This is a genomic window from Hydrotalea sp. (assembly GCA_030054115.1).
Lineage (GTDB): Bacteria > Pseudomonadota > Alphaproteobacteria > JASGCL01 > JASGCL01 > JASGCL01.
This window is the reverse complement of the sequence record JASGCL010000004.1, coordinates 1-57,671: the sequence shown is the minus strand read 5'-3', so window position 1 is coordinate 57,671 and position 57,671 is coordinate 1. Positions and strand designations below refer to the sequence as shown.

Annotated in this window: 55 protein-coding genes and 2 tRNA genes (1 of these 57 running past the window's edge); 34 read left to right on the top strand and 23 right to left on the bottom strand. The window is 49.0% G+C overall.

The genetic code is table 11. The features are described 5' to 3' along the window. The 7 genes from ppdK to QM529_01780 form a co-directional block, all read left to right on the top strand. A protein-coding gene (gene ppdK / locus QM529_01810; protein MDI9313399.1) for a pyruvate, phosphate dikinase crosses the window boundary here: on the top strand, positions 1-1,465 show its 3' portion. Its footprint begins 1,250 nt before the window's first position; only the last 1,465 of its 2,715 coding nucleotides appear in the window; its start codon lies beyond the left edge, outside the window; the stop codon is at positions 1,463-1,465. Positions 1,466-1,488: 23 nt separating this feature from the next. Next, positions 1,489-2,565, top strand: a complete 1,077-nt coding sequence (gene rfbB / locus QM529_01805; GenBank protein ID MDI9313398.1) for a dTDP-glucose 4,6-dehydratase — start codon at positions 1,489-1,491, stop codon at positions 2,563-2,565. Between the two features lie 26 nt (positions 2,566-2,591). Continuing rightward, the gene (gene rfbA, locus QM529_01800; protein MDI9313397.1) at positions 2,592-3,479 is read left to right on the top strand and encodes a glucose-1-phosphate thymidylyltransferase RfbA; all 888 of its coding nucleotides are present in this window, start codon (positions 2,592-2,594) and stop codon (positions 3,477-3,479) included. 6 nt (positions 3,480-3,485) lie between these two features. Further along, the gene (locus QM529_01795; GenBank protein ID MDI9313396.1) at positions 3,486-4,466 is read left to right on the top strand and encodes a glycosyltransferase family 2 protein; all 981 of its coding nucleotides are present in this window, start codon (positions 3,486-3,488) and stop codon (positions 4,464-4,466) included. Positions 4,467-4,469: 3 nt separating this feature from the next. Next, positions 4,470-4,898 (top strand): FdtA/QdtA family cupin domain-containing protein, encoded by a 429-nt coding sequence (locus tag QM529_01790; GenBank protein ID MDI9313395.1) that lies wholly within the window; start codon positions 4,470-4,472, stop codon positions 4,896-4,898. 2 nt (positions 4,899-4,900) lie between these two features. Next, a complete protein-coding gene (locus QM529_01785) occupies positions 4,901-6,007 on the top strand; it encodes a DegT/DnrJ/EryC1/StrS family aminotransferase (GenBank protein MDI9313394.1) in 1,107 nt (368 codons plus the stop codon). A gap of 62 nt (positions 6,008-6,069) precedes the next feature. Further along, the gene (locus QM529_01780) at positions 6,070-6,606 is read left to right on the top strand and encodes a phospholipase D-like domain-containing protein (GenBank protein ID MDI9313393.1); all 537 of its coding nucleotides are present in this window, start codon (positions 6,070-6,072) and stop codon (positions 6,604-6,606) included. A 49-nt stretch (positions 6,607-6,655) separates the two neighbouring features. Here the strand turns inward: QM529_01780 and QM529_01775 are convergent, their stop codons facing one another. The 12 genes from QM529_01775 to QM529_01720 form a co-directional block, all read right to left on the bottom strand. Next, positions 6,656-7,510, bottom strand: coding sequence for an ankyrin repeat domain-containing protein (locus QM529_01775; GenBank protein MDI9313392.1), 855 nt, complete (start codon positions 7,508-7,510; stop codon positions 6,656-6,658). 57 nt (positions 7,511-7,567) lie between these two features. Then, positions 7,568-8,425 carry an ankyrin repeat domain-containing protein gene (locus tag QM529_01770; protein ID MDI9313391.1) on the bottom strand — a complete coding sequence of 286 codons (858 nt, stop codon included), beginning with the start codon at positions 8,423-8,425 and terminating at the stop codon, positions 7,568-7,570. A 60-nt stretch (positions 8,426-8,485) separates the two neighbouring features. Beyond that, positions 8,486-9,307 carry an MBL fold metallo-hydrolase gene (locus QM529_01765; GenBank protein MDI9313390.1) on the bottom strand — a complete coding sequence of 274 codons (822 nt, stop codon included), beginning with the start codon at positions 9,305-9,307 and terminating at the stop codon, positions 8,486-8,488. 419 nt (positions 9,308-9,726) lie between these two features. Beyond that, positions 9,727-9,801 (bottom strand) — tRNA-Met (locus tag QM529_01760). 80 nt (positions 9,802-9,881) lie between these two features. Beyond that, positions 9,882-10,571, bottom strand: coding sequence for a hypothetical protein (locus tag QM529_01755; protein MDI9313389.1), 690 nt, complete (start codon positions 10,569-10,571; stop codon positions 9,882-9,884). A 38-nt stretch (positions 10,572-10,609) separates the two neighbouring features. Then, the gene (locus QM529_01750) at positions 10,610-11,242 is read right to left on the bottom strand and encodes a hypothetical protein (protein MDI9313388.1); all 633 of its coding nucleotides are present in this window, start codon (positions 11,240-11,242) and stop codon (positions 10,610-10,612) included. Between the two features lie 45 nt (positions 11,243-11,287). Beyond that, positions 11,288-12,526 (bottom strand): tyrosine--tRNA ligase, encoded by a 1,239-nt coding sequence (tyrS, locus tag QM529_01745; GenBank protein ID MDI9313387.1) that lies wholly within the window; start codon positions 12,524-12,526, stop codon positions 11,288-11,290. A 22-nt stretch (positions 12,527-12,548) separates the two neighbouring features. Beyond that, complete coding sequence (locus QM529_01740) at positions 12,549-14,063, bottom strand: lytic murein transglycosylase (protein MDI9313386.1); 1,515 nt, start codon at positions 14,061-14,063, stop codon at positions 12,549-12,551. 23 nt (positions 14,064-14,086) lie between these two features. Beyond that, positions 14,087-15,025 (bottom strand): methyltransferase domain-containing protein, encoded by a 939-nt coding sequence (locus QM529_01735; GenBank protein ID MDI9313385.1) that lies wholly within the window; start codon positions 15,023-15,025, stop codon positions 14,087-14,089. Positions 15,026-15,029: 4 nt separating this feature from the next. Then, positions 15,030-16,142: a dihydroorotase gene (pyrC, locus tag QM529_01730; protein ID MDI9313384.1), complete on the bottom strand. Its 1,113-nt coding sequence runs from the start codon at positions 16,140-16,142 to the stop codon at positions 15,030-15,032. 149 nt (positions 16,143-16,291) lie between these two features. Beyond that, positions 16,292-17,701 carry a hypothetical protein gene (locus QM529_01725; GenBank protein MDI9313383.1) on the bottom strand — a complete coding sequence of 470 codons (1,410 nt, stop codon included), beginning with the start codon at positions 17,699-17,701 and terminating at the stop codon, positions 16,292-16,294. Between the two features lie 90 nt (positions 17,702-17,791). After that, a tRNA-Leu gene (locus QM529_01720) sits at positions 17,792-17,878 on the bottom strand. A gap of 177 nt (positions 17,879-18,055) precedes the next feature. Between QM529_01720 and QM529_01715 the strand changes: the two genes are divergently transcribed. From QM529_01715 to QM529_01695, 5 genes are all read left to right on the top strand, one after another. Next, a complete protein-coding gene (locus QM529_01715) occupies positions 18,056-18,787 on the top strand; it encodes an HD domain-containing protein (GenBank protein ID MDI9313382.1) in 732 nt (243 codons plus the stop codon). A 17-nt stretch (positions 18,788-18,804) separates the two neighbouring features. Continuing rightward, on the top strand, positions 18,805-19,674 hold the full coding sequence (locus tag QM529_01710; protein MDI9313381.1) for a hypothetical protein: 870 nt from the start codon (positions 18,805-18,807) through the stop codon (positions 19,672-19,674). Between the two features lie 124 nt (positions 19,675-19,798). Next, entirely contained in the window at positions 19,799-20,929 is a 1,131-nt protein-coding gene (gene ald / locus QM529_01705) for an alanine dehydrogenase (protein MDI9313380.1), read from the top strand. Between the two features lie 164 nt (positions 20,930-21,093). Further along, on the top strand, positions 21,094-21,768 hold the full coding sequence (gene nfsB, locus QM529_01700) for an oxygen-insensitive NAD(P)H nitroreductase (protein ID MDI9313379.1): 675 nt from the start codon (positions 21,094-21,096) through the stop codon (positions 21,766-21,768). Positions 21,769-21,795: 27 nt separating this feature from the next. Beyond that, positions 21,796-22,767 carry an alpha/beta hydrolase gene (locus QM529_01695; GenBank protein ID MDI9313378.1) on the top strand — a complete coding sequence of 324 codons (972 nt, stop codon included), beginning with the start codon at positions 21,796-21,798 and terminating at the stop codon, positions 22,765-22,767. A gap of 207 nt (positions 22,768-22,974) precedes the next feature. Here the strand turns inward: QM529_01695 and QM529_01690 are convergent, their stop codons facing one another. Continuing rightward, entirely contained in the window at positions 22,975-24,051 is a 1,077-nt protein-coding gene (locus QM529_01690) for an extracellular solute-binding protein (protein ID MDI9313377.1), read from the bottom strand. 220 nt (positions 24,052-24,271) lie between these two features. Between QM529_01690 and QM529_01685 the strand changes: the two genes are divergently transcribed. After that, the gene (locus tag QM529_01685) at positions 24,272-26,185 is read left to right on the top strand and encodes a primary-amine oxidase (GenBank protein ID MDI9313376.1); all 1,914 of its coding nucleotides are present in this window, start codon (positions 24,272-24,274) and stop codon (positions 26,183-26,185) included. A gap of 8 nt (positions 26,186-26,193) precedes the next feature. Here QM529_01685 and QM529_01680 read toward each other — a convergent pair whose 3' ends face one another. The 5 genes from QM529_01680 to hslV form a co-directional block, all read right to left on the bottom strand. After that, a complete protein-coding gene (locus tag QM529_01680) occupies positions 26,194-26,727 on the bottom strand; it encodes a cupredoxin domain-containing protein (protein ID MDI9313375.1) in 534 nt (177 codons plus the stop codon). A 2-nt stretch (positions 26,728-26,729) separates the two neighbouring features. Beyond that, entirely contained in the window at positions 26,730-27,872 is a 1,143-nt protein-coding gene (locus QM529_01675; protein MDI9313374.1) for an extracellular solute-binding protein, read from the bottom strand. 360 nt (positions 27,873-28,232) lie between these two features. Further along, a complete protein-coding gene (locus tag QM529_01670) occupies positions 28,233-29,390 on the bottom strand; it encodes a PLP-dependent transferase (protein MDI9313373.1) in 1,158 nt (385 codons plus the stop codon). Positions 29,391-29,421: 31 nt separating this feature from the next. Continuing rightward, complete coding sequence (hslU, locus tag QM529_01665; protein MDI9313372.1) at positions 29,422-30,783, bottom strand: ATP-dependent protease ATPase subunit HslU; 1,362 nt, start codon at positions 30,781-30,783, stop codon at positions 29,422-29,424. Continuing rightward, positions 30,783-31,310, bottom strand: coding sequence for an ATP-dependent protease subunit HslV (gene hslV, locus QM529_01660; GenBank protein MDI9313371.1), 528 nt, complete (start codon positions 31,308-31,310; stop codon positions 30,783-30,785). The genes hslU and hslV overlap by 1 nt, the downstream gene beginning before the upstream one ends. A gap of 216 nt (positions 31,311-31,526) precedes the next feature. Between hslV and hisB the strand changes: the two genes are divergently transcribed. The 14 genes from hisB to QM529_01590 all read left to right on the top strand — a co-directional run bounded on the left by hisB (position 31,527) and on the right by QM529_01590 (position 45,800). Continuing rightward, on the top strand, positions 31,527-32,114 hold the full coding sequence (hisB, locus tag QM529_01655; GenBank protein MDI9313370.1) for an imidazoleglycerol-phosphate dehydratase HisB: 588 nt from the start codon (positions 31,527-31,529) through the stop codon (positions 32,112-32,114). Positions 32,115-32,146: 32 nt separating this feature from the next. Continuing rightward, positions 32,147-32,812, top strand: coding sequence for an imidazole glycerol phosphate synthase subunit HisH (gene hisH, locus QM529_01650; GenBank protein ID MDI9313369.1), 666 nt, complete (start codon positions 32,147-32,149; stop codon positions 32,810-32,812). Further along, entirely contained in the window at positions 32,809-33,666 is an 858-nt protein-coding gene (locus QM529_01645) for a HisA/HisF-related TIM barrel protein (protein ID MDI9313368.1), read from the top strand. The genes hisH and QM529_01645 overlap by 4 nt, the downstream gene beginning before the upstream one ends. Next, positions 33,666-34,445 carry an imidazole glycerol phosphate synthase subunit HisF gene (gene hisF / locus QM529_01640; protein MDI9313367.1) on the top strand — a complete coding sequence of 260 codons (780 nt, stop codon included), beginning with the start codon at positions 33,666-33,668 and terminating at the stop codon, positions 34,443-34,445. Before QM529_01645 ends, hisF begins: the two co-directional genes overlap by 1 nt. Before the next feature lie 68 nt (positions 34,446-34,513). Next, positions 34,514-34,870 carry a phosphoribosyl-ATP diphosphatase gene (gene hisE, locus QM529_01635; protein MDI9313366.1) on the top strand — a complete coding sequence of 119 codons (357 nt, stop codon included), beginning with the start codon at positions 34,514-34,516 and terminating at the stop codon, positions 34,868-34,870. Positions 34,871-34,893: 23 nt separating this feature from the next. After that, positions 34,894-36,396, top strand: a complete 1,503-nt coding sequence (locus QM529_01630) for a hypothetical protein (GenBank protein MDI9313365.1) — start codon at positions 34,894-34,896, stop codon at positions 36,394-36,396. Beyond that, on the top strand, positions 36,336-38,018 hold the full coding sequence (locus QM529_01625) for a hypothetical protein (GenBank protein MDI9313364.1): 1,683 nt from the start codon (positions 36,336-36,338) through the stop codon (positions 38,016-38,018). The genes QM529_01630 and QM529_01625 overlap by 61 nt, the downstream gene beginning before the upstream one ends. Positions 38,019-38,458: 440 nt before the next feature. After that, the gene (locus QM529_01620) at positions 38,459-39,952 is read left to right on the top strand and encodes a tetratricopeptide repeat protein (protein MDI9313363.1); all 1,494 of its coding nucleotides are present in this window, start codon (positions 38,459-38,461) and stop codon (positions 39,950-39,952) included. A 34-nt stretch (positions 39,953-39,986) separates the two neighbouring features. Further along, positions 39,987-41,528 (top strand): glycosyltransferase family 9 protein, encoded by a 1,542-nt coding sequence (locus QM529_01615; GenBank protein ID MDI9313362.1) that lies wholly within the window; start codon positions 39,987-39,989, stop codon positions 41,526-41,528. A gap of 22 nt (positions 41,529-41,550) precedes the next feature. After that, a complete protein-coding gene (locus QM529_01610; protein ID MDI9313361.1) occupies positions 41,551-43,053 on the top strand; it encodes a hypothetical protein in 1,503 nt (500 codons plus the stop codon). Positions 43,054-43,098: 45 nt separating this feature from the next. After that, positions 43,099-43,680, top strand: coding sequence for a 50S ribosomal protein L13 (gene rplM / locus QM529_01605; protein ID MDI9313360.1), 582 nt, complete (start codon positions 43,099-43,101; stop codon positions 43,678-43,680). A gap of 130 nt (positions 43,681-43,810) precedes the next feature. After that, complete coding sequence (gene rpsI, locus QM529_01600) at positions 43,811-44,209, top strand: 30S ribosomal protein S9 (protein ID MDI9313359.1); 399 nt, start codon at positions 43,811-43,813, stop codon at positions 44,207-44,209. Positions 44,210-44,358: 149 nt separating this feature from the next. Then, positions 44,359-44,982, top strand: coding sequence for a LysE/ArgO family amino acid transporter (locus QM529_01595; protein MDI9313358.1), 624 nt, complete (start codon positions 44,359-44,361; stop codon positions 44,980-44,982). Positions 44,983-45,113: 131 nt separating this feature from the next. Beyond that, a complete protein-coding gene (locus QM529_01590) occupies positions 45,114-45,800 on the top strand; it encodes a hypothetical protein (protein ID MDI9313357.1) in 687 nt (228 codons plus the stop codon). Between the two features lie 103 nt (positions 45,801-45,903). Here QM529_01590 and QM529_01585 read toward each other — a convergent pair whose 3' ends face one another. Further along, positions 45,904-46,833, bottom strand: coding sequence for a precorrin-6A/cobalt-precorrin-6A reductase (locus QM529_01585; protein MDI9313356.1), 930 nt, complete (start codon positions 46,831-46,833; stop codon positions 45,904-45,906). After that, a complete protein-coding gene (gene cbiD / locus QM529_01580) occupies positions 46,830-48,098 on the bottom strand; it encodes a cobalt-precorrin-5B (C(1))-methyltransferase CbiD (protein MDI9313355.1) in 1,269 nt (422 codons plus the stop codon). The genes QM529_01585 and cbiD overlap by 4 nt, the downstream gene beginning before the upstream one ends. 30 nt (positions 48,099-48,128) lie before the next feature. On the opposite strand from cbiD, the gene cobA reads away from it, so the two are divergent. The 3 genes from cobA to QM529_01565 all read left to right on the top strand — a co-directional run bounded on the left by cobA (position 48,129) and on the right by QM529_01565 (position 51,426). Next, complete coding sequence (cobA, locus tag QM529_01575; protein ID MDI9313354.1) at positions 48,129-49,001, top strand: uroporphyrinogen-III C-methyltransferase; 873 nt, start codon at positions 48,129-48,131, stop codon at positions 48,999-49,001. Between the two features lie 11 nt (positions 49,002-49,012). Beyond that, on the top strand, positions 49,013-50,455 hold the full coding sequence (locus QM529_01570; GenBank protein MDI9313353.1) for a cobyrinate a,c-diamide synthase: 1,443 nt from the start codon (positions 49,013-49,015) through the stop codon (positions 50,453-50,455). Positions 50,456-50,541: 86 nt separating this feature from the next. Beyond that, positions 50,542-51,426, top strand: a complete 885-nt coding sequence (locus tag QM529_01565) for an amino acid ABC transporter ATP-binding protein (protein MDI9313352.1) — start codon at positions 50,542-50,544, stop codon at positions 51,424-51,426. Between the two features lie 128 nt (positions 51,427-51,554). On the opposite strand, the gene hisI is transcribed toward QM529_01565, so the two are convergent. Together hisI and QM529_01555 are read right to left on the bottom strand one after the other, a co-directional pair. Further along, the gene (hisI, locus tag QM529_01560; GenBank protein ID MDI9313351.1) at positions 51,555-51,893 is read right to left on the bottom strand and encodes a phosphoribosyl-AMP cyclohydrolase; all 339 of its coding nucleotides are present in this window, start codon (positions 51,891-51,893) and stop codon (positions 51,555-51,557) included. Beyond that, complete coding sequence (locus tag QM529_01555; GenBank protein MDI9313350.1) at positions 51,886-52,482, bottom strand: hypothetical protein; 597 nt, start codon at positions 52,480-52,482, stop codon at positions 51,886-51,888. Before QM529_01555 ends, hisI begins: the two co-directional genes overlap by 8 nt. A 305-nt stretch (positions 52,483-52,787) precedes the next feature. Between QM529_01555 and folE the strand changes: the two genes are divergently transcribed. From folE to QM529_01535, 4 genes are all read left to right on the top strand, one after another. Next, the gene (gene folE / locus QM529_01550) at positions 52,788-53,477 is read left to right on the top strand and encodes a GTP cyclohydrolase I FolE (GenBank protein ID MDI9313349.1); all 690 of its coding nucleotides are present in this window, start codon (positions 52,788-52,790) and stop codon (positions 53,475-53,477) included. After that, a complete protein-coding gene (locus QM529_01545; protein MDI9313348.1) occupies positions 53,474-54,517 on the top strand; it encodes a homocysteine S-methyltransferase family protein in 1,044 nt (347 codons plus the stop codon). Before folE ends, QM529_01545 begins: the two co-directional genes overlap by 4 nt. Positions 54,518-54,634: 117 nt before the next feature. Then, positions 54,635-54,880 carry a hypothetical protein gene (locus QM529_01540; protein ID MDI9313347.1) on the top strand — a complete coding sequence of 82 codons (246 nt, stop codon included), beginning with the start codon at positions 54,635-54,637 and terminating at the stop codon, positions 54,878-54,880. A gap of 1,063 nt (positions 54,881-55,943) precedes the next feature. Then, positions 55,944-57,005: a beta family protein gene (locus QM529_01535; GenBank protein ID MDI9313346.1), complete on the top strand. Its 1,062-nt coding sequence runs from the start codon at positions 55,944-55,946 to the stop codon at positions 57,003-57,005. On the opposite strand, the gene QM529_01530 is transcribed toward QM529_01535, so the two are convergent. Beyond that, positions 56,947-57,549, bottom strand: a complete 603-nt coding sequence (locus QM529_01530) for a sce7726 family protein (protein ID MDI9313345.1) — start codon at positions 57,547-57,549, stop codon at positions 56,947-56,949. The two genes, QM529_01535 and QM529_01530, sit on opposite strands and share 59 nt — an antisense overlap. Between the last annotated feature and the right edge of the window lie 122 nt (positions 57,550-57,671).

Genomic DNA, 57,671 nt, shown 5'->3' with positions numbered 1-57,671 from the left:
GGGCGCGGCGTCGGGGCAATTGGTTTTCACCGCCGATGACGCCTTGCAATGGGCGGACGAGGGCAAAACCGTTATGTTGGCGCGGGTCGAAACATCGCCCAAAGATGTGCATGGCATGAACGCCGCGGCCGGTATTATCACCGCGCGCGGCGGCATGACATCGCACGCCGCGGTGGTGGCACGCGGCATGGGTCGTGCCTGCGTGGTTGGCGCGTCTGAACTTTCGATAAATGTTGAGCAGGGCACGATGACGGCGCGCGGCGTAACATTGCGCAAGGGGGATTATGTCGCTATCGATGGGTCGACCGGTGAGGTTTTTGCCGGCAAATTAACCACCATCGAGCCAAGCATCAGCGGCGATTTCGGCACCGTCATGACCTGGGCCGATGAGGTGCGGCGATTGAACGTGCGCACCAACGCCGACACGCCGGAGGATTGCCGCACCGCGCGCAAATTTGGCGCGGAGGGGATTGGCCTGTGCCGCACCGAACATATGTTTTTTGAACCATCGCGCATTCGCGCGGTGCGCGAAATGATTTTGGCCGATTCGGAGGAAGACCGCCGCCGCGCCCTGGCCAAAATCGAACCGATGCAACGCCAAGATTTTATCGATATTTTTACCATCATGGCCGGCACGCCGGTAACGATAAGGTTGCTTGACCCGCCGCTTCATGAATTTTTACCGAAAGAGCCCGCCGATTGCCAAGAACTGGCCGATAGCTTGGGCCTGTCGGTCGAGCGGATTCAAAAACGCGTCGAGGAGTTGCACGAATCGAACCCGATGCTTGGCCATCGCGGTTGCCGATTATTGAACTCCTATCCCGAAATTTGCGAGATGCAGGCACGCGCCATATTTTCGGCGGCGGCGGCGGTGTTTGCCAACACCAAAAAATTGGTCGCCTGCGAGGTGATGATTCCCCTGGTGGGCTTAGAATTGGAATTGACAAAACTGGCCGATATTATCGACCGCGAGGCGGCGATTGTAATGCAACAACAGGGCATAAAATTAAGTTACAAAATCGGCACGATGATAGAATTGCCGCGCGCCGCATTGATTGCTGGCGAAATTGCCAAGCGTGCCGAATTTTTTAGCTTTGGCACCAACGATTTAACCCAGACGACATTCGGCCTGTCGCGCGATGATTCCAGTAATTTTTTGGACCATTACGAACAAAAGGGAATTTTGGAACATGACCCCTTCGCAACGCTCGACACCATCGGGGTTGGTGAATTGATGCAAATCGCCAAGGAACGCGGCCGCAAAACCCGCAAGGATTTAAAACTGGGGATTTGCGGCGAACATGGCGGCGACCCGGCGTCGATTATATTTTGCCACGCCATCGGGTTGGATTATGTTTCTTGTTCGCCCTATCGCGTGCCGATAGCGCGCCTGACGGCGGCGCGGGCGGTTATCGCCGAAAAAATGGCGAAGCGCGACGGCAAAAACGTGCGGTTGAAGAAATAATTATTTTTTGGTAGATTGCAAAAATGAGAATTTTGGTAACTGGCGGGGCCGGCTTTATCGGCAGTTGCTTCGTCCGCGATGTTTTGGCGGCGCAAAATATTTTACCTGTCGAGCGTTTGGTGAACCTTGATAAATTAACCTATGCCGGCAATTTGGATAATCTGTTACCGATTGCCAACGACCCGCGTTATGTTTTTCAACGCGGCGATATCGGCGATGAACAATTGGTGACAAAGATTTTGCAAACCGAACATATTGACGCCGTGGTGCATTTCGCCGCCGAAAGCCACGTTGACCGGTCGATTTTATCGCCCGATGATTTTATCACCACCAACATTGTCGGCACCGCGCAATTGTTAAAATCTTGCCATGGTTATTGGCAAAATTTGCCGGCGCAAGAAAAATCGCAATTTCGTTTTTTGCATATTTCGACCGATGAGGTTTTTGGCTCGCTCGAAAAAAATGACGCGCCGTTCGATGAAGCCAGCCCCTATCGCCCCAATAGCCCCTATGCCGCGTCAAAGGCTGGGGCGGATCATTTGGTGCGGGCCTACCACCATACCTATGGCTTGCCGACCATCATCGGCAATTGCACCAACAATTATGGGCACTATCAATTTCCAGAAAAATTTATCCCGCTGATGATTACGCGCGGCCTGAGCGGTGAGGCGATGCCGATTTATGGCAAGGGCGAAAATATTCGTGATTGGTTGTTTGTCGGCGACCATGCGCGGGCATTGATGATGATATTGGCGGCGGGCAAGGTGGGGGAGGTTTACGGCATCGGCGGCAATGGCGAATGCGATAATTTATCGCTTGCCAAGCTCATCGCCGACCTGCTGGATAAATTACAACCGAAAAAAAATAGCTACCACGCGCAATTGACCTATGTCAAAGACCGCCCGGGTCACGATTTTCGTTATGGCATGAATATCGCAAAGATAGGAAAAACCTTGGGTTTTAAGCCGATGCTTGATATAGAAAAAGGCTTGGCATTAACCGTCGCCTGGTATTTGCAAAACCAAGATTGGGTGAAGCGTGTGGTGAGTGGCGATTATCAGGATTGGCTGAAAAAAAATTACGGCGCGCGCCAACCATAAAAAATTGATAGCGGGTAAAATAAATCATGAGTGATAAAAAAAGAAAAGGTATTATTTTGGCGGGCGGGTCGGGCACGCGCCTTTACCCCATGACGCGCGCCATGTCGAAACAATTGTTGCCGATATATGATAAGCCGATGATTTATTATCCTTTAAGCGTTTTGATGCTGGCCGGCATTCGCGAGGTGATGATAATCTCCACCCCCGAGGACACGCCGCGCTTTGGCCAATTGTTATCAGACGGCCAACAATGGGGCATGGATTTTCATTATAAGGTGCAGGCGACGCCCAACGGCCTGGCCGAGGCCTTGATTTTGGCCGAGGATTTTTTGGCCGGCGCGCCATCGGCTTTAATCCTGGGCGACAATGTTTTTTATGGCAATGACATGTCGGATATTTTATTGCGCGCCAATGCAAAGCAAGATGGCGCGTCGGTTTTTGCCTATCACGTGACCAACCCGTCAGATTACGGCGTTGTCGAATTTGACAAAAACAACCGCGTGCTAAGCCTGGTTGAAAAACCGACCGCGCCGAAATCAAACTATGCGGTTACCGGATTATATTTTTACGACGCAACGGCATCGGCGCGCGCCAAAAAAATAAAACCATCGCCGCGCGGCGAATTGGAAATTACCGATTTGAACAATGATTATTTGCGCGATGAAAAATTGTCGGTTGAATTGTTGGGGCGCGGCCAGGCATGGCTTGACACCGGCACGCCCGATGCGCTTATCGCCGCGGCGCAATTTGTCGCCACCATCGAAAATCGTCAGGGGTTAAAAATTGCCTGCCCCGAGGAAATTGCGTGGCGGCAACAATGGATAAACGACCAGCAATTGGAAGCCCTGGCCAAGCCATTGGCAAAAAATGATTACGGGCAATATCTAAGACGTATTTTAACCACCGGACGTTAAGACGACATGACAAAAGCATCTTTACCATCATCCGCAAGAAATGCGCGTCGCAAGGCCGGCAAAAAAATTCTGTCGGTGATTGTGCCGGTTTATGAAAATGCGGGGAGCCTGACCGATTTGTTTGCCGCCTTAAAAGATGTTGAAAAAAAAATCGCCGCCGATGATGTGGGGTTAGAATTGTTGTTCGTCAATGATGGGTCGCAAGATAATTCGTTGGAAAAATTATTATCATTCAAAAAAACCCGCCCCGCCACCAAAATTATCGACCTGAGCCGTAATTTTGGCGAGATGGCCGCGACCAAGGAAGCGTCAAAATTTGTGACCGGCGATTGTTTTTTATCGCTGGCCGCCGATTTGCAAGACCCGCCGCAATTGATTGTCGAGATGGTCGAATGGTGGTTGCGCGGCGAGCGATATGTCATTGCGGTGCGGCGGTCACGCCAAGACCCGTTTATCAGCAAATTGCTGTCGGGGTTTTATTATTGGTTGTTGCGCATGCTGGTGGTAAAAAATTTTCCAAAGGGCGGATTCGACATGGCATTGATGGATAAGGTTTTTCTGCCATTTTTTCAGCAGGGCAGTAAAAGTTTTTTTGCCGCCATTTTATCGCACTGGCTTGGTTTCACGCCAAAGGTTATTTATTACGACCGCGTTGCCCGAAAATACGGCAAATCAAAATGGACGTTCGGCAAAAAACTCATCGCCTTTTTGGATATTTTTCTTGGCTATTCGGCCAAGCCGATTCGCCTGATGTCTTTGCTTGGGCTGTTGGTCGCCGCCGCCAGTTTTGGTTTTGGCATCTATGCCGTGGTTGACCGATTTTCCGGCGCGCAGGTGGTGCCGGGTTATGCGTCGTTGTTTGCGATGGTGGCATTTTTGCTCGGGCTGGTGATATTGATGCTGGGCATTATCGGCGAATATATTTGGCGAGTATTTGACGAAACCAACAAACGCCCGTCGGCGGTGATAAAAGATTTTTACGAATAGGCAATGATGATGTTGGAATTATGCAAATTGGTTAACCTGCCACGGGTAGACGATGAGCGCGGTTCATTGTCCTTTGTCGAGGAAAACAATCACGTGCCATTCGCCATCGCCCGAATTTTTTATCTTTACGATATTGCAAATGGCGCAACCCGTGGCGACCATGCGCATAAACGTGCAAAGCAATTTTTTATTGCCATTCATGGTTCGTTCGATATTATGCTGGATGATGGCCAAGCGACAAAAAAAATAACCTTGGATAAACCCGATGTTGGGTTATATGTGCCGGCGATGATATGGTCGCGGCTGGATGGTTTTTCGCAAGGCGCGGTTTGTTTGGTGCTGACCGACCAATTATATGACGCGGACGATTATATTCGCCACCACCCGGAATTTTTAACCGCGGTAAAAACATCGGCTAAGCAAGGCGCGTAACCATGGTCGATTTTTTAAATTTAAAACCCCAGCACCAGCAGGTTGAAAAACAATTGCAGGCCGCCCTGACCCGCGTGTTGCAATCGGGCATATTGGTGTTGGGCAAGGAATTGCAGGCGTTTGAAAAATCATTCGCCGATTATTGCGGCGTTAACCACGCCATCGGGGTTGGCAATGGGTTGGAGGCTTTGCATTTAATTTTGCGCGCCATGGGGATTGGCGACGGCGACGAGGTTATTGTGCCGAGCAACACCTACATCGCCAGTTGGCTGGCGGTTTCATACAGCGGCGCAACGCCGATACCGGTTGAACCCGACGCCGCGACCCACAATATCGACGCCAAAAAAATTGAACAGGCGATAACCAAAAAAACCCGCGCGATTATGGCAGTGCATTTATATGGCCAACCATGCGCGATGGATGAGATAAACACCATCGCCCAACAACATGGATTGAAAGTCATCGAGGATGGCGCGCAGGCGCAGGGTGCAATTTATCGCGGCCGCCGCGTTGGCGCGTTGGGCGACGCGGCGGGAATAAGCCTTTACCCGGGGAAAAACTTAGGCGCATTGGGCGATGGCGGCGTGGTCACCACCAATGACGAGGCTGTGGCGCGCCGTGTGAGGATGCTCCGCAATTATGGGTCGGAAATAAAATATGTCAATGAATTGCAGGGTTACAATTCGCGGTTGGATGAATTGCAGGCGGCGTTTTTGTTGGCGAAATTGCCACACCTGGACGAATGGAATGACCAACGCAAAAAAATTGCGGCGCGTTATTTGGCCGAATTGCAACATTGCGAAACAATTATTTTGCCACGGGTTATTGATGGTGCCGACGCGGTGTGGCATTTATTTGTCGTGCGGGTGAAAAATGGCCAGCGCGATAAATTGCAACAACATTTGACGCGGGCCAACATTGGCACGTTGATTCATTACCCTATCGCGCCACATTTGCAATCGGCTTACAAAAACTTGGGCTATAAAATTGGCGATTTCCCCATTGCCGAAATGTTGCAGGGCGAGGTTATCAGCCTGCCGATTTACCCATTCATGCCCGAGGGCGACATTGCGGCGGTGATTACGGCGGTGAAGGAATTTAATGGCTGAGAATAGAAAAAATAAAGCTTTTTTCTACTTGCAAGTATAAAGAATCTTATTACAATTAAGGGATGAAGAGTTGGGGAAAGTTGTTTTTCTTCGTGCTGTTGTGTTTTGCGCCGTATCATCGCGGCGCGGCCGATGTTGTGCCGTTTTTTTCGCCGTCGACCGATTGCGAAAATCGGTTGGTGGCGATGGTGGCGTCGGCGCGGGCCAGCGTCGACGTGGCGGCCTATGCCCTGAATAATGAAAAAATAACCAACGCGCTGTTGGCGGTTGACCGCAACAAAATTCATTTGCGTATTTTGGCCGATAAGTTACAGGCCAGCGGAAAAAATTCGCGCGTCAAACAATTGCACAATGCCGGGGTTGATATTCGCGTGCACAGCGTGCACCGCATTCAACATAACAAATATGTGGTGGTGGACGACAAAAAAATAATGACCGGGTCGTTTAATTTCACCGAAAGCGCCAGCAAACACAACGCCGAAAATTGCGTTTTCATAACCGACAACCAACCGGTGGCCGACGCCTATCAACGAAATTTTAACAAATTATGGACCGAAAACACCAAAGAAAAATCTGACGCGTGGTTTGAATCCCGCTAGTTTAGTATATTGGGCATGGCCATAGAACCAAACTTGTTGCCACTAGCAATTATTTCGCGCCGTGTTTTTCGAGAAGGGCTATCATTTCCCATTGTTTTTTGGTTTGAGCAATACTTAATGCCGTTACACCACCCTCGCCATATTGATTTATATTTGCGCCATTTTTTAATAATAATTCAGCTACTGATACTTGCCCATAAACACTCGCCACCATCAAGGCTGTTATGCCACCCTCACCATATTGATTAACATTTGCCCCCTTCTTTATTAATAACGCCGCGATGGCGGTTTGTCCTTGACCGCTCGCCACCGTCAATGCTGTCCTTCCATCTTTGCCCGCTTGATTAACATTCGCGCCATTTTTTATTAAAAGTTTTACTATATCTATTTTCCCATTCGATATCGCATATATTAGAGCGGTGTCGCCTTTTTTGTCCGCTTGATTAACATTGGCATCATATTTTATTAAAATTTTTGCTATAGCTGTCAATCCAGATTCACTCGCCAGCATCAAAGCTGTTAAGCCATCTTTAGTGGCTTGATTAACATCCGCACTATTTTTTAGTAATAATTCAGCCATATCAACTTGTCCTTCCATGCTCGCAATCATCAAAGCGGTTGCGCCAGCAGTTGCGCCATCTTTAGTGGCTTGATTAACATCCGCACTATTTTTTAGTAATAATTCAGCCATATCAACTTGTCCATTTCCACTCGCATATATTAAAGCTGTCCAACCATTCTTGTCGCCTTGATTAACCAACGATTTGTTGGCGGCAATCATCGATCGCACCTTGTTAATATCATTTGATTTTATCGCCTGAATCAAATCGTCTATTGGTGCGGCGGTGGCGTGCGTGGCCAGGCCAAGCAACATAAAAAATAATAGGGCAATTTTCTTCATCATTCTGCGACTATAGTCAAAATTGTAATAATTCGTCAATTCTAAAAAAAAACCAAAGTTTTACTTCGCGCCGTGTTTTTCAAGGAGGGCAATTATTTCCGGTTGCTTGGCCTGTTGCGCCATGGTTAATGCCGTGGCATTGCCCGCGCCATATTGGTTAACATTTGCGCCATTTTTTATTAACAATGCGGCGACGGCGGTTTGCCCCTTCATGCTGGCCAACATCAACGGCGTGTCGCCGGCTTTGTTGGCTTGGTTAACATTTGCGCCATTTTTTAATAATAATTTGGCGACATCGGCCCGCCCCGCCAATGCCGCCACCATCAACGGTGTGGTGCCGACAATCGCCGATTGGTTGACCCGCGCACCATGTTGTATCAAGCTTTGCACGATGGCGGTTTGCCCGGCCAGGCTGGCGAATATCAATGCGGTGTTGCCGTCTTTATCGGCCATGTCAACCCGCCCGCCATGTTTTATTAGGGATTGCACCGTGGCCAATTGGCTTAATCCGCTGGCACTGGCCAGTATCAGGGCGTTTGCGCCACGATGGTCGGGTTGGTTAACGCGTGCCCCCGACCCAATTAACAATTCCACCACGGCGGTTTGCCCATTGGTGGCGGCATACATCAACGGCGTGCGGCCATTGCGGTCGGGTTGGTTAACGTCGGCACCATTTTTTATTAATAATTTATCGACGTCGATTTGCCCCATGCCGCTGGCGACTATCAATGGCGTTACGCCATTTGGGTTGGCTTGGCTAACTATCGATTTGTCGGCGGTAATGAAGGATTGGATTTTATTGCCATCGCGCAATTTTATTGCCTGAATAAAATTATCTATCGGCGCGGCCATAACCCGTGGTGCGTATGTTGCCACCCCCAACAACATGAAAAATAACCGGACAATTTTTTTCACCATTTCTTCGCTATGCAATAATTATAGTAAAAATTGCAATAACGAGTCAATTATAAAAAAAAATTATAATGCCAAAACCTGCCCGTCGTAAAGCGGCATGACATGGGGAAAGCCGAGGGTGGCACATTGCGCGGTGATTTTTTCCTGGTCCATGAAAATGCTTAAATGGGTAAGGAAGGCACGTTCCGGCCGCACCCGCGCCACCCAAGACAGGGTGTTGGCGAGGTTGCTGTGACTGCCGTGTGGTTTTATTTGCAAGGCATCGACCACCCATGTTTTCACACCGGCCAGGGTGGCGAAGGCCGCATCGTCCAGCCCCGATACATCGGTCGAGTAGGCAAAATCGCCGATGCGAAAACCGGTGGAAATGCCCAACCCATGTTGTTGTTGAAAGGCAATGATTTCCGTTTTGCCGACCATGAATTTTTTGCCGTAACCGATAATATTGGGCGACAACAGCGGTGGGTAAAAAATCGATATATCGCCTGCTGGCTTATCGGCGGGCGAATTTTGCGCCATGGTTTTTTGGCGCGGAAAAACATAGTCGAATTTTTTATAAATCTTGGCAAAACATTCGTGGGTAAAAAATGCCGGAATCGCCTGGCCGCGTTGCAACATCAATGGGCGTAAATCGTCGACGCCATGGCAATGGTCGGCGTGGTCGTGGGTGAATAACACCGCCGATATGTCGGTGATATGTTCGCGCAACAATTGATGGCGCAGGTCGGGGCCGGTGTCGATTAATATTTTATCATCGCCGTTTTGAATATACAGCGAACAACGGGTGCGGTTGTTTTTTGGGTTATGGGGGTCGCAATCGCCCCAGCCAAAGGCAAGATTGGGCACCCCCGACGACGTGCCCGACCCCAAGACAATAATCTTCATGGTTTTTTTTATAGGCGAGTCGGGCAATAAAATCTATATCGCGGTTTATTAAGCATGGGGCAACATTATCGCCCCTTTGCTCAACGGCGGTAGCATCTTGCCCTCAAACAGCGAAGCGATAGGGCTAACAAATTGTCCTTAGTGGAAACGCATAAATCGTAGCGGATAAATGGGTGAGAGATAAAAACTATCCCGCCTTTTATTCTGCCATCCGCTTAACGCTTCAGATAAGCCCTATCCCGCCTTTTATTCTGCCATCCGCTTCAGATAAACACTATCTCACTTTTGCTCAACTGCGGTAGCCTCTGATTCCCCGCGTAGCGGAAGTCTTGGTAGCGGATGAGGGATTTGAACCCCCGACCCGCGATATGCGTCAAGCATATCGCAACATAAATTAATGATGCAAAATTCCACGTTGTTGGTAGCGGATGAGGGATTTGAACCCCCGACCTTAGGATTATGATTCCCGCGCTCTACCGCTGAGCTAATCCGCCAAAGAATTTTTTCTGTTGGTTGTTATTATGAAAGGCGGGGTTAAAAGTCAAGTTATAACATTTTTATAAATATCCTTGTTTTATGAGATAATAATCTTAATTTCATTAATGCAATCCTTAAACTTTTTATCAGCTTCTTGTAAATGCTCCTCATTCTTTAAAGCAATAAAAGCCCTTCTAACCGTATCTTGGCTCGTTGTATTTGCATCTATTTGTCTCTTGCTGTCGGGGTCGCCAACTTCAATAGGTCGGGTGCAAAAAATATCTTGAATGGCAGAAATATATTTATAAATATTTTTATTGTAGTTCTTTTTATTGTTTCTATCTGTTGTAAAATTAACTATATTTTTATAAACATTAAGTGCTGCGTCTTGCTGGTTCGTATAGTCTCTTCTTAATAAAGTAGCGCCATACTTTGGCATGTGTTCACTGTTTTCTTGTCCATAAGTTTCATAAGGGCTTTTATACCAATCAATAACATTTTGCAGATTCTGCAATTTATCAAAGCTTAAACCTCTCTCATCAAGCGATGTTTTTATAAAATATTTTTGATTTATTTTTTTATACCAACAAATACAAATACTAGCTACAAATAGCATAACTATAAAATAAATAACCCAAATAATATAATTTTGAGTAATTGCATGCTCAAAAATTGTAAAAGAGATTTTTGTTTCATACGGCTTTGCAAATGAGCCCACCATTGCTATCGAGCCCGTAATAGCACCAATTAATGATAAAAACAAAGCAATTGGATTAATCGGCGACATAAGCACTTACTTATCCTTGCGCAGAAAATGCGATACCCTTAATTTAAAATGCGCGGTTCGACTTTTTCTTTTTGTTCTTCCAGGCTTAACCAATCGCCACGGTCGGCCGCCGAATCCATCAAATGGCGCAACGCCGTGACCGTTTCCTGGTGAAGCGGCAGGGTGGCCTGCATCTCTGACGATGACACGGTGAATTGCACAAATTCGTTGTTGAAAACCGCCTCGACCTTATCCACCAACAATGGTTGGTCGCCAAATATCCTTACCAATTCTTCCTTGTTCGGGTAATGAACGTCAAAATTTTGCTTGGCCAGGGTGTTTTCTTTTTGAAACGCCCGTGCCTCGTCCTGCTTGGCCAATGGCACCCGGGGGTTGACCAACACCTGGCGTTCGATATTTTCAAACATGTCGGCCATTTTTTTGTAAAGCCGTTGCGTTATCCAAAAACAAAATTCGCGCGCTTGGTTGGTCGCAATTTTCAGCGTCAGGCGATCCTCCCGCGTGTCGTAACTAACATTTAACAAAGTTATAAATTCGCGACCGGAATCTTCGTCGCCGTCCTGGCCATCGCCCTTTTTTACACTGGCAACGCCCGATTCCTGGCCACCGCGATTGCTGGGACGGCCGTTTGGCGCAACAAAAATGTTAGAATTTTTTTTTTCGTCGGTCATTTATTCACAGGGGACGGGGGGGAAATGATTGTTACCCATTATAGCTTATTTTTGCCATTTTATCAAGCCATGGCGTTTTTTACCCACCGACAATTTTATATGTGGTTTGCCGGCAAAAAATTCCTGGTCGATGCTGGCAAATGGGTCGGCAACGGCCGCGTCGTTTAATTTTACCCCGCCCTGTTCGACCAAACGTCGTGCCTCCGAATTGCTATCGGCAAAGCCAAATTGTTTGATAATGTCCAGCAAGCCGGTTTTCGCGCCGATGGTGATGCTTGGCAAATTGTCATCGCTCCCCGCGCCTTGAAAAACATTGGCGGCGGTGGCGGCGGCCTGGGCCTGGGCGTCCGCGCCATGGCATAATTTGGTGACCTCATCGGCCAGGGTTTTTTTTGCCTCGTTCAATTCCGCGCCCTGCAATTTTTCCAACTTGGCAATATCGTCAAGCGGCAGGTCGGTAAAAAGTTTTAAGAAGCGGCCAACATCGGCGTCCTCGACATTGCGCCAAAATTGCCAAAAATCATAGGGCGATAATTTTTCCTTATTCAGCCACACCGCGCCGGCCGCGGTTTTGCCCATTTTTGCGCCCGACGCCGTGGTCAACAATGGCGCGGTCAGGCCGAACACCGCCGACCCATTGACCCGCCTGGTCAAATCTATCCCCATGACGATATTGCCCCATTGGTCGGAACCGCCCATTTGCAACAGGCAACCATGATTTTTATTCAACACCATGAAATCATAAGATTGCAGAACCATGTAATTAAATTCCAAAAACGACAGGTTCTGTTCGCGGCTTAACCGCAGACGCACCGATTCCATCTGCAACATTTTATTCACCGAAAAATGCTTGCCGATATCGCGCAACATATCAATGTAGGATAAATCGGTCAACCAATCGGCGTTGTTCAGCATCATGGCGCGGTCGGCGGTAAAATCGATATAGGCGGAAAAAATTTTTTTGATGCCGACGATGTTGTTGTTGATGGCCTCGGGGGTCAGGATTTGCCGCGCCTCGTCCTTGCCCGATGGGTCGCCGACCAGGCTGGTGCCGCCGCCCATCAACACCAACGGCCGCCCGCCCGATAATTGCAAATGGCGCAACATCATAATCGCTATCAACGACCCGACATGCAACGAATCGGCGGTGGCGTCAAAACCAATATAACCGACTTGGTTTTTATTTTTTTGCAACAAATCATCTAACCCCGCCAAGTCGGTTGCCTGGTGCAAAAAACCACGGCTGGTAAGGCGATGCAGGAATTCCGATTTAACCGATGACATATTTTGTTTTTAAAAAATGATATTAGGGTTGCAGGGCGGCGTCGTTGCGGAGCACAGTGAAAAAATCGCGGCTCGGGTAACCATCGGCCACCATGCCATGGCTGTCTTGGTATTGTTGAATCGCTTGGCGCGTGTCGGGCCCTATCACGCCATCGGGCATTTTGTTTTTATCCAACAACCCCAATTGTTGCAAGGCATATTGCATGGCGATGACATCATCGGTTTGCCAATCGGGGATATTGGGGTTGATGGTTAATTGCGCGCTGGCATTGCCGGCGATAGAATCGGCGAGCAAGCCAATCGACAGGGCGAAGAAATTGGAGTTGTTCCATTTCTTAATCACAAAAAAATTATCCTCGACCAAAAAAATCGGACCCTGCGCCGACATTGGCACTAATATTGTGCCCTGATAAAAAAAATGGTCGCTTATCAAATTGCCATTAAGGTCGCGCACACCAAGCGACCGCCAATAGTGGAACGAGCGTTTGTTTTTGTCATTGATGTCGCGGTAGAGAAAATTGCTTGGCACCGTGACCACCTGCCCCCAGGAATCTTTCTCATTCCAACCCAATTGCGAGACAAAATTGGCGGTCGAAAAAATAATATCGGCCGGGTTGTTCCACAGGTCGCGCACGCCATTGCCGTCGCCGTCGACCGCGTATTTCAAATAGGTCGAGGGCATGAATTGCACCTGGCCCAGTGCGCCGGCCCAGGAGCTTAAAAAACCAGCTTTAACAAAAAATGATTGGAAGTGGTTTTGGTCGATAATTTTTAACGCCGCGATTAATTCGCTGGTAAAAAATTCGCGGCGTCGCCCCTCGTAAGCCAATGTTGCTAAGCTTAAAATAGCCGGCGTTCTGCCCATGTTCTGGCCGAACGTGCTTTCCAAACTCCAAAAAGCCAAAATAACCTCGCGCGGCACGCCGTATTTTTTTTCCACGGCGTCGAATATATCGCCGTATTTGATGGCATATTGCTTGGCGGTGGCGATGCGCTCGGCCGTGACCGTGCGGCTGTAATAGGTGCGGAAGCTCAAAATAAATTCGCCCTGCGCCCTATCCTTGGCGATACTGCTGGCCAGGGGTTTTTTTAATATTAAAAGATAATTGTTAATCGTCGCCGGCTGGACGCCCTCGGTTTTGGCACGCACCGCCACGGTTTTTAAAAAATCGGCGAAGCCGGCGGCATCCTTAGCGGCATCATTGCCTGCGTCCTTGGTTGCGTCCTTGCTTGCATCATTGCCACTGCCTTGGCTGGGCGATGGCGCGGCATTATCGCCTGCGGCCGGTTTGGCGGGCGTGCTTGATGGGGCGGCGACGTTGCCAGTGGTGCTATCGTTTTTTGGCGCGGGTTGCGCGGTGGATTTCGAGGATTTTTTTTGCTGCTGTTTTGTTACCGCTTGGCTGGCCGCCGGGTTTTTATTATCGGCAAACAACCTGGCCGATGGCAACATCGCCACCGCCCCGACAACAACCATGGCCAATAGGCGGTTGCAACGCAAACCAGTTGACAATAAAATGGTGAATTTCTTTTTCATTTGACGATATGTTATCGGTGGCTTCATGCCCTTTTGATAATGGTGCAATCAATAACAGGATGCCACGAGGCAGGCAAGTAAGAAAAAAGAAACATCGCGCGGGTTACAAAAAGCAACTTAATAACCCCGACCACCAATCGGCCATGGCGCGCCACAAATTCTTGGTCATAAAAAACGCGCGACAGGCTTTTTATAATTTGCTGGCGGTCGAACGAAGCTTGCGCCAACGCGCCAGATTTGCGCTGTTGGTGGAGGATTTTTTTTATTTTGCGCGGGCTTATCCAATTTAAACGTTGCCAATAATCTTTTGCATCGCTGACCTCCTTCTTATGGATTAAGGCATTGGATAAAAATATTTTTTTATAAAAAACCTTTTCGGTTAATTTTTTTGACAACAAATTGGGGATATGAAAATCGGGCTCGTAGGGGAAGCTGTAATTGGTGGAAATAAAATGAAAACGGCCAAGCGGTTTTAACAGGCGAATGATATTAACCAGCGCGGGCACCAGCGGCACCTGAAACATCACATTAATTGCATAGGCAAAATCAAAATCTTTTTCTTTTTTATCTTTGTAATCTTCGATAAAACAATTTTTAATCGTCGGCGATATATTGTTTTTTTTCGCATGGGCCAAAATAATTTTTTGCAAGGTCGCGTTTTTACCATAGGCCGGGGCGAGTGGTTCGACCGCCACCACCTGGAAGCCCTCGGCCTGTAATTGGCAGGCCAGCAAAAAAACACCAGCACCAATTTCCAACAACCTTGCGCCGCGCCGCAATTGTTGCAGGTCATTATCCAACCACGCCCGTGCCGCCTCGGCCTCTTTCTTATGCACCAAGAATGCCGCCAGCAAATCGGGCGCGTCGTGGCGCACGGTGGTTTCAATCGCCGCCAAAAATTTTTCCATGCCCGCCGGCAATGGCGGAGCGGTAAGGTTTATGGTTGGTGCGCGGCGTCCCATGGTTTTACAGCATCATCGCCTTCCACGCCAAACCCTCGCCCGCCATGAACGGCACCATGACCTGCGGGCCGTTAAGGATTTTTACCTCTTTTGCCACTTGCCAATCTTCCTCGACCAGCGCAAGTTTGCCCTGGTTTTTCGGCAGGCCAAAAAATGCCGCGCCATTGTTGCTTAAAAAATTTTCGAGCGCGGATAATTTTTTTACCTGGTCGAATGCCATGGCGTAGGATTCGACCGCGACCGGCGCGGAAAAAACACCGGCGCAACCGCAGGGGCTTTCTTTTTCATTTTTGGGGTGCGGTGCGCTGTCGGTGCCGCCATAAACCCGCGCAAACCCCGATGTCGCCAAATCGAGCAAGGCCTCGCGGTCTTCCTCGCGCTTGGCCACCGGCAGGCAATAATGGTGCGGGTTCAGGCCGGCCTTATAATCGCCGTTAAGCTTGGTGCGAAACATGTCATTGCGATTAACCAACAGATGATGTGCGGTAATGGTCGCGCCCAGATTATTGCCGGCGTTTTTTAAAAACGCCACCGCGCGGCGCGTGGTGATATGTTCGAGCGAAATTTTCAATGCCGGAAATTTTTCCAACAACCATGATAAAATGGTGTCGATAAATATCGCCTCGCGGTCAAAAATATCGACCGCGCGATTGTTTTTGTCACGGCCGACATATTCACCATGGATAAGCAGGGGGATGTTCTCCCGCGCCATCATCTGCAATATCGGCGTCATGGTTTCGATATCGCCGATGCCTTGGTCGCTGTTGGTGGTTGCCCCTTTCGGGTAGTATTTTATGGCGAAGAATTTTTTGGCGTGGTAATCGGCGGCAATTTTTTCCGCATCCATGGCGTGGTGCAAATAAAGCGTCATCAACGGCGTGAAGTCACCGGCGTTATTTTTGGTCGATAAATTTTGTTCGATGGATTTTTTATAATCAACCGCCATGTCGCCGTTGGTAACCGGTGGCGTCAGGTTGGGCATGATGGTGGCGCGGGCAAATTGCGCTGATGAAAATGGCAAGACCGAGGCCAACACATCCCCCTGCGCCATGTTATTTTGCCGCAGGTGCAGGTGGAAATCATCCGGCCGGGTAATGGTAAGAATCGTTTTGGGCATTATGATTATGGTGGCAAAAATAGGTAAGGTTAGGGCGATATATTCAACGGCAAAGCACCGATGGCTACCGATGGTTTTGCTATTACCCTATGCCCGATTCGCAAACCCACTTCAATGGCGGTGATTGATTTTGCGAGGCTAGGCAACGGCTACGGGCGATTGATGGTTTTCAGCCAGGATTTTTTGCCAAATTTTTTGTCCGATTTTTTAATCGCAACGGGAGCAATATCAGAAAATAATTTATAAAATAAATAAAATAATATCGTTACCGCGCCAAAATACCATAGGATAAAAACGAAGTTGCTATGTATAAAACTATGGTTTTTGGCCAGCATCATCCACGACAAACCGGTGGCCATAAAAATAAACAACATGCTTGCCCGTTCCCACCGGTATTTATTTTTTTTATAAAAATAATAAACCGATTGCAAGATACTGGTTATCATCAATAACCGAAATAACACACCACCACTTAAATAAAATAATTTCGTTACTTGCTCCATTGGCGTGTCTGGCCACGAATGCCAACCCATGTATCTTTTAAAAACATCAATCAAATGAATCGGCGTATCTATGCCCGTGCTACCGCCATATGTCCTCCTTGCCACATGCTCTTGGTAAATGCCGATAAGGTTTTCTATCAACCCATTGCCGTTCCAATTTTGCGCGGCGTGAATAAAAAGCGCGACCAAAAACCCCGCCACCCCAAGACCGCAAATCGTGATGAAGCCAACCAACGATTCGGCGCGGCCGTAACGCGGTTTGACCTTGAACATATCGATAAAAAATATCGCGCCGGCGAATAAAATCACCGCCGAAATAAATTCGTAAAGCATCAATGACCGCAAGGTGAAAGATAAAAACAACAATGCCAACCACAGCCAGCCGCGCCACGGATGACGTTTTTCCAAATAATACAACAGGCCGAACACCGCCGGCAAATACATCGCCCAGGTTGTCCAATATAAATGTTTGGCAAACACCACCACCCAGGGCGAAAAAACCATCGACAGGTAAAAAATAATGGCGAATGGTTTATCAATCGCGCGCCAGAATAAAAAACTCAGAAGCACAATAATTACCGCCAACAGCAAGCTATTGATGGCGTAAAATATCTTGATATCGGTGATGCCAAGGTTATTAAAAAGATAGGAATAGATTTTCCCCTGGAGCACAAATTGCGAGGTGTAATTGCCGCTCATGACAATTCGTTGTCTTGCCTCGGCCGGCGACATGGTAACAATTTTTCCACCGCCGAACAAATCGTCGTAAACCGCGACTTTATCCCTATCCCTGTTTTTCCAAAATTTATCATAATCATAGGTTTTTTCATGACTATCGAAAGCAAAAAGATTTTGATTGCCGGTTATCGGTATATCAAACCTATCGGCGACAATTTTTCCCAAAATATGAATTTCAGAATCGAGGTTAAAATCTTTAAACCAATCTTTATTGGCCGAACGAAATGTATCGTGGGCAAAATTGGTAAAGGCAATGATAACGCCGATAAGCGCAATCGCCAGTGGCGATAACAGGTATTTTTTTATCAATTCTTTCACCAAAAATCCTTACCAAACTAATGCTGGGCTCACAACCAAAATCATATCGGCAATATCATTGGGCTAAAATGTCACCGCTTGCGTGTCATATGGTGCGGGCGGAGGGAATTGAACCCACACTCTCCAGAGAGAACTAGATTTTGAGTCTAGCGCGTCTACCAGTTCCGCCACGCCCGCGCAAAAATATATGACTGGTGTTTTTTGGGATAAGCCAAGCAGAACCAAAAATCAAGGGATAAAAATCAGGTTATAAAAACACGTGGCAACCGCCGAAAAAACACCGCCAAAACAGCCTCTTAAAAATGTCGGCAAAAGACCTTGCGCCCTTTCCAAGTTTTCTTTATAGTAAAAACAATGAAAAATAGAATTAAAAATCATTCCGCCACCGACCAATTATTGGCGGGCAAAACTGGCAACATGGTGGGCGATATGCCCAACCCCGCCGCCACGGTGAGTTTCCGCCAGATGAAGGACGGCACCCGCGCCGATTACGAAATGCTTCGCCAATTTGAACAACCGCACAATGCCATGACCGCCGACCGGTTGTTGCGCGAATTAAAATTGGCCGAGGAAGAAACATTTCACGGATACAAAATAACGCGGCTGGAACATGCATTACAATCGGCGACCCGCGCCCTGCAGGACGGCGGCGACGACGATTGGGTGGTCGCAACCCTATTGCATGATATTGGCGATGGCCTGGCACCGCAAAACCACGACCGCTTTGCCGCCGAAATTTTGCGACCATTCGTGCGCGACGAGGTAGCCTGGACGGTCGAACACCATGGCGCGTTCCAAATGGTTTATTACGCCCACCATTATGGTTGGAATCAATATGAACGGGAAAAATTTAAAGATAATCCTTATTATCAAACCTGCGTCGATTTTTGTGAACGCTGGGACCAATCGTCTTTCGACCCCGATTACAAATCACAAGCTTTGGATTTTTTTGCGCCGGCGGTGCGCCGCGTTTTCGCGCGCAAGGCCTACGATAAAAATATCATCCAACCCGGCGTGGTGCGTGGCCTGCCACAACCCGCCATCAATCAACCCGCCACACCACCTGCGAACAACTTGCGGGCTTAAGGCAACCTAAAAAAATCATGACCAATCATCTAACCAAAAAATCCCTTCTACTTGGCACTACCATCTGCTTGACCCTTGGTTTAACCCTGGGCTTGACCACTGGCGGCAATACCGCCCTGGCGCAAACCACCGCCACCAAGAAAAAACCAAAACCGGACAGAACGTTGGTTTACCGCCCGCCATCCGCCGCCAAGGCCAAAACGACACCCAATGTCAATGCGCAACCTGAAGCGCAGGTTGACACATACACGATGGTGCAGGACGGGCTTATCGCCACCACGCCACCCAAATATGTTAATGTCAACATGCTTCGCGACGCGGTGGCCGGAAAATTCTTGCTCAAGATTGAGGGCGGTTATCTTTACCAATTTGCCAACAGCTGGGTGACCAGTGCGGACACCATCAGCCGACCAGAAAACCCGCTGTGGCTTGGGGTTGGCGGCAGTATCGCCTATGAACATGCGTCGGGCTTCGGCCTCAGCGCGGATTACTTCGGTATTTACAGCCAATGGTCGGCTGGCGCGCTCGCCACCGACAAAAGCTATACCCAATTGTTGCATATTATCAGCCTCGCCCCGACCTATCGTTTTGGTTTTGGGGCTAGCAAATATGTTGGCATAAAATTGGGGTTGGGGGTTGGCTCGTCAATATCAAGCCTTACCGTCACCCACCCTGACGCCGCCACCGAAAACCTCAATGGCCAATATGGGTTGTTTCTAACACCGCTGGTCGCGCTGGAGCTAGACAACGGCATTCTTCACCTTGATATCAATGGTAAATTTATTTATTCGTTCCTTGATATAGGTTACGGCGGCACGCAAAATTATATTTCCAAGTTGGGAGAGGTCGCGGCCTATGGTGGTTTTGGCCTGGGTTTAAATTTTTAAATCATTTGCGATTTGATTTTTTATAATTTTTACCGCTTGCCACTTGACGCCATCGGTTGGGATTGCTAAAGTTGAAAAATAATAATTATTATATCAATTATTTGCCGCTATAAAATAATCAAGTATGCAAGGAGAAAACATCATGCTTATCGGTTGTCCCAAAGAAATTAAAAATAACGAATACCGCGTCGGCCTAACAGTTGGCAGTGCCGCCGAATATATCCACCAAGGACATCAGGTGGTGATGGAAACCGGTGCCGGCCTGGGCGTTGGTTACAGCGACGATGAATATAAGGCCGTTGGTTGCCAAATTGCCGCCACCGCCGATGAAGTTTTTCAGAAGGCCGATATGATTGTGAAGGTTAAAGAACCACAAGCGGTCGAAACCAAAAAATTACGCAAAGGACAAATTCTTTACACTTACCTGCATCTGGCGGCGGAGGAAACCCTTACCAAGGAACTCCTCGCCTCGGGTTGCATCGGCATTGCCTATGAAACGGTAACCGACCGCAATGGCCGCTTGCCATTGTTGGCACCAATGAGCGAGGTTGCCGGCCGTATGTCTATCCAGGTGGCGGCCCATTGTTTGGAAAAACGGCAAGGCGGCTCGGGCGTGTTGCTCGGCGGCGTGTCGGGCGTGTTGCCGGCCAAGGTCACCATTATCGGCGGCGGCGTGTCGGGCGCGGCGGCGGCGCGCATGGCGCTGGGGCTGGGGGCTGATGTTACGATTTTTGACCGCAACGGCGAGCGTTTGGCTTACCTTGACGATGTATTTGGGCCGCGTTTAAAAACCGCCTATTCGACCAAGGGCGAATTGGAACGGGCGGTTAAGGATTCGGATGTAGTTGTCGGCGCGGTGCTTATCCCCGGGGCGAAGGCACCAAAATTGATAAGCCGCGCCATGTTGAAAACCATGCGCCGCGGTTCGGTGTTGGTGGATATTGCCATCGACCAAGGGGGTTGTTTTGAAACATCGAAACCGACCTCTCACCAAGAACCAATTTTTGAAGTCGATGGGATTATTCATTATTGCGTGACCAACATGCCGGGGGCGGTGGCCAGAACATCTGCCCATGCCCTTAATAACGCGACCCTGCCCTTTGGCTTGGCGATTGCGAAAAAAGGTTGGAAGCAAGCCCTGAAAGACGATAAACACCTGCGCGATGGCTTGAATGTTTGCGAGGGCAAATTGACCTATAAGGCGGTGGCCGACCAATTTGGCATGGCCTGCGCCGACCCGATGACGCTGCTTTAGGACGCGGGTTTTAAGACGTAGGATAGCGCGGTGTAATTACCGTTTGTTGTTTCAAGCGATTGACTTGGGGCGCACCCGCCTTATAGATAATACCTTGATAATCTATGATAGCCATGATAAAGGAACAAACCAACAGCCTTACTTTAATATTTTAAAATAAATTCATGACACCAACCCTTACCAGTGAACAACTGATTACAATTGCAAACGAACGTTACACCTGCAAAGCCTTTAACCCAGACAAAAAAATACCGGACGACCAATTGGCCGCATTGAAATTGGTGTTGCGCAATGCGCCATCGTCGGTCAATTTGCAACCATGGCATTTTATCATTGCCAGCAGTGACGATGGCAAGAAAAAAATTGCCGAGGCAACCGCGGGCCCCAATTTTTACAACACCCAAAAATTATTGGATTGTTCGCATGTCGTGGTGTTTTGTCGCTATTTAAATGTGGGCGATGCCCATTTAAGCGCGGTGTTGGCAAAGGAAGATAAAGACGGCCGTTACGCAAAGCCTGAGGACCGCGATGTCATGGGTCAAGTGCGCGGCTTTTATGCCAGTTTGCACCAGGAAAAATTGCATGATTTGTCGTGGTGCATGGAAAAACAAATTTACTTGGCGCTTGGCATGTTGTTAGAATCCGCCACCACGTTGGGGATTGATTCCTGCGCGATGGAAGGATTCGATGCAAAAAAATTGGATGAGGTGTTGGATTTAAAAGCAAAGGGTTTGGCGTCGGTGGTGGTGACGGCCTTGGGGTATCGCGCTGACAAAGATTTCAATGCGACATTACCAAAATCGCGCCTCGGCGATGACAAGCTATTTACCCAATTGTAAAAAGCAACCCGTAGCAGAGGGCATAAAATGAAAAAAATAATTATTATTATTTTTGCCATTGTTATATTGGTTTTAACCCTTACTATTTCTCTTGGTGGGCCAAAAAAATTACCCGCCATGACGTCGGTTAACGACCCTTTTGCTAACATTGATTACAGCATGCTTCCTACGCCATCATTTTTTGTTGCCCGCGATGGCCAACAATTGGCTTATCGTTCGTATAAACCAAAAATAACCGCTGGCAAAAAAAATCGTGATATTGTGTTGGTGCATGGCTCTTCGGCCTCCAGCGAAAGCATGCACCTGTTGGCTATGGCGTTGGCCAATAAGGGTTATCAAATTTATGCGCTGGATATCAGGGGGCATGGGTTGTCGGCCGTGCATGGTAAAATAAATTACATCGGTCAATTAAACGACGACCTGGCTGATTTTGTTTCAGCAACCAAATTGACCAACGCTACCTTGGCTGGTTTTTCTAGTGGCGGAGGGTTTGTGTTGCGATTTGCGGGGTCGGCACAACAACAATTATTTGCCAATTATATTTTGATAAGTCCTTATATTGCTTACAATGCGCCAAACAACCAGCCGACGAGCAAGGGTAGCATGGAATGGGCCAACCTGGGCCGGCCGCGTTTTTTGGTGGTTTTATGGTTGAATAATATCGGCATCAAATTTTTTAATAACTTGCCAGTGTTAAGTTTTGCGCTGGACGACAATGCAAGAACCAAATTAACCCCATGGTATGGTTTTAACCTGATGATAAATTTTCAGCCCTTAAGAGATTATAAAGCGAATATTGCCGCCGCCCAGCAACCCATGGCGTTGGTGGTTGGTGGCAGTGACGAATTGTTTGTTGCCAAAAATTATGAAAATATTTTTGCCCCCGCTGGCAAGCCCATTCCCATCACCATTGTCCCGGGCGCCAACCACGTCGATATGATAACCAATAAAGAAGTCATCACCAATGTGATAAGGGTTATTGCCAATATCAATAAATAATTTTTAGGCGTTGCTTAGCAAGCGCAAAAACCACCCGCCACAATTATATTGACGCTTTCGCGCCCCTCAAGTAGCGGCGCGGTAGGGGGAAATTATTTGGGCTTTCGCTACCGCAAGCGAGATAAAAAAATACCCGCCGGGAATTTGTTCCCAGCGGGTATTTTAAAATAACTTTTCAGCTTAGAAAAATTATTTTCTATCGACAGCTTATTTACCCGATTTAACTTTATTAAATTCTTCGGCAAACAGGGTAATCAAATCATCGCGCAAGGCGGTTTGAATAACCTCGCGCTTGGCCAATGCCCCAGTTGCCATGTTCTTTTGGGCAAAGACTTTTGAATCAATGGCTTTCATGCCAACCATGTTGGCATGGCTGTAACCAAAGATATTAACCAACGCAGAGGCCGATTCTTTTGAAACCACCGCGTTCAAAAAGTCATAGACTTGGTCATTGGCCTTGCTGGTTTTGGGAATCATGTAACCACAGACATAGCCCGTGTATCCTTCCTTCATGCCAAAGGCAAATTTGACATTAACGCCCTCAGCCTGCAGGCTGGTTGGTGCATCGTTCCAAGACCAGGCGGCCAGGACTTCACCATTTTTCATGGATTGTGCCAAGGTCGCAGTGTCGGCCCAATAGAATTTGGTGTTCTTATGGGCGGCACGCAAGAAATCCATCGCTTTTTTAAACTTTGGGTCATTGGCGTCCTTGATGCTGTTCCAATCTTTGGTGCCGGTGGCGACCAGCCCCAGCTCCACCCAATCGGCCATGTTATCAGGCAAAGAAACCTTGCCCTTGTATTTTGGGTTGGTGAAGATGCTTAAGGAAGCGACGTCGCCCGCCGGCACCTTATCAACATTATACACCACCGAGGTTTGACCGCTATCATAGGGTATGGCCCAAACCTTACCATCGGCGACAAAACCCGGCGCGTTTTTTAAACGCGGCTCAAGGTCTTTGTAATTGGGGATACGGCTGACATCAATCGGTTGCACTATGCCCTGGGCGCGCCAAGCGTTCATTTTGTAACCGCAGGGATGCACCAAGTCGGCCTTAAAGCCAGTTTTTAATTTTGCTTGGGCTTCCTCTTCGTCTTGATAGAAGGCAAATTTTGGTTTGCCGCCATATTTTTTGACATAATCGGGGAAGAGCGACTGGTCGTCGTAACCTGCCCAATCATAAATAAACAGGTTGCTTGCCTTCGGCGTTGCCGCATGGCCCATGGTTGATGTTAAGATAGAGCCAGCAACAAATACCAGCCCCATCAGTAGGTTTTTTTTCATTGTTTTTTTCCTTAGATTTTTTGTTTTTTAAGGGGTTTAGAGGCGAGAATCTATACTCTTTTTCCACCATTAACAAGCGCGTAATAGAATAAATGAAAAACAATTTGCTTATTTTTTTAATAAAGGGCTTGTTAGCTGTGTCTTTAATTGCTAAAAACTTGTATTCGAAATTATCTTCTAATCTATAGCCCAAATCATGTCCCAATCCATGTCTCAATCCATGTCTCAATCTACCCCCATTCGCCACCCGCTCGACCCGTTAAACGATGTCGAAATCGCCGCCGCCGTGGCGGTGGTAAAAAAACTGGGCAATATATCGGCCGAGGCCTGGTTCGAGAGTATTTACCTCGATGAGCCAGCAAAATCGCTGGTCAGAAATTTTAAAGACGGCGATGGGTTTGAACGCCGCGCCTATGTTTGTTGTTACGACCCAAAAAGCAATCAAACCATCCGCGGCATTGCCAACCTGACCAAGCAAACATTGGAATCGTGGGAGCCAGTGACCGATGGTGGCCAGGCGCGTATCGTCGCCGATGAATATTTTGCCGCCGGCGTGATGGCGATTAAAGACCCGAATTTCATCGCCGCATGCAACAAACGCGGCATCACCGACATGAACCGCGTGTTGGTCGAACCATGGGCGGCGGGTAATTTTGGCATTAAGGAGGAGGTCGGGAAGCGGTTGGCCTATGGCCAATGTTGGTATTCAGACGACAGCGGCGATAACCCCTATGCTCGGCCGATCGCCGGGTTGCACCCGGTGTTTGATTTGCAACATATGACTATTTTGCGGATAGATGATTTTGGCGTCGCGCCGATTCCGCCCGACACCGGCAATATAAAACCAAAAAAAATGCGCGACGATATAAAGCCATTGAATATCACGCAACCGGAGGGGCCGAGTTTTTCGGTCGATGGGCATTTGGTAAAATGGCAAAAATGGCATATCCGCATTGGTTTTAACGTGCGCGAGGGCCTGACCCTGCATGATATTAAATACGAGGATAAGGGCAAATTGCGGCCAATTATTTATCGCGCGTCGATGCCGGAAATGGTGGTGCCCTATGGCCACCCGGGCAATGGGCATTTCCGCCGCAACGCATTTGACAATGGCGAATATGGCGTCGGGCAGTATTTTGATTCCCTGTCGCTGGGGTGCGATTGCGTTGGCGAAATAAAATATTTCGACGCCGATTACCACGATTGGCGCGGCGTGCCGAAAAAAATTAAAAACGCCATCTGCATGCATGAGGAAGATTATGGTTTGTTGTGGAAATTCACCAACGCCTATAAACCCGACCTGCCGACCTATCGCGCGCGGTCGCGGCGGTTGGTTATTTCCGGCCTGTCGACCATCGGCAATTATGTTTATGGCTTCTTTTGGTATTTTTACCAAGACGGCACCATCGGGGTCGAAATCAAGGCCACCGGCATTCCCTTTCCATCCGGGCTTTACCAACCAACATCGGATGGTTACGGCGAAACGGTTGCGCCGTTTGTTGACTTACATACCCATCAACATTGTTTTTCATTCCGGTTTGACATGGCTATCGACGGCGATAAAAACGCAATACGCGAAATGAATTTTGCTGGCGAAAAAATCAGCGCGACCAACCCGCACGGCAATGTTATCCGCGCGATGGAAACCGCGTTAAAAACCGAAAAGCAAGCGCAACGCAATATCGATTTGGCGGCGGCGCGTTATTGGCGCGTCATCAACCCCAACGAAAAAAACGCGATGGGTAAACCGGTCGGTTACAAATTGGCAACCGGCGTCAACGCCATGTCATTTTTGGACCCGGCCGCGCCGGTGGCCAAGCGCGCGCAATTTATGTTTAAGCATTTTTGGGCAACGCAATATAAGGCCGATGAGATTTTCCCCGCCGGTTTATTCCCCAACCAACATGTCGGTGGCGATGGTTTGCCAAAATGGACTGCCGCCGACCGCAATTTGGAAAATGAAAATGTTGTTGTCTGGTATACATTAAACCTGCACCATTTGGCGCGGTTGGAGGATTGGCCGATTCAGCCGGTGCTTTATGCTAATTTTCATTGGATGGCCGATGGGTTTTTTGACCAAAACCCGGGGATGGACGTGCCCAGCCCGCACAAAAAAGACCATTGCCAAAAATAGGCCGCCAATTATTTAACGATAATTTTTCCCCTCATGCCATGTTCTTCATGCTCGGGGATAAGGCAGATGTATAAAAATTCGCCCTTGTCTAAAAATTGCCAATAGATAACGCCGACCTTGCCGGGTTTAACCTCGACCTCGGTCATGCTGGCGCCTTCTTCTTCCTCTTCTTCACCCTCGGCAATTTCTTCCTTGATGTAATCCAACCGCGCGCGGTCACCCAGCACAAATTCATGTTTTATCTTGGTGTGATTCTTAATAACAAATTTTATTACCTCGCCCTTTTTAACCCGCACGTCGGCCGGGTTAAATTTGTAACTATTTAAGGGAACATCGAGCACGACCTCGCGCGCTTGTTTTGCCTCCGCGCTGTTTTTATCAATCGGCGCGCCAAAATCATAACGGGTTGTCCATTCGGCCGCGTTAGCCGTTTCTGGCTTCATTGATTTCAACACTTCATCACCCAGCCACCAAGAGCCAGCCACCACGGCCAACCCCTTAATAGCAAACAACAACGAAACTATTTTTAGTTTATGTTTCATATTTAATTACTGTTAAAATCGGTTGATAGGAGGGTTTTAATAATAAACGGATAATGTTTATAGGATTCGACCATGGCGCGGGTGTCGCTGGTGAATTTTTTGCCATTCAGCGAGACCAAATTTTTGCCCCATGCTACGTCAGATTTAACCGGGTATTCGTTGTTTTTGGTCATAAAATATTCTTGCGATTCTTTCGATAATAAAAATTTTACCAGCGATTGCGCCATCGGTTTGTTCTTGCCGCTTTTAATTACGGCAACGCCCGATATATTGGCGGCAACGCCCTCGCCCAATTTATCACCAACCAGCGACACCAAGCGCGGCGTGGCTTTGCTTTCCAAATCGGGGATTTCTTTTTTCAACAGGCCGTAATAGTAGCTGTTAACCACCGCGATTTGGCATTGCCCACCATAAACCAATTTGATTTCATCGCGGTCATTGCCGCCAGGTTTTTGCATCAAATTGCCCTTCAATTTTTTCAAATAATCTTTTGTTTCCTTGTCGCTTAAGTAAACCCTTAAAGAGGAGAATAACCCAAGGTTATAGGGGTGGAAGCCATCGCGAATACAAATTTGCCCGCGCCATTGGTCGTCGGCCAATTGTTTCATGTTGACGATGCTCATGGCTTTTGAATTTTTGGCAACGACGATAATCCGCGCGCGATAGGAAACGCCGGCCCATTGGTGCTCGGCGTCGACAAAATAAACGGGCAGGCTTTTTGTCAGCGGTTCGGGGATGGTATCGGTGTAGCCAGCGTCTTTCAATTGTTGCACCATCGCGATATTTTGCGTGATGACAATATCGGCCGGGGTGTTGGACCCTTCTTGTTTTATCCGCTCGACCAAACTATCGCCGCCATAATAAACCCGTAAACGCGCGTGGGTTTGTTTCGAAAATTTATCCAACAGCGGTCTTATCAAATCTTCCTTACGATTGGTGTAAACCACCAATTCCTTTTTATCGGCCAGGTTATCGCCAGCACCCTTTGTCGCGGCGGGGGTTTCGCTGCCCGACGCGGTATGGTCGTGCCCCTCGTGCGCGGTCGCCATCGCCGCAAAAAATGGCAGGGAGGCCATGATGGTCGCCAACTGCGCCACGCCGCGCATGGTGCGCTTGTCATTATTGGCTTGGCGAGAAGTTTTCATAATAATTATATCCACGAGTTTGGTTTTTAAAAACATGACATTTATGGACGTGTTGCGGGGGTAGCAGGTTGACGCGCGCTATTTCAGGGTGATTCTTTATTACGGCCAATTTTTGTCTTTTTCTGCCTAGCAAATTACAGGCGATTTGTAACGCATGTTTTTACCGCGCGGCACAAAAAAATAGGCGGACGGATAGTTCATCCGCCCGCCTATCCTACTCAATTTTGTCCCATCATGTAGGAGAGAAGAGGAGTTGAGACAAAAAAGAATTGGTAGAAATGTCTATAAATTCTCTTTGGTGATGGTTATTCAATTTTCGTGCCAATATCCATACGCTTCCGCTTGGGGCAATATATTCGCCTAACCCAATGCCTGTTCCCAATCTTTGATGAGGTCGTCGGCATTTTCAAGCCCGACTGAAAAACGCACCAAGTCGGGCGGCGTGGTTGAATCTGCCCCCTCGATAGTAAAGCGATGCTCGGCCAAGGATTCCGGCCCGCCGAGCGAGGTGGCGCGGCGTATCATTTTTAACGCCCGCACGGCGCGCAATGTTTCGCTGGCCCCGCCCTTGATATGAAAACCCATCAGCCCGCCGAACCCGCCCGTCATTTGTTTTTGTGCAACCGCGTAATTGGGGTGGCAGGTTTGGCTGGCGTGGCGCACCAGGGATATTTTTTTATGACCATTTAAAAATGTCGCCAATTGCGCCGCGTTGTCGCAATGTTTTTTCATCCGCAGAAACAATGTTTTCAAACTGCGCGTTAATAAAAAGGCGGTGAATGGGTCGAGCATCCAGCCGAATAAAAATCGTTGCTCCTTCATCCGTTGCCACATGGCGTCGTCTTGTTTTGTTACCAACACGCCGGCCAACAAATCATTGTGACCGCCCAAAAATTTTGTCGCCGAATGAATGACATAATCCGCCCCCAAATCAAGCGGCCTCATCACCACCGGTGTGGCCGCCGTGCTGTCGACGCAAAGTTTCGCCCCCACCGCCTGGCAATTTTTTGCCGCCAGCGCAATATCGATAATATGGTTCATCGGGTTCGACGGCACCTCGACCCACACCAATTGTGGTTTATGTTGTTTGATAGCCGAGGTCAGGGCCGCGTCATCGCCCGATTTTACCCAAAAGGCCTCTATGCCATAACGCGCGATATGTTGCCTTATCAATTTTGGCAAACCATAATAAAGCGAATCCTGGATGACGCATTTGTCGCCATGCGACAGGGCAAGAAAGACCGAGGCCATGGCCGCCGCGCCAGAGGGATAGAGCAAGGCCTCGAACCCGCCCTCCAAATGGTTTAGCATGGCCGAACATTGGTCAAGGCTGGCATTGTCATCGCGGATGTAACCGCGTTCGTCATGTTTTAGGTAATTGTCATCGCGCAAGTAGGTCGTGCCGGTGTAAATCGGCGGATGGATATTATGCGTTTTTTCGTCATAAAAATACAACCCCTGGACAATTTCACTTTCCAAGGATAAACCGGATGGACGGGGTGGCAGTTTGCGCGGCATGTTGGATGTCTTATCAACATTCAGCACAAAATTAAAGAATAAATTTTTGCAGGTTTTGGTCCTCGACCAACGGGGCGAGGCGTTGCTTCACCATGTCGGCGGTGATGCTGTAAATCTCTTTATCGCCGTCCTTGCTGTTGGTTATTTTTTCCTTGCCGTCGGCTTCGAACGATATATCCTCCAACAATTTTTCTATCAGGGTGTGCAACCGCCGCGCCCCGATATTTTCGACCGACGAATTTATTTCCATCGCAAAATCGGCAATGGCGTCAATCGCCACCGCATCGAACCGCACATCGACCGCATCGACCTTTAACAAATGTTGGTATTGCGAAATTAAATTATGCTCGGTGTGGGTCAAGATATTAATAAAATCGGCGCGGCTTAAGGGGTTGAGGCGCACGCGAATCGGCAATCGCCCCTGCAATTCCGGCAACAGGTCGGACGGCTTTGATTGGTGAAAAGCCCCCGAGGCAACGAACAAAATATAATCGGTTTTGATAATGCCATGGCGCGTTGCCACCGCCGTGCCCTCAATCATCGGCAGGAGGTCGCGTTGCACCCCCTCGCGCGACACGTCTTGCCGCGCGCTGGAATCGCGAACGCAAATTTTGTCGAATTCGTCGATAAAAACAATGCCATGTTGTTCGACCTGTTCCATCGCCACCTTAACAATTTCATCATGGTCGAGCAATTTTTCCATCGCCTCGGCCATTAATTCTTCGCGCGCCCGTTTGACGCTCATGGTTTTTTCTTGTTTCTGCTTAAACATTTTTCCCATCATGCCCTCGACCGCGTCAGAAATTTGAATCATGCCGATGCCGGCATTGCTCCCCGGTATCTCCATCATCGTGCCGGTGTTTTTTGGCGCGGCGGCCAGTTCGATGGTTATCTCGCTGTCATCCAACTCGCCCGACAATAATTTTTCTTTGTAATGAGCGCGGGTTTCGGCCTTGGCGTCCTTTCCCACCAGGGCGCGCAATAATTTTTCATTGACCTTGTCGCTCGCCTTTGGCTTGGTGGCGTCCTCGCGCCTTTGCCGTTCGTTTTTTATTGCAACCTCGAGCAAATCCCGGATGATGCTTTCGACATCGCGCCCGACGTAGCCAACCTCGGTGTATCTCGTCGCCTCGACCTTGATAAATGGTGCGCCAACCAATTTTGCCAGACGGCGCGCAATTTCGGTTTTGCCGCAACCGGTCGGGCCAATCATCAATATATTTTTTGGCAAGATTTCATCGGCCAAGGGTTTGGGTAAACTACTTCGGCGGAATCGATTGCGCAGGGCAATCGCCACCATTTTTTTTGCCTCGGCCTGGCCGATGATATGCTTGTCCAGCGCGTCAACAATTTGCCGTGGCGTTAAGGATGAGGCAAGAGATGATGTCACCATTATAATTTTTCAACCGTGATATTGTGGTTGGTGTAGATGCAAATATCGGCCGCGATATTCATGGCCGCCATCGCAATTTTATCAACCGCCAGGTCGGTGTTTTGCGTCAGGGCGCGCGCCGCCGCCAGGGCGAATGACCCGCCCGAGCCGATGGCGACAATGCCGTCCTCGGGTTCTATCACATCGCCATTGCCAGAAATCAGCAATAATGTGTCCTTGTCGGCGACCGCCATCATGGCCTCCAGCCGGCGCAAATACTTGTCCGACCGCCAATCCTTCGCCAATTCGACGGCGGCGCGGGTTAATTGCCCGGGGTATTGTTCCAATTTTTTTTCCAACCGTTCAAATAAAGTGAAGGCGTCTGCCGTTGCGCCGGCAAAGCCAACCAATACCTTGCCCGATGATAATTTTCGCAATTTAACGGCGTTTGATTTCATCACCGTATTGCCGGCCGAAACCTGACCATCGCCGGCCATGACAATATCGGCACCCTTCTTGATGGCTAAAATAGTGGTGGCGTGAAACATAAGTGGTGGTTTTTGAAATCTTGTGGGCGGCTGATACCCCGTTATTTATGCCACCGATGGTGATAAGTCAATATGCTGTGCCGATGGCGGCCTTGCCTGTCTGCGGCGGCTTAGCCTATAAACCCTTAAGGTGGCACAGGCTTTGCAAAAAATGCCACAACAAAAAGATTGCATCGCCGCCAGCAATCGATTAAAAGTCAGCTGGAATAAATATACATGCGCACCGCCACCATCACCCGCCAGACCAAGGAAACCGATATCACCGCCACCGTCAATTTGGACGGCACGGGGGTTTATAACATTTCAACCGGCATTGGTTTTTTAGACCATATGTTGGAACAATTATCACGCCATAGCTTGATTGACATCAACCTGACCTGCAAGGGGGATTTGCATATCGACAACCACCACACGGCGGAGGATTGCGGCATTGTCCTCGGCCAGGTTATGTTGAAAGCGCTTAGCGATAAAAAAGGCATCGCGCGGTTTGGCGATGCTTTATCGCCGATGGATGATACCCTGACCGAAATTGCGGTGGATATTTGTGGTCGCGGTTATTTGGTGTGGCAAGTGGAATTCAGCCAAGACAAATTGGGCGAGATGGAGGTGGAGTTGTTCCGCGAATGGTTTCACGCCTTCGCCATGAATCTTGGCGCGAACATTCACGTGGTGAATCGCCATGGGTTGAACAACCACCATAAAATCGAATCGGCATTTAAGGGGTTGGCGCGGTCGTTGCGCCAGGCCGTGACGTTGGACGGGCGGCAGGCCGGCATGGTGGCCTCGACCAAGGGGAAACTTTAGGTAACATTGCTGGCTTTAATTTTGGCACGCAGATGAATCAACAACATGTCGCCATTATCGATTATGGTTATGGCAATATTTTTTCGGTCAAACGCGCCGTCGAACATGTTGGCGGCCGTGTCAGCATTATTGCCGACGGCGAGGACTTGGCCAAACAATTGCCAAACCTTGACCGGATTATTTTGCCGGGCCAGGGGGCGTTTCCGGCCTGTCGCCGCGCGCTGGAACCATTTTTAAAAAACCTGTTACCGGCCATTACCGAACAGCAGAAACCTTTGCTGGGGATTTGCGTCGGCATGCAATTATTGGCCGATAAGGGTTTTGAATTTGAGGAGGTGGCTGGTTTGGGGTTGATGCCAGGGGCGATAAAAAATTTTAAAGATATTTGGCAAGGGGAAGAAATCTTGGAAAAAAAATTAACCCTGCCGCAGATGGAATGGAATCAGGTAAAGGATAAAAAAAACCACCCACTGATGGCGGGCATCGACAATGGTGATTATTTTTATTTCGTCCATGGTTTTGCCTTCGCCGATTATGACCAGGCCGATGTTATCGCCGCCGCACATTATGGCGTTGATTACCCGATGGTGATGGCGCGCGGCAATATTGCCGGTATTCAATGCCACCCGGAAAAAAGCCAGAAGGCCGGTTTGCAATTTTTAAAAAACTTTATGGCGTGGAATGGCGAAGCATCATGAGCGAATTTATTATTTATCCGGCGATTGACATGAAGGGCGGCAAGGTCGTGCGGTTGTTAAAGGGCGACATGGCTAAGGCCACCGAATATGGCGACGACCCATTGGCCCAGGCACAACAATTTTACGCCGCCGGCGCGAAATGGATCCATTTGGTGAATCTGGACGGGGCGGTGGGCGATGAAAATCAGCGAACCACAGAAATACCTAATAATACCGCAAGGGCGATTAGGGTTAATGATGTCGGGCTATACAATCAAGAAGCAATAGACAAAATTATTAGCTGGCGCACTAAAGAACAATCTCAAGTGTCTTTCCAAGTGGGTGGCGGCATTAAAAGATATGAGGACTTGCAATGGTTTTTTAGTCGAAACGAAGGTTTAACCAACAAATGGGACAGAATTATTGTTGGCACAATGGCCGTAAAAGACCCTGATGGAATTAAGGAGCTATTACTTGACCTATATCCAAAAGAACTTAAAAATAGAATTGTCATTGGTTTGGATTCGCGCCATGGCAAAATAGCGGTAAGAGGGTGGGAAGAACAGACTGATATTGACTTCATCGAATTGGCTTTAAAATTTGCCGACCTGCCGATTGCCGCCTTCATCCACACCGACATCGCACGCGACGGCACGGGGGCCGGTGCCAATTGGCAGGAATCAAAAAAATTGGTCGAGGCCTTGCGCGAAAAAAATTGTAACATTCCGGTGATTGTGTCGGGCGGCATCGACAGCCTGGCCGAAATAAAATCAATCAAGGCCACCGGGTTGTTCGGCGGGGTGATTGTCGGCCGCGCCATTTATGAAAACAAAATAAACTTGCAAGAATTATTTGCCTTACAGGCGACAGCATAATGCCCGACAAAAAATTTATCCGTGTTATTCCCTGCCTTGATGTTAAGGACGGCCAAGTGGTCAAGGGCGTCAATTTTGTTAATTTAAAAAACGCCGGCGACCCGGTGGAAATTGCCCGCGCCTATGACATTGCCATGGCCGACGAATTATGTTTTTTGGATATTTCCGCCAGCCACGAGGGGCGCAAAACCATTTTGGGCATTGTTGAACAGGTCGCGGGGGAAATTTTTATTCCCCTGACCGTCGGCGGCGGCATATCGACCATCGACGATATTCGCGCCGTGTTGTTGGCCGGCGCGGATAAGGTCGCCATCAACAGCGCGGCGATAAAAAACCCCGACTTCATTTCGCGCGCCACCCAGGCCTTTGGCGCGCAATGTATCGTCGGCGCGTTGGATGTAAAAAAAATTACCGACGATAAATACCCATCCGGCTATGGCGTTTTTTTACACGGCGGGCGTATCGACGCCGGGTGCGACGCCTTGGCCTGGGCGCGGGAATTGGTCGCGCGCGGCGTTGGCGAAATTTTATTAACATCGATGGACCGCGACGGCACCAAGCAAGGGTTCGACATCGCCATCACCCGCATGGTAAGCGCGGCGGTTGACGTGCCGGTGATAGCCTCGGGCGGCGGCGGTTCGGCGGCCGACATGGTGGCGGCGGCGGCCAAGGGCGGTGCGGCGGCCATTCTCGCCGCCAGTATTTTTCATTTTGGCGAGGTCGCGATAAAGGACGTAAAAACATCCCTCGCCCAGGCCGGTTTTGCGGTTCGGCTTTAGATTGTTTTTCATGGCGATTTTGGCTAAAGTGGCCATCAAGGCGCAATAAAAAATACCAAAAAAAATAGATGAGCAATATGGATAAGGATTTAAAAAACGGCATTATCGAGGCCCTTATCGAACGGGTTGCGGCGCGCGCCACGGCCGCGCCGGGTGAATCCTGGACCGCGCAATTATTGGCCGCCGCCCCGGAAAAAATTATCAAAAAATTTGGCGAGGAAGCGGTCGAGTTGGTGATAGCCGCATCCACCAGCAATAACGACCAAAAAAATAAGGAAGAAATTATAAAGGAATCGGCCGATGTGCTTTACCACCTGGTCGTGCTGTGGCAAAAATTTGGCATCACCGGCGACGACGTGGCGCGGGAATTAACCAACCGCGCCGGTCAATCTGGCCTGGCCGAAAAATTATCACGTCCAAAATAATTAAGCCAAAACATAAAAAATTGTTGTCCGTCCCCAACGCACCTGATTCGATTGGCCAGTCGCGTCTGTCCCCAACGCGTGACATTGCAGCCCTCGCCACCATCGCCAACCAGCAATTGCAGGAAAAACGCTATGAATCGGCATTGGCCATCATGCAACGGATTATCGGCTTGCAATCAACATTCGATGAATCGGCCTATCTGTCCTTGATTGAATTTTCCGCCGACCAATTTTTTTTATCGGTCGCCGAACGCCATGCCAAAAAACTATTGGCGCAAAAAAACACCAGCCGCCTGGCAAAATTTAAAACCCACCTGATATTATCGCGGCTTGGCCAATTTTTTGCCGATGAAAAATCGATGGTCGATAATTTGGCGCAGGCAAAAAAATATTGCGACGCAGAAAACCCGACGGAGGCAAAAATCCTAAACCGCCGCCATTACCATGTGTCGCTCCATCTTATCAAATCATCCAGCCCGCCGGCGGTTGTCGCCGAAGCGTTCCGCGCCATCGAATGGCGCAAAAACATCAATTGGGAAACATCGTTTATTGATAAGGATTACCACCAGAAAATTCCCCAGTGGGATGGCCGCGATTTGCGCGACGACGAAACATTGTTGGTGTCGTTCGAGCAAGGATTCGGCGACGCGATTCAATTTTCGCGCTTCGTAACATTAATTTATCCGCGCGCCAAAAAAATCCTGTTTGAGGTTCGCGCCGAAATGCTCCATCTTTTCGCCAGCCAATTTAACACCGCTTGGCAAGATAAAACCCCCGCGCCGCCGCAGGCCGATATTTTGGTTTTCCCCTATGGCAGTTTTGACCAAGCCCTGGCACACCCATTGGTGCGGCAACATAAATTAAAAATTGTGGCGCGGGTGTTTTTATTTTCCCTGCCCCATTTGTTACAATTGTCATCGCCCGCCGTCGCCATGCCGTATTTTTCATTTGAAAAATTATTTGCCGGGCGGTTGCCGCCGCCAAATGAAAGCAAGCGACCAAAAATCGGCCTGGTATGGTCATGCGGTAAGGACGGCAATGCGCAAGACCGGTCGATAAATATCAAGGAATTCTTGCCACTGCTCGCCCGACCGCAATATCAATTTGTGTCGTTGCAAATGCCGCCGCAACATCGCGACATTGCGGCCCATGGGTTCGGGGGTTTTATCGCCGACCCATCACCGCTCATCAATAATTTTGCCGACAGCGCAAAAATATTATACGACCTGGCCGCCGTCGTGTCGGTTGATACCGCCATGGCGCACCTCGCCGCGGCCTTTGGCAAAAAAACATTGTTGCTGACGCCGTTCATCGCCGATTGGCGTTGGACGGGCAGTTGGACGGGCAGTTGGGCGGGTAGTTGGGCGGGCACGGCGCAACCCGCCCGCGAACCATCAATCTGGTATGGGGAAAATCTCTTTCCCTTTCACTACCCAAGATTTCACCGTGGTAACCAAATGCCCGATTGGCGGCAGACAATAAAAAAATTAAGCCTGGCACTCGACCGCATCATCACCGCATCGTAAAAAAAAACCGAGGCGTCATCATCACCCTGAAACCAACCACCATGCCGATTCAACAATTTCCACCGCCGCTGGCACTGCCCCATATCGCCGATGCCGGCCGCATCGACCATTTGCTAACCACCGCCAGCCAGGCGATGGGCGACAACCACCCCCTGGCCCTGGCGCATTTTCGCGCGGTGTTGCATTATTGCCAAAAATCATTTTTGCGCAACGAAAAAATCAGCGGCGATGTTGAAAAAATTTGCTGGCAGGTGTTGGGCCTGGCTATCGCGGCACGGCATTTCCCCATGGCCATGGCGATGGCGCGGCATTTGTATATTGTGGCCGACAACAACCAAAAAAAATTTGACGCCGGTTGCAATTGGCTCCAGCTATTAATAAAATTGACTCGGCCGGTGCAGGCAAAAAAATTGGCGGCGCATTTGTTGCTCAACCTGTTGCCGCCCGACCACCCGCAACAGGCCGATTGGGTAACTATCCAACTGGCCGATTTGGCAATGCAACAACATGATTTTCCAGAAGCGATAAAATTATTGCGGTCATTGGAAAAAAATCAGTCGCGGTTGAACCAAATCGACCTGGGGTATTATTGGCGCATCAATAGTTTTTCTTACCTGCACCATGGGGATTACAAAAATGGTTTTCGTTTTTACGAACACCGCGGGGAGATGGCCGACCCGGCCTTCCCCTATTTTCCACTTAACCCGTTCCATGAAAAGGGCAAGGAGTGGCCAGGCCAACAAACCGACGTGTTGTTAATCAGCGCCGAGCAAGGATTGGGCGACGCGATGCAATTTGTGCGTTTTTTACCGGCCATCAAGCATTTGGCAAAAAAAATAATTTTGGAGGCACAACCGGCACTACAAAACCTGTTGCAACAAAGCCCGGCCTGCGACGGCATCACCATCACGCCATTTGGTTATATCCCCAGCCGCACCATCGACCATTGGTGTTTTTTAAATTCCTTGCCCTGGTTGTTGCAGGAAAAAATTGCCAAGCCGCTTGATAAGTCCAGCGACGAAAATTCGATGCAACAATTCTATCAACCAGCCAAACCCTACCTCACCACCACCGCCGTCGCGCCGCAGGTAATCGACAAGCGCAACAAAAAATACAACATCGGTTTGGTGTGGGCAACATCGGTCGGCGGGCCCAGCGGTGCGGCGCGCACCATGGAGCTAACCGATTTTTTACCATTGCTGACCGATAAAAAAATTGCCGACCAGGTAAATTTTTACAGCCTGCAAATTGGGGCGGCACAACAACATATCGCCGATTGCGGTTTTGGTTCGGTCATTCGCGACCTGTCGCCATACCTGACTGATTTTTCCATCACGGCGGCAGTGGTGAAAGAATTGGATTTGGTTATCGCGGTCGATACCGCCATATTGCATTTGGCGGGCGGGTTGGGGCGAAAATGTTTTGTGCTTATCCCCCATCAACATGATTGGCGATGGGGTAAAAAAATGCTAAAAGAGTGGCATGGTATAAAAAATGCAAGCGCAAGTTATTGGTATCCCGACACCCATGCTGTGTTTCGCCAAGAAAAAATGGGCGATTGGCACAAGCCGGTGATGGCGATTCAATCTTGCCTGCTCGATTTTCTTTCAAGATTTTCCTGATATTTTTAACCTGCTGATAAAAAAACTATCTTTATTATCGCTGTAAGACATTTTTATATCATGCGGGTTTGCGGTGCGCGGGCACAACCAGCAGGCAAGGAGGGCGCGGTGAACAAGTTGTTATTTTTTGGATAAAAAATAAAAAGTTGTATTAAAAATATAAACCTAAATTATTTGCAAAAAAGAAATATATAGCCACATATAATCATTTTGTAAAAATAATATATTATGAAGCCATATATTTTTCAAAAAGCTAACACGAAGAAATAATGCTAAAAAAGAGTCATATTTGACTTGACATTTTCAGCCAAAAACCATATACCGCTATTGCATAAATGAATAAATTTAACAAAGAATAAATGATTCAACGCTTAGATGTTTAAATCAAGCGAGCAAAGCAACCAAAGATTGAAAAAGGGGACATTTTAGGGTGTATTATTGTGTGTGGCGATTGGGTCATCTCGGCCGCGGTTACAACTGGCCATTCCCAAGCCGAGGAAGCCGCCCGCGCCAATATCAACCAGGCACTGATGGAAAAAAATAATGAGAAGGGGTTGATGCTCCTCGAGCAGGCCATTGCGCAATTTCCAAATCACCTGTGGTTTCAATATCGTTTGTCGGTGTTGTTTTATGAATTGGGGCGACGGCGCGAGGCCCTGGCGACCTTAGAAAAAGTTTGTGAAAGAGAACCGAATAATCCCGATTACGCCATGGCGCTTGGCACCTATTATTACGACAACCCGGAACGCGATTTTCAAAAAGCTATCAAATACATGAATCGCGCCCTGGAATTAAAACCATTCGAGCAACAGGCGTGGCGCAATTACGGCGTTATATTATATAAATACGGCGAGGTAAAAAAGGGCCTCGAGGCACTTTACCGCGCGGTGCAACTTGCGCCCGATGATTTTGTCACCACCAACGCCCTTTGCATGTATCTGACCGAGCAGGGGCGGCGTGATGAAGGCCGAACCTTTGGCGCGATTGGTTTATTGGGCAAGCATCAAAACGCGCTGAACGAATTTCAAAATGTTAAATTGCCGGCCGCGTTAAAAAAACTGCAGGCCAAACCAACCATGAAGTCCGGCATGAAAAATGTTTTTTCCTTTTCGCTGTGGGGGGGCGATGAAACCTATAGCCGTGGCATGATGGAAAACGCCCTGATGATGCCGCGATTTTTCCCGGGCTGGGTGGTGCGTTGTTACCATGACGAGTCGGTGCCGGCCGAGGCAATAGAAAAAATAAAACAGGCCGGGGCCGAAACCATATTGATGACCGGCAAGCACCGCGACCTGAACCCCGGGATGTGGCGGTTTTTGGTGGCCAACGACCCAGCGGTTTATTATTTTTGTTGCCGCGACGCCGATTGCCGGCCATTCGTGCGCGAGCAGGCGGCGGTCGAGGCCTGGATAAAATCTGGCAAATCATTTCACATCATGCGCGATGATATCTGGCATAACGAGGTCATGCTCGCCGGCCTGTGGGGTGGCATCGCCGGCATGTTGCCCGTCATGGAACAATTGATTAACGCAACCTTTCAAAAATCGACCAACCGCTGGCATGACCAGGTGCTACTGAAAAATTATATCTGGCCGATGATTTACCAAGACAGCCTGCAACATGATGGCAATTATTCTTTGTTCGGCGCAATGAATTACCCCATCCCGCGCGTCATGGGCGACAGCATGCATGTTGGTTACGGCCACAAAATAACCCAAAACAACGACCGTGTTTACAACGCAACAAAAAATGAAAACGAAAGTTTCGACGCCATGTTGCACCGCCTATGGCATGAAAACCTAAACCGCAACCCAGATTTACAGGAAATCGAGGTCGCCGACCAATTGGGCAATAAGGTTGTTTTGCGCCGCCTGGCCAATTCGGCGGCCTATCAAACCATTCGCCCATCGTTGCAAATGCCGACGACGGCCTGATGGCGAACATCGTTTGGCAATAGGTTATACCCTTATGGAAAACACCCGCGACGCAACACAACCAACCGCCGGTAACGCGGCGGCGAGCGACGCCCACAGCCTGTTGCAACGGGAGGCAACCGAGCTGTTGCAACAATTGGAGGGGCGCATCGCCGCCAACGATTACGCGTCAGCGCGACCATTATTGCCGCGCTTGCTTTATTTGGCGGCCCCAACCCCCTATGTTTGGGAACGGGCGGCGTTGGTGCATCAGCAATTAAAAAACCACGCCGTGGCACGGGCACATGCCACCCGCGCCGTGGTGCAGGGCAAGCGGTCGGTGTCGGCACTTCGCACCCTATTTGGTGTTTTATACGAACAGCAGGATTTTCGCCCCGCCGAAAAAATCTTGCAAGAATTATTGGCGCGCGACGATTTGGATTCGCCAACCCGCGCCGCCTGCCACACCGATTATTCGGTGTTGGCGCGGCGGTTTCACCATGCGCAAAAATCGGTCGAACAAATCGTCAAGGCCGAACAATATGATTACCGCGCCCTGAAATATTTTTTGTTCCACCGCATGTTTGCCTACATGTGCAATCAACAATGGCGTCAGGGCTTGGCTTTTTTTGAAGACCGCTTTGGTTTTGAGGATTTCCCGATATTCAGCAAGCAAGAATTTCAACAGCGTTTTCCGCGTTGGGACAAATTGGAAAAAAAAGATAACAGCAAAGATATTCTGTTCGTGGTCGAGGAGCAAGGCTATGGCGATTTTTTACAATTCGCGCGTTTTTTGCCGCTATTAAAACCCAAGGTAAAACACCTGGTGGTGGCCGTGCCCAAACCGCTGTTGCGGCTTATCGAACGATCGCCCTGCGCCACGGGGATTAAGGTTGTGCCAACCGGCGTCTACCCCGACCCCATGACCGCCTGGCTACCGATTGCCAGCCTGCCCCATGTTCTTGCTGATGACCTAGCCGATAAAAATAATGAAACAAAAATCCCGACCACCACGCCCTATCTTGGGTGCAAAGACACCGGTTTGTTGGCGCAAACGCCCCTCGCAAATAACATGGTAAAAAACACAAAGAAAAAAATTGGGATTGTTTGGTCGTCGGGCCCGGGGGCGATAGACCACCAAACGCGGTCGTTGCAATTAACCGATTTCTTGCCCCTGCTCGCCCTGCCCGAGGTCGATATTTACAGCCTGCAATTGGAGCAGGCCAAAAACGCCATCGCCGATAATGGCCTGCAATCGGTGATAAAGGACCTGTCGCCATGGATAACCGATTTTCACAGCACCGCCGAATTGATGAATGGCCTCGACCTTATCATCACGGTCGATACCGCCAGCCTGCATCTGGCGGCTGGCTTGAACCGCCCGACGATATTGCTCTGCCCGTTCGAGGGGGCGTGGCGCTTCACCATCGGCAATCGCGGCATCGATTACCACCTTGACAAGGACGGCAATTTCAACCACATGCCACCCATGGCCTGGTATCCTGATGTTACCATTGTTTTTCAAGACAACCCCCACCATTGGCAGGGCGCGATAAAAAAATTAATCACCGCCGTCAAAAAATTTGTCGCCACGTAAAAAAACCAACATGATATAAAAAATGACGCAAGATAATGACATCGCACAATTGCTAAAGGCCGCCAACGCGGCGGCCAACGCCCAGGATTTTTTTGCCGCGCGGCATCATTTGGCGCAAGCCATCAACCTGTTGCACGCCGCACCCGCCGACAAAAACACCGCACCGCTTTACAATGAATGGTTTGAACGAATGGCCAGTTGGTCGGCCGAACTGAACGACCCCATCGTCGGGTTGATTTACCTGCAATGTTTGGCAAAAACCGATGCCCTTGCCACGCCGCGCACCCGCCAATATCTTTTGCAATTTGCGACCGGCTTAAAAAAATATCGCTTGGCAAAAAAATATTACGACGATTTTATCACCAGCCAACCCCATGTCGGGCTCCTGCTCAAGGCCAATTTGGACCTGCTGGAAATGATGATAAAATTACAACAATGGCCGGATGCAAAAAAATTTCTAGCCGCCGTCAATCGCTTGCTTGACCAGCCAGACAGCAAGACGCGGGTTGAACCATCCCTGCTCGCCGATTTTTATCATCGGCGCGATAAATTGGCGAGTTTTTATTATTTAAGCATCGGCGATTATGAAAATGGTTTTGCCTTCTATGAGCATCGCCACCAAAAAGATTTTGGCAATTATTTTACCCTGCAACCACACCACAACAACACGCCGCGTTGGCAGGGCGATATCATGACCGACAAAACCCTGCTGGTCGCGGGGGAGCAAGGCTTCGGCGATGTTTTTATGTTTTGCCGTTTCTTGCCGCGCCTGAAAAAAATTGCCAAGCATATTATCCTGCAGGTGCATCACACCATCGTGCCCTTGCTCGCCACCAGCCCCTGTTGCGCCGGCATCACCATTATCGACAACCGCGCCACGCCACCGCCGCTTGATGCCTGGGTGCTTATTCAATCCTTGCCATTTTTTATTGGCAAGTTATCGGGGGTGGAATCCTTGGCGGAATCATATCAACGTAAATTACCCTACCTGGCGATTGACAAAACCCCGCCACCCAACCCGCAAGAATCACAAGACCCATTGCAATTGCCAACCATAAAAAATAAAAAATTGGTTGGGCTGGTGTGGGCGACCAACACCCGTGGCCACGAATGGCAAACCCGCAGTTTGACCCTGAAAAAACTTTTACCCTTGCTGGCGGTGCCCGACGTCATTTTCTTTTCATTGCAAATTGGCAAGGCCAGCGAAGAAATTCGCGGCGATGGGTTAGCCCCCTTTGTCGTTGATATGTCGCCGCATATTAAAAATTTTGCCGACACGGCGCGGGTGATTGACCAATTGGACATGGTGGTAACGGTCGACACCGCGGTCGCCCATGTCAGCGGCGGGTTGATGAAACCAACCATTGTGTTATTGCCGAAAAAAAACGATTGGCGTTGGTGGCAGGCAAAGGGCACAGGCAACGATAGTTTTTGGTATCCGAAAAGCCACCGCCTCATCCGCCAGCAAAAGGACGGCGATTGGGACGATGTTATTGGCCAAACCATAAAACTGCTAACAACCTAAGTATTTACGCTTGCCATCGCGGTTTTTTTTTGCTAGGCGATAGTAATGGAAAAAAATAAATCCTCCGGCACAAAAAAAACCACCGCACGTGGTGTGAATCCTGGCGCGCCGGTTTCAAAAAATGGCCCGATTATCCGCGCCGGCGGCCCCAGCAGTTTTCTTTTGACCCCCAAATCAACCAAGGAGCAATGGAACAAAAAATGGTATCTGATTGATGCCGACGGCTTGGTGTTGGGTCGCATGGCGTCAGAAATTGCCAAAATTTTACGCGGCAAACACAAACCGACCTTTACCCCATCGGCGCAAAGCGGCGACAATGTTATTGTCATCAACGCCGAAAAAATCGCCCTGACCGGCCGCAAACGCGAAAACAGCATTTTTTATTGGCACACCGGTTACCCGGGTGGTGTCAAAACCATGACCCCCGAAAAACAATTGACCGGTAAATTTCCCGAACGTCTTATCGAACGGGCGGTCGAACGTATGATTCGCCGCACCCCGATGGGCAAAAAACAATTGAAAAATTTAAAAGTTTACGCCGGCAAAGACCACCCGCACCAAGGGATGAACCCCATAGTGCTTGACCTGGCCAAACAAAACCGCAAAAACAGCCGCAAAGCCGCGTAAGTTATAAAGGATAAACACCATGACCATGTTAGACACCGCCGCATTAGAAACAGCATCGGAAAATGCTTCTGCCGAAACCGCCGTCTCGTCGATGGCCGGTGTGACACCAGCAAAACCAGTTTATGAGCAAGTGCGCGACCAATGGGGCCGCAGTTACGCCACCGGCAAGCGCAAAAACGCCATCGCCAAGGTGTGGATAAAACAAGGGTCGGGGCAATGGAGTATCAATGGCAAGCCGATGGAAAAATATTTTGGCCGTCCGGTGCTCCGCATGGTTATCGAACAACCGCTTGATATCGTTGGTAAAAAAGGCATGATTGATGTCGTCGCCCAGGTTAAGGGTGGTGGTTTAAGCGGCCAAGCCGGCGCGATTAAGCACGGCGTGGCCAAGGCCTTGACCCTGTTCCAACCGGATGTAAGGCCCGCCTTGAAGAAGGAAGGGTTCTTAACCCGCGATTCGCGCGTCGTCGAACGCAAAAAATACGGCCACCCAAAAGCTCGCCGTTCTTTCCAATTCTCCAAACGCTAAGCCAAAATACTGGGCGGGGCTCACGGTCGATGCGGGTATGGGAAAAAAATCCTTCGCCCTATTTTGCATTTTTTGTTGCCTGCGAAAAAATTCGCGCCCTTTGTTTTACATTTTTCGTTGCGTGATGTAAGGTTTTCTAAAGCATCGCGATGAATAGTTTCCTTTCTGGTTTTGGGTTAAGTTTTGGCCTTATCGCCGCCATCGGCGCGCAAAATGCCTTTATCCTGCGGCATGGGTTGCTTCGCCAACATGTTTTCTTGCTCTGCGGTCTTTGCGCCCTGTCCGATACCATTCTTATTAGCTTAGGGGTTGGTGGCTTTTCACTCATCATCGCGCAATTCCCGCAGGCCATTGCCATCGCCAGTTACGGCGGCGCGGCGTTTTTGTTTTTTTATGGCGCGAAAAGTTTCTACGCCTTCCTCTCGGTTAATCACCACCTCGACGCCAGTGGCGATAAAAAATCATCCCTGCCCGCCGTTATTTCCACCTGGGCGGCGATAACCTGGCTTAACCCCCATGTCTATTTGGACACCATTGTTCTGTTGGGGTCGGCCTCGGCCCCTTATCATCCGCTTGGCCAGGAATGGTTGTTTGCCGGTGGCGCGGCCTGCGCCTCCTTCGCCTTTTTTTATAGTTTGGGCTATGGCGCAAGGTTACTGACCCCGCTGTTTAAAAAACCCATCACCTGGAAATTGTTGGAACTGGCCATCGGCATTATCATGTGGCGCATCGCGTGGCAGGTTTTTGCCGCCGCCCCGCCCTTATCATTGTAATTATGTTGCGAACCATTGTTATTGGCATGATTATTGAATAAACCTAATTACCGAAAACACTTTTTTTAACACCCTTGCTTTCTATAATGAAATAATCTATAAATGAAGGATGAGTTCTAAAAAATTAGAACATGATGAGGAGAATACAAATGGACGATTTATTAAGCTACATTAACAACCGCGCCGATATAATGCTTCAATCGGGCCTGCCGGGTATTTTATTGCTATTGGTCATCGCGCTTATCGCGGTGGCGGTGTTGCGCGCGATTATTCATGTGCTGATTATTTTGGTGCAAAAATTTGCCGGTTTATTCGGGCGCAAACGCACCCCGCAAAATAACGATTTCCGCGACGACGCGGGCGACGGCAGTGCCGAAAAATTATTTGAACAAGGCTTGGCGCGTGAACGGCGCGGCGACGTGGATGGCGCCATTGCCTCTTACGAAGCCGCCGCGGCGAAAAACGGTGGCCACCCCCTGGCAAGTTTTAACCTGGCCAATTTGTATTTTAATGGTGATGGCGATGGTCGCCGCAACCCGGTGGCCGCGGTAAAACATTTTCGGAAAGCCGCGATGCGCGGCATTGCACCGGCGATGGACGCCCTGGCCCAAGCCTATCAATATGGCGAGGGTGTGGTGGCCGACCCGGCGAAGGCCTATATCTGGTGTTTGGTGGCGAAGGCCGCCGGCGTTAAATCGGCCGGCGAACGGCAATTGCGTTACGAAACCATGTTATTGAAAGACCACACCAGCTCGCATCTGCGTTCTTGGCGGAGCGAGGCCGCCGTGTTGTTCGACAAAATCAACAACCGCGCTTAAAGCCGGTCAATCACAAATAATGTTGGTAAATGGTTGGGGATGCCCAGGTAAACATCAGGGGAAACATCGGGTGAAGCCGCGCGCGCAACCCATTAAATTAAATTTATTTTATAATTCGGTTGAAGGCCTCTAACAAATCATCAACCTTGGTAAAATGATTTTTATCATTGGTTGCGCCCTCTGCGCCTTTTATGCCTTGCGGTGAAATATCGTTTGACGGCGGCGATAATAATAATATCGGCACATGGCATGCCAAGGCGGCAATGATTTTATTTTTGTTGTTGCTATGCTCGCCGCCGCTGTTTTTGGCCACCAACAGGTCGATGTTGTTTTCTTGCAGAAAGTTTTTTTCGCGGGCGACATCTTGCGGTGGACTTAAAATAATTTTTAGCGATAATTTTTCTTGCCAGGTAGAATCGACCGGTGGTTGATAAATGGCGCGCCAAAAAATAATCGGCGACGACAAGATTGAAGGTTTTTTTGCCGCCTGTTCCGACCTATTGTCTGCTACCCGCGACAAAAACGCCGCGCCATCTTTCCCCCCCAGGGCGACAAATATATTTTTAGCCGGCGGTTGATGTTGTAAAAATAATTCACACAGCTGGTTTATATCCTGCGCCAGTAATATTTTTTTATTTTTTATTTCATTATCAATTTGCCATGGCGCGGGTTGCAAATAAAAAATTGGCAGGGATAATTCCCGCGCCACGCGGGTTGCGGTCGCCATCATCACGCTGGCGAATGGGCTGACCGCCAGCACCAGGGCGGCAATTTTTTCTTGCTGGCAAAACCGCGCCAAGCCCCTTGCCGAATTATTTGTCGAATCATCTGCCCCATTGTGGCCGGCGTCATATTGTGCAAACCCGCCGGAAATAATTTTGCCGCGCGATGGGTCAGGAATCGTTGGCAAGAATTTTTGACCGGCGATATTTTTTAAACTATAAAAACAAAATACATCGGTCGAATGCGCCATGGTTTTTTGTAAAACATCGCGCGCCAAGGTTGTGCCGCCAAAAATAATTATTTTTTTCATTGCTCCCTCTCTGGATGACAAAAATTTTCTGCCATGATATTGCCCGACCGGTCGACCATGATAAAATTTATCATGATGTTGGGGAAATCCGCCCGCGCCACCCGCTGGCAATGGTGCAAAATAACCCGACAAACCAACGCGGACAATGGCGGCGGCAGGTTGGCCAGCGCCTCCGCCACCGACGATGATTTTTCTATCGCCGTCGCCATCATGTTTTTTTCTTCATCGCGCAAAATAATTTTCTCGTCATTTCCATTTTGCTGGCGGCCATCGGCTACCGCACGGCACCATTGCGCCAACAACCCCATGTCGGCGCGGCTTCGCCCATTGTGCAAATCGCCATGGCCCTGCGCCAATTTTAACAACTTGCCTGGCCCGCCGCCAATTGTTAATCGACCGCTATAGTTTTTCTTCCTCAGGTATTTCATCGTCGCGATATAAAAATCGCCCATGTCGATAACCGCCATGTCATCGACCTGTGTTTTTTCTTTCACCGTTTGCTCGCTGATACTGCCGGTTGCGGCCAGCAAATGTTGCTGGTGATAGGCCAAGGCAACATCTATCGAGCGGTGAATCGAATCGATCCACGCCGCGCAAGAAAAGGGAATGACAACGCCGCTGGTGCCCAAAATCGACAAGCCATCAACAATGCCCAACCGTGGGTTCAGGGTGTGCTTCGCCAATGCGACGCCATTTTCCAAATGAAAAATAATTTCCCAATGGCGCGGCAAATCACCATGTTGTTGCAAATATTGTAAAAAATTTTTTTTGATATAATCGCTCGGCCGTTTGGTAATCGCCGGCGCACCCACCGCCAATGGCAGGCCCAACCTTGTAACCCGCCCCACGCCCTTGCCGCCCGTCAACAATATGGTTGGTTCGTCTTTATCATTGTAATTTTTTATCATGGTTTTTGTTAGGGGGATAATCTCCGCCGACACGATAATGCCATGGGTGATATCGGGGTCGTCGCCGGCGTCTTTTTTAAAATGCGCCAGCACACGACCATTTTTTTCCTCCACCGCCTCGCCGGTAAAAACAACGCCCTGGTGATGGGGCAAATCAATCGCAACGCGCGGCGTGCCAATTTTTTGCACCCCGCGATGAAACCCCTTGAGCGCCATCAACGCCGCCGCCGCCGCGTTGGCCCCCGTTGTCCAACCACGCCGTAATGTCGTGGCATCGGGCGTTTTTGCTGGCAATGTTTGCCCAGATGTTTGCCCAACTGGTTCCTCGGGGATTTTTTTGTCGCTATCGTCGGCCATATTTTTAGCTATAGGCTTTTTGCCATAAAAATGGTATTGATAAAAACTTGGAAAAGCAGTGACAAAAAAATGACAACGTCGCTTATCAATAAAAAAAATGGCATAAAAAAGGGCGAGGTCTGGCTGGTCGGGGCCGGCCCGGGCGACCCCGGGTTGTTGACATTGCATGCCGTGCTGGCACTGCAAACCGCCGATGTCGTGGTGCATGATGCGTTGGTCGAAAACAGCATTTTGCAATATCGGCAAAAAAACGCGCGATTGATTTACGCCGGCAAGCGCGGCGGCAAACCATCGCCCAAGCAAGCCGACATCACCACCATTTTGATTAAGGAAGCCCGCGCCAACCAACGGGTGTGCCGATTGAAAGGCGGCGACCCATTTGTGTTTGGTCGCGGCGCGGAGGAAACGGCCGCCCTGAAGCAGGCCGGCATTGCCTATCGCATTGTGCCCGGCATCACCAGCGGTATCGGCGGCCTGGCCTATGCCGGCATCCCCCTGACCAGTCGCGACACCAACAGCGCGGTTATTTTTCTGACCGGTCATGGCGTCGGCGGCGGTGTGGGCAAGGACATGCCAACCGCTGTCGAATCGTTGGGTGGCAATGATGATAACCTGCCGCAGGATATTAATTGGCAGGCGGTGGCATTCGCCGCGCCGACGCTGGTGCTTTACATGGCGATTAAAAATGCCGAGCTTATCACCAAAAAATTATTGCTGGCCGGCCGCGATAAAAATGACCCGGTGGCGATTATCAGCCACGCCACCACCGCCAAGCAACGGGCGTTGCATGGTTTGTTGGCCGAATTACCGGCGATGGCACGCCAGGCCGAAACGCCGGCCATTGTTGTGGTTGGGCAAAATGCCGCCTTGGCCAATGACCTTGCCTGGTGGCAACCACAATAAAAAATCGATTCATGACACCCCATGCCAACCATCATGCCAACCACCATGGCGGCAATAATGGCGGGTTGGTCATCTCGGCGGTGGCCGAAACCCTCGCCAGCGGTAGCGGCAAAACCACATTGACCGCCGCGCTGTTGGCCGCGACCAAACAACAGGGCGCAGTGCCGCAAGCTTATAAAATAGGCCCCGATTACCTCGATGGAAAAATTCACGGTCGCATTGCCGAACGGCCATGTTTCAACCTCGATGGTTTTGCCATGCCGCGCGATAAAATTATCACCCTGCTCAACCAATCGACCATCGGCCAACCAAGAATTATCGAGGGCGTGATGGGCTTGTTCGATGGCGCGCGCGGTGCCAGCCGCCATGGTTCGGGCAACACCGCCGCCATAACCCGCGATTTTGGTTTCGCCCTGTTGCTGTTGGTGCGCGGCGATGAAAACCCACAGGCGATTGCCACCATGGTGCAACCGATTGCAACACAATATCGCCTGCTGGCCGTGGTGGTGAATGAGGTTAAAAAAATTGCGGTCGATAAAAACCAATGGCAAGATTGTTGGCGCAATCATAACTTGCCCACCCCATTGGTGTTTTTGCGCCAGCAGGATTTTACCCTGCCGCATCGCCATTTGGGCTTGCACCAGGCGGAGGAATGGGATGATACAACCTGGCGCGACACGCGGCATAACCTTATGCAATTGGCGCGGGATTTTGAAACCGCCTGCGGCCCGGCATTATGGCGGGAGATTTTAGCGGCCAGTTTGGTGCGAGAACCCATAGCGCAAAATAATATAGCGCAAGAAAATTCCCCCAGCGCGGCGCGGCAACCATCGGGCGCGCCCTATCGCCTGGCGGTGGCACGGGATAGGGCATTTGGTTTTATCTATCCCCATCATTTGTTTTTTTGGCAACAAAAAAATATTGATGTAAGTTTTTTTTCCCCCCTGGCCGACGAAACGCCCGCCAACAATGCCGATGCGATTTTTTTGCCGGGTGGTTACCCCGAACTCCATTTGCGCGAACTATCCAACGCCAAACAATTTTTTCAAAATCTGCGGCAAACCAAATCATTGGTTTATGGCGAATGCGGCGGGTTTATGATGCTGGGGCAAGAAATTATCGATGGCGCGGGGGTGGCGTTCCCCGCCCTGGGGCTTTTGCCGCACCGCACCAGTTTTGCCAAACCCAGCCTCCATCTTGGCTATCGCCACCTACAGCCATATCAAAAAAACCTGTCGCCGAACCAGCAGGCATTTTTTTCTTTGCTGTTCGACGACAGCCGCTATGGCCACGAATTTCACTATTGCGCCAACCTTAGCCCGCAAACTGCCGCGCCGCTTTTTTCGGTGGAGGATTCGTTGCATAATAAGCTTGGCGATTATGGCGAGGTTGCCAGCAATGGGCACGGACATGGCACGGGTAATATCATGGGCAGTTTTCTACATTTGCTATAATATTTACAATATTTTGTCCTTGCAAATTAGTCTAAATGCACTACAATAACGATTAAAATAAATATAAATCTATAAGGCAAATCATCATGACACCGCATAACGACGTAGCAAGTGGGACGGGACATGAGGGGCAAAATGGAACAGGGCTTAACGGTGCCATTTTAAATGGCGCGGCGACCAGCCAACAATCAAAAAAAGGCAAACCGGTGCCGCCGCTGGTGATAGAGGATTTGCATCTTACCTTTGGCGATAACGATGTATTGCAGGGCGTTTCCCTGACCGCGCAAAAGGGCGAGGTGGTTGCCATCCTTGGCGCATCGGGTTCGGGGAAATCGTCGCTGTTGCGCGCCATTCCGTTGCTGGATTTCCCAAGCAAGGGGCGTATTATTATCCAGGGTGAGGAATTAAAATTAAAAAACGAAAAGGGCAAATTGGTTGCGGCCGATGAAAAACAATTGCGCAATTTACGCGCCGAGGTTGGTTTTGTCTTTCAAAATTTTAATCTTTGGAGTCACTTGAGCGTTAAGGACAACATGATGCTGGCGCCGATGACGGTTAAAAAAATGGCGAAGGACATCGCCGCCGCCAAGGCACGTGAATATCTTGATAAGGTGAATATCTTGGCGACCCATGAAAACCATTACCCGATACAATTATCGGGCGGGCAACAACAACGGGTGGCTATCGCCCGCGCCTTGATGATGGAACCGGCGGTCATGTTGTTCGACGAACCAACATCGGCCCTGGACCCCGAATTGGTGGGGGAGGTTTTATCGGTCCTGCGCAAATTGGCCGAGGAAGGCCGCACCATGTTGGTGGTGACGCACGAAATGGCATTCGCCCGCGATGTTGCCGACCGCGTGGTGTTTTTGCATAAGGGGCGGATATTGGAGGAAGGCCCACCATCGGTGATTTTCAAAAACCCATCATCCCCCGAATTAAAACAATTCCTGCATAAATTTTTGCATTAGGGTTGCCTGCGTGTGATTGCGGTGCGCAATCTTGCGCCAGTTGATGTTGGCTCCCGTGCCGGCTGATTATACCCATAGAGGGGCGGGGCAAAGATATCTCATTGATGGCGCAAAAACCCGTGCCGCGATTATTTCGCGCGGCTGATTTTTCGTTGAAAGCAACTGACCGTGCCCAGGTGGCACGCCGGCCCGTCGGCCGTAACCCGCGCCAACAAACTATCGCCGTCGCAATCCAACAATAATTCTTGCCAATGTTGGTAATGCCCCGATGTCGCCCCCTTAACCCACAATTCATTGCGCGACCGCGACCAAAAAACCATACGGCCGGTTTGCAATGTTTGGGTTACGGCGTCGCGATTCATAAATGCCTGCATCAGCACCATGTTGTCGCCAATCGCCTGCACCACCACCGGCACCAACCCGCGGTCGTCAAATTTTATTGCCGCCAAAAATTCATCGTCACGCATTTTGTATTTTGTCTTTCTCCCACGTGTCGATAATAACATCCAGCGGCAACAATATCGCGCTGTGACGATTTTGCAAATACCGCACCGCGGCAAATACCGAAAAACCATCGAATGGTTTTGGCATGTCGGCGCGCCGACCCGCCAACAGATCGCGCAACAAACCGCGCACCAATTTTATACCAGCCAAGTTTTCACCGACAAGGTTCCGTTCGCACAACGCGGCCGACACCCGCCCCAACAGGCAGGATTGCGGTTTTAAAAAAAGCGCGGCAATCGATTCCTCACCATTTTTTTGTTGCAACCAAAATGCCACGTTCATGGTGCTGCCGCACAGCCGATTGTGTTTTTCGCCAACATGCGGCGCGGCGGCGGCGGCCTTGGCAAAATCACTGCCGTCGACCGCGGCGCGTAAGGCATCACCCAATAATTCCCCGGGCAGGCCGAGCGGCCGCGCCGCCTTTTCCTGCTCTAATTCCTCGGCCATTTTTAATAATTTTTCTTCATAAAACGCGGTCATGTCCTCGCCCCGGCCATGGTTATTGTCATGGTTGTTATTGCCCGGCAAGTCGTTTTTTATATTATTGGTCATCTTTGTTTTTTTATCTTTCCGCCACCAACCGCATTATAGCATGGTTTGGCCAAACCGCGAAATGGTATAATTATCATGCAACCGCCGCCACCCGTGATGTTGCTGTTTTGCATGATTTTTTTCTAGCTAGACAAAATCGCTTTTTTCGGGCATAGTGCAAACCAAGCGTTACACGCGGTCATGACCAATGCCCCGAGCAAAAAACAAGTTGTGAAAAAACAACAATTGTTACCAACGGGTTGCCAAAAAAGCAAACAGCATAACCATCACCTCAAACTTATATAGATATCAAGGACGAAAAGCCTATGAACCAAAAAACCACCCAGCTGATGGCCAACGTGACCCCACACCCGTCATTAACCGGTGATAAAACCAATGGCAATGGTCACACCCACGCCCCGCATAGCCATGTGAATGTCCCGCGCGAGGTTGCCGAGGCCGCGGTGCGCACGTTGCTGGAATATATCGGCGAAGACCCAACCCGCGATGGTTTGGTCGGCACGCCGAAACGCGTGGTTAAGGCGTTCGACGATTATTTCAACGGCTACAAAATTTCGCCCGAGGCTATCCTTGCCAAACAATTTACCGAAAGTTCGGGTTACGACGATATGGTTTTGCTGACCAACATTCCATTTCATTCCCATTGCGAACATCACCTGGCGCCGATTATCGGCCATGCCCATGTGGCGTATCACGCGGCGGGCAAAATTGTCGGCATCAGCAAAATTGCGCGCGTCGTCGAGGTTTTTGCCAAACGATTGCAAACCCAGGAAACCATGACCAAGCAAATCGCCGACGCGATTTTGCATGCCCTGAAGCCCAAGGGCGTGGCGGTGTTGATAACCGCCGAGCATTTTTGCATGAAAACGCGCGGCATTGAAAAGGGCGGGGTCGACACCATCACCAAACATTACCATGGCATTTTTAAGGACGACAAGGACCTGCGCCATAATTTTGAACAACAATGTTTAGCCGCCGAAAAAAATAAATCATGACGCCATTGCACGATGCGATAAAAAACAATAGCAAGGGATTTTTATTGCTAGACGGGGCGATGGGGACAAATTTATTCGTGCGTGGTTTGTTGTCGGGCGATGAACCGGCATTGTGGAACCGCGACCAGCCAGAAAAAATTCAATCGGTGCATGAAGAATTTATCGACAATGGCGCGGATATTGTGCTGACCAACAGCTTTGGCGCCAACCCCTACCGTTTAAAATTGCATAAGGCCGAATCGCAAGTCGCCGAATTAAACCGCCTGGCGGTGGAAAATGTCAAAACCGCGATTGAAAAAAAATCGGGCGGGCGCAGGGTTTTTATCGGCGGCGACATTGGCCCGTCGGGCGAATTATTGATGCCGCTGGGGTTGCTGACCCATGATGACGCGATGGCGGGTTTCGGCGAACAAATTGTCGCGCTGGATAAATCGGGGGCCGATTTTATATGGGTTGAAACCATGTCGGCGGTTGAGGAAGTTGCGGCGATTGTCGCGGCGGCCGACAAAAACATCGGCAAAAAAAATATTGTCGTCACCATGACATTTGACACTAACGGCAAAACCATGATGGGTATTTCGCCGGAAAAGGCGGTGGAGGATTTATTAAAAATGTCGGGTAACATTGTTGCCTGCGGCATTAATTGCGGCAAGAGCCCGGCCGAATCGGTTTACAGCCTGTGGCAATGGCAACGGCATTTGGCCGGCATGAACATGGCCAACCCGCCGTTGATGGTGGCGAAGGCCAACCGCGGCGTGCCGCAATATGTTGTCAACAAAACCGACGGCAAGGGGACATTTGAATTTGACGGCACGGCGGAGATGATGCGCGATTACGGCCGATTGGCATATGCGCTGGGGGCGCGGTTAATCGGCGGTTGTTGCGGCACCGACGGGCCGACATTACGCGCGATTGAGGAGGGGGCAACCGCCGAGGCCGCCGCGCCGCAATTCCCCGACCGCGCCGAAATCACCCCCGACATCATTCAAAAAATCCTTGGGCCCGTGCCGGAAAATACCATCAAGCACAGCCACAATTAATTTGCCCTATCGCTTGCGCTGCTTGAGGGCAGGCCGCGCCCTAGAACCAGCTTAGTTGCCACGAGTTGCATAAGAAATAATTTTTTATTAAGATGATTTACAATGAAAAAAATGAAAATGAAAATTCGTATTATATTATTGGCGGCGACGGCGGTTGGTTTTGCGGGTTGTGGCACGAAGTTAGATTATATTTTAACGTCGTCGCGGGACAATGCGGTAGCAACATGTAAGTTGGCCGGCATGACCAGCGTGCAGGCAGATTCCAGCGCGAAGCTTACCTGGGCGCGGGGCATTTCAACCGGCGGCGGCCAAGGTGGCGTGCAGGTCGATTGCGCTAAATTACTAGCGCGGCAGGCTAAATAATTTCACCCTATCACTTAGTTGCTTGAGGGCAGGCCGCGCGCTAGAATCGGCGGGGTGGCGGGGGTGCGACCAGCATTTTTTATAAAAAAGTTCGGCAAAGAGGGTAAGAGGCCTTGCCTCCCTTGTGATACCGCCGACGGGATGGACAAAATACGAGTAAGCGAAGCGAGCGAGATATTTTGTAGGGGGGTTAGACACCAGTTCAGATTCGCAAATGGCGTCTAACCTAACTGAAAAACATGGTCGCTTTGCTCCCTGTTTTTCTTCTTCCCTTGACCACAAGGGAAGCTAGATTTTTTCGCCACTATTCTTTTTATAAAAAATCAAGTTGGCGAACCCACCCAAAAAACATGGTCGCTATCGCTCCCTGTTTTTATCCCTCCCTTGCTAAAGCAATGGAGGCTTTATGGCATCGCTATCTTCTCTGCCTTTTTTCGCTCGGTCGCCCAGCCACCCCCTCCGTCCGTCATTCTCGAAATCGTTGCGAGCGATATTGCGTTCAGCAATATCGCAAACCATTCGCAACGATTATCGGGAAACCAATCCTTGGCGTCGCCTTTCACCAAAGTAATAATCATTCGCCAGCGAAGCTGTCATTTTACCAACCAGCCGCGCTCAAGTAGCGAAGCGATAGCGCAAATATATTGGCGATGGCTGTTTGAGAGCGGGCAAAGTTGAGGCCAAGGATTGGGTTCCCGATAACCCGCATGGGCTTCGCCCTATCCCGCGCTAAGGCGCGGGCATATGCGGGTTTCGAGAATGACGGGGAGAGGGGCGAGCGGCGCGGGTTTCGAAGGATGACGGACGGGGGATTTTTTTAGGGCAGGCCGCGCCCCTAGAACCGGCGGGGTGGCGGGGGGTGGCAATGGTGATATTTTTTATTCTCATAATTGCAAAAATATAGATTATTAGCCATTATTCAATAAGAATGTGATAAAAATATGACAAAAGCGAATAAAAATAACTATTTTCTTAAAAAAATTTGAGTTAAATTATTTTTTTGTTGATATTTTTATTTTTTTATCATATAAAGCAATATAAATAATATTATAAGGAGAAAAATATGATAAATCATACAACTTACGTACCTGTTATAAAGTGGAAATTGGGTGAATATAAAGCTTTGTCAGAGCTTAAAGATTCCACAAAAGATAAAATCATTCCATTGATAGAAATACCGCGCATTGGATACGATTTTGAAAATAGTAGCGCTTCAAAAACAATAGATGAACACCTAGAAAAGTTTATAAAAAGATTAAAATCTAAATGGCCATCGCGACCTTGTTTTATTGACACGTGTCATATTCATGAGGAGCATATGGCTGATGGTAATTCTTCTACAAAATATATCTTCAATAATCTGAAAGATTTTTCTGGCCCTTTTATTCCTGTAGTTTATATTAGTAGCAATGAAGATTATATAAAAGATATATCAATTACCACTCATTTAATAAAAAAAGTATGTCTTAGAATAACCCCACACGATTTAGACATTGATAATTTAGATAATAAAATTCAGACGATTCTAGATAGTCTAAAATGCACTCAGGATGATTCGTTTCTAGTTATTGATATAAAAGACAATGATTTGCCAATTGGCATTCATTCAGAAATTCTTAAAAGAATTCCATTTGCTAATCGTTGGCAAATGGTAGTTATTATTGGCGGTCATTATCCGAAAGAATCTATAAGAGCGGGGACTTATGATATACCTAGAAAAGAATGGATAACTTATAAAAAAATTTATAAGGTAACAAGTGATGAGGGCGTTAGAATACCAAGCTTTGGGGATTACCTTGTTGGCACATCGGACTACCCAAAAGAATTTGATATGAGGTTAATAAAACCATTAGCTAAAGTACGCTATACACATGATGACCATTGGTATGTCGTTGTAGGAAAAAATGTTAGGCTAGCCGATGGGTTTAGGCAATATAGAAATATCTGCAACTATATTATTAGCAAGCCATTTTTTGATGGAAAATATTTTTCTAAAGGAGATGAATATATAGAAACTTGTGCAAAAGGTGGAAGTCATGGAAATTTAGGCACGTGGGTGTATGTTGCTATGAATCGCCATATGGAGAAGGTTGTTGCTGATATCGCCAAGCTGGCCGCGACTTAAGCAGTGTTCTGACTTCAGTTTGCAATTCTTTTAAATTCATATGTTGAATTAATATTTCATATAATATTTTTTTTGGTTTTCTCAATTCTTTATTCGCAATTGAAAAATTACGAAGTATTTCTACCACCTCGTCCTTCCATAAAAGTTGGGCTATCGCCATTGGCTCAAGGGCAGTATTTTTCTTGGCCTCTTTTTTGCTTTCTAAAATTAATTCATTTCTATTATTACTTTTCGCCACCTTTAATCCCCACCACTTGGGTATCATATTATTATAGTCATGTATCTTTTTATAATTATTAGGGCCAACCACTAAAGTTATTTTATCAAGCACCTTATTATAAATTAAAGCTTGCGCCGGTAATCTTTCAAACGTGTCTGCATCGCTTTTTATTTCATAACCATGGATTTCTCCATTAATGACGGCAACGTCAATACGTGATGCGCCATGTTGTAGACCTAGCTCTTCAACTATAAGCGCAGGCTCATTTTTATAAAAATTTTGAATCTCTTGTATTAGAGAGTGTCTTATATCTGCTTCTCTCATAATAAATTTCTCCAAATCTAATTATAATAATAGATTTTTGCAAATTGCTTGCCAACTAAACTAATTGCGCCGGTGTTTTGTTCTTCCTTGGTGGGTTGAAAAATGGGCGGTCGCAAAGGGTC

What these genes read in the sequence shown, in the direction of transcription:
- QM529_01645 (MDI9313368.1), top strand. Translation starts at nt 32,809, where the DNA reads ATGAGCGAATTTATTATTTATCCGGCGATTGACATGAAGGGCGGCAAG.
- QM529_01680 (MDI9313375.1), bottom strand. Translation starts at nt 26,727, where the DNA reads ATGAAACATAAACTAAAAATAGTTTCGTTGTTGTTTGCTATTAAGGGG.
- QM529_01755 (MDI9313389.1), bottom strand. Translation starts at nt 10,571, where the DNA reads ATGTCGCCGATTAATCCAATTGCTTTGTTTTTATCATTAATTGGTGCT.
- hslU (MDI9313372.1), bottom strand. Translation starts at nt 30,783, where the DNA reads ATGGTGACATCATCTCTTGCCTCATCCTTAACGCCACGGCAAATTGTT.
- QM529_01770 (MDI9313391.1), bottom strand. Translation starts at nt 8,425, where the DNA reads ATGGTGAAAAAAATTGTCCGGTTATTTTTCATGTTGTTGGGGGTGGCA.
- QM529_01595 (MDI9313358.1), top strand. Translation starts at nt 44,359, where the DNA reads ATGAATAGTTTCCTTTCTGGTTTTGGGTTAAGTTTTGGCCTTATCGCC.
- QM529_01715 (MDI9313382.1), top strand. Translation starts at nt 18,056, where the DNA reads ATGAAAAATAGAATTAAAAATCATTCCGCCACCGACCAATTATTGGCG.
- hisB (MDI9313370.1), top strand. Translation starts at nt 31,527, where the DNA reads ATGCGCACCGCCACCATCACCCGCCAGACCAAGGAAACCGATATCACC.
- QM529_01785 (MDI9313394.1), top strand. Translation starts at nt 4,901, where the DNA reads ATGGTCGATTTTTTAAATTTAAAACCCCAGCACCAGCAGGTTGAAAAA.
- QM529_01780 (MDI9313393.1), top strand. Translation starts at nt 6,070, where the DNA reads ATGAAGAGTTGGGGAAAGTTGTTTTTCTTCGTGCTGTTGTGTTTTGCG.
- QM529_01530 (MDI9313345.1), bottom strand. Translation starts at nt 57,549, where the DNA reads ATGAGAGAAGCAGATATAAGACACTCTCTAATACAAGAGATTCAAAAT.
- cbiD (MDI9313355.1), bottom strand. Translation starts at nt 48,098, where the DNA reads ATGGCCGACGATAGCGACAAAAAAATCCCCGAGGAACCAGTTGGGCAA.
- QM529_01765 (MDI9313390.1), bottom strand. Translation starts at nt 9,307, where the DNA reads ATGAAGATTATTGTCTTGGGGTCGGGCACGTCGTCGGGGGTGCCCAAT.
- hisF (MDI9313367.1), top strand. Translation starts at nt 33,666, where the DNA reads ATGCCCGACAAAAAATTTATCCGTGTTATTCCCTGCCTTGATGTTAAG.
- QM529_01775 (MDI9313392.1), bottom strand. Translation starts at nt 7,510, where the DNA reads ATGATGAAGAAAATTGCCCTATTATTTTTTATGTTGCTTGGCCTGGCC.
- QM529_01685 (MDI9313376.1), top strand. Translation starts at nt 24,272, where the DNA reads ATGTCTCAATCTACCCCCATTCGCCACCCGCTCGACCCGTTAAACGAT.
- hisH (MDI9313369.1), top strand. Translation starts at nt 32,147, where the DNA reads ATGAATCAACAACATGTCGCCATTATCGATTATGGTTATGGCAATATT.
- QM529_01585 (MDI9313356.1), bottom strand. Translation starts at nt 46,833, where the DNA reads ATGAAAAAAATAATTATTTTTGGCGGCACAACCTTGGCGCGCGATGTT.
- nfsB (MDI9313379.1), top strand. Translation starts at nt 21,094, where the DNA reads ATGACACCAACCCTTACCAGTGAACAACTGATTACAATTGCAAACGAA.
- QM529_01795 (MDI9313396.1), top strand. Translation starts at nt 3,486, where the DNA reads ATGACAAAAGCATCTTTACCATCATCCGCAAGAAATGCGCGTCGCAAG.
- QM529_01675 (MDI9313374.1), bottom strand. Translation starts at nt 27,872, where the DNA reads ATGAAAACTTCTCGCCAAGCCAATAATGACAAGCGCACCATGCGCGGC.
- QM529_01690 (MDI9313377.1), bottom strand. Translation starts at nt 24,051, where the DNA reads ATGAAAAAAAACCTACTGATGGGGCTGGTATTTGTTGCTGGCTCTATC.
- QM529_01540 (MDI9313347.1), top strand. Translation starts at nt 54,635, where the DNA reads ATGAAAATTCGTATTATATTATTGGCGGCGACGGCGGTTGGTTTTGCG.
- pyrC (MDI9313384.1), bottom strand. Translation starts at nt 16,142, where the DNA reads ATGCCCAAAACGATTCTTACCATTACCCGGCCGGATGATTTCCACCTG.
- QM529_01590 (MDI9313357.1), top strand. Translation starts at nt 45,114, where the DNA reads ATGATGAGGAGAATACAAATGGACGATTTATTAAGCTACATTAACAAC.
- QM529_01695 (MDI9313378.1), top strand. Translation starts at nt 21,796, where the DNA reads ATGAAAAAAATAATTATTATTATTTTTGCCATTGTTATATTGGTTTTA.
- QM529_01565 (MDI9313352.1), top strand. Translation starts at nt 50,542, where the DNA reads ATGACACCGCATAACGACGTAGCAAGTGGGACGGGACATGAGGGGCAA.
- QM529_01710 (MDI9313381.1), top strand. Translation starts at nt 18,805, where the DNA reads ATGACCAATCATCTAACCAAAAAATCCCTTCTACTTGGCACTACCATC.
- rplM (MDI9313360.1), top strand. Translation starts at nt 43,099, where the DNA reads ATGGAAAAAAATAAATCCTCCGGCACAAAAAAAACCACCGCACGTGGT.
- hisI (MDI9313351.1), bottom strand. Translation starts at nt 51,893, where the DNA reads ATGCGTGACGATGAATTTTTGGCGGCAATAAAATTTGACGACCGCGGG.
- rfbB (MDI9313398.1), top strand. Translation starts at nt 1,489, where the DNA reads ATGAGAATTTTGGTAACTGGCGGGGCCGGCTTTATCGGCAGTTGCTTC.
- hslV (MDI9313371.1), bottom strand. Translation starts at nt 31,310, where the DNA reads ATGTTTCACGCCACCACTATTTTAGCCATCAAGAAGGGTGCCGATATT.
- QM529_01570 (MDI9313353.1), top strand. Translation starts at nt 49,013, where the DNA reads ATGACACCCCATGCCAACCATCATGCCAACCACCATGGCGGCAATAAT.
- cobA (MDI9313354.1), top strand. Translation starts at nt 48,129, where the DNA reads ATGGTATTGATAAAAACTTGGAAAAGCAGTGACAAAAAAATGACAACG.
- QM529_01735 (MDI9313385.1), bottom strand. Translation starts at nt 15,025, where the DNA reads ATGGGACGCCGCGCACCAACCATAAACCTTACCGCTCCGCCATTGCCG.
- QM529_01555 (MDI9313350.1), bottom strand. Translation starts at nt 52,482, where the DNA reads ATGACCAATAATATAAAAAACGACTTGCCGGGCAATAACAACCATGAC.
- hisE (MDI9313366.1), top strand. Translation starts at nt 34,514, where the DNA reads ATGAGCAATATGGATAAGGATTTAAAAAACGGCATTATCGAGGCCCTT.
- folE (MDI9313349.1), top strand. Translation starts at nt 52,788, where the DNA reads ATGAACCAAAAAACCACCCAGCTGATGGCCAACGTGACCCCACACCCG.
- QM529_01610 (MDI9313361.1), top strand. Translation starts at nt 41,551, where the DNA reads ATGACGCAAGATAATGACATCGCACAATTGCTAAAGGCCGCCAACGCG.
- ald (MDI9313380.1), top strand. Translation starts at nt 19,799, where the DNA reads ATGCAAGGAGAAAACATCATGCTTATCGGTTGTCCCAAAGAAATTAAA.
- QM529_01615 (MDI9313362.1), top strand. Translation starts at nt 39,987, where the DNA reads ATGGAAAACACCCGCGACGCAACACAACCAACCGCCGGTAACGCGGCG.
- QM529_01740 (MDI9313386.1), bottom strand. Translation starts at nt 14,063, where the DNA reads ATGAAAAAGAAATTCACCATTTTATTGTCAACTGGTTTGCGTTGCAAC.
- QM529_01790 (MDI9313395.1), top strand. Translation starts at nt 4,470, where the DNA reads ATGATGATGTTGGAATTATGCAAATTGGTTAACCTGCCACGGGTAGAC.
- rfbA (MDI9313397.1), top strand. Translation starts at nt 2,592, where the DNA reads ATGAGTGATAAAAAAAGAAAAGGTATTATTTTGGCGGGCGGGTCGGGC.
- QM529_01535 (MDI9313346.1), top strand. Translation starts at nt 55,944, where the DNA reads ATGATAAATCATACAACTTACGTACCTGTTATAAAGTGGAAATTGGGT.
- QM529_01670 (MDI9313373.1), bottom strand. Translation starts at nt 29,390, where the DNA reads ATGCCGCGCAAACTGCCACCCCGTCCATCCGGTTTATCCTTGGAAAGT.
- QM529_01545 (MDI9313348.1), top strand. Translation starts at nt 53,474, where the DNA reads ATGACGCCATTGCACGATGCGATAAAAAACAATAGCAAGGGATTTTTA.
- tyrS (MDI9313387.1), bottom strand. Translation starts at nt 12,526, where the DNA reads ATGTCATCGGTTAAATCGGAATTCCTGCATCGCCTTACCAGCCGTGGT.
- QM529_01750 (MDI9313388.1), bottom strand. Translation starts at nt 11,242, where the DNA reads ATGACCGACGAAAAAAAAAATTCTAACATTTTTGTTGCGCCAAACGGC.